This window comes from Floridaenema aerugineum BLCC-F46, from assembly GCF_041929345.1.
GTDB classification, from domain to species: Bacteria; Cyanobacteriota; Cyanobacteriia; order Cyanobacteriales; family Aerosakkonemataceae; genus Floridanema; species Floridanema aerugineum.
In genome coordinates this window covers 1-44,987 of sequence record NZ_JBHFNQ010000041.1, presented here as the reverse complement: position 1 = coordinate 44,987, position 44,987 = coordinate 1, and the positions used below count along the sequence as shown (strand labels likewise).

Annotated in this window: 43 protein-coding genes and 3 pseudogenes; 32 read left to right on the top strand and 14 right to left on the bottom strand. The window is 41.3% G+C overall.

All coding sequences use genetic code 11. The annotated features are described in order from the left end of the window. Window positions 1-347 (top strand): annotated as a pseudogene (locus ACE1CC_RS04825) (glutathione S-transferase); the annotation flags it as partial. A 16-nt stretch (window positions 348-363) separates the two neighbouring features. On the opposite strand, the gene ACE1CC_RS04820 reads toward ACE1CC_RS04825, so the two are convergent. Both ACE1CC_RS04820 and ACE1CC_RS04815 read right to left on the bottom strand, forming a co-directional pair. Continuing rightward, on the bottom strand, window positions 364-924 hold the full coding sequence (locus ACE1CC_RS04820; protein ID WP_413269335.1) for a hypothetical protein: 561 nt from the start codon (window positions 922-924) through the stop codon (window positions 364-366). A 245-nt stretch (window positions 925-1,169) separates the two neighbouring features. Continuing rightward, window positions 1,170-2,123 carry a Rieske 2Fe-2S domain-containing protein gene (locus ACE1CC_RS04815; protein ID WP_459563801.1) on the bottom strand — a complete coding sequence of 318 codons (954 nt, stop codon included), beginning with the start codon at window positions 2,121-2,123 and terminating at the stop codon, window positions 1,170-1,172. A 185-nt stretch (window positions 2,124-2,308) separates the two neighbouring features. Between ACE1CC_RS04815 and ACE1CC_RS04810 the strand changes: the two genes are divergently transcribed. The 4 genes from ACE1CC_RS04810 (at window position 2,309) to ACE1CC_RS04795 (ending at window position 6,528) form a co-directional block, all read left to right on the top strand. After that, the gene (locus ACE1CC_RS04810; protein WP_413269333.1) at window positions 2,309-3,091 is read left to right on the top strand and encodes an IS1/IS1595 family N-terminal zinc-binding domain-containing protein; all 783 of its coding nucleotides are present in this window, start codon (window positions 2,309-2,311) and stop codon (window positions 3,089-3,091) included. A 61-nt stretch (window positions 3,092-3,152) separates the two neighbouring features. Further along, window positions 3,153-3,419: a GNAT family N-acetyltransferase gene (locus ACE1CC_RS04805; protein ID WP_413269336.1), complete on the top strand. Its 267-nt coding sequence runs from the start codon at window positions 3,153-3,155 to the stop codon at window positions 3,417-3,419. 38 nt (window positions 3,420-3,457) lie between these two features. Beyond that, the gene (locus ACE1CC_RS04800; protein WP_413269332.1) at window positions 3,458-5,122 is read left to right on the top strand and encodes an FAD-dependent oxidoreductase; all 1,665 of its coding nucleotides are present in this window, start codon (window positions 3,458-3,460) and stop codon (window positions 5,120-5,122) included. Between the two features lie 74 nt (window positions 5,123-5,196). Further along, the gene (locus tag ACE1CC_RS04795) at window positions 5,197-6,528 is read left to right on the top strand and encodes an ATP-binding protein (RefSeq protein ID WP_413269331.1); all 1,332 of its coding nucleotides are present in this window, start codon (window positions 5,197-5,199) and stop codon (window positions 6,526-6,528) included. 63 nt (window positions 6,529-6,591) lie between these two features. Here ACE1CC_RS04795 and ACE1CC_RS04790 read toward each other — a convergent pair whose 3' ends face one another. Further along, on the bottom strand, window positions 6,592-7,425 hold the full coding sequence (locus ACE1CC_RS04790) for a sulfurtransferase (RefSeq protein WP_413269330.1): 834 nt from the start codon (window positions 7,423-7,425) through the stop codon (window positions 6,592-6,594). Window positions 7,426-7,434: 9 nt separating this feature from the next. After that, window positions 7,435-7,902 (bottom strand): DUF6220 domain-containing protein, encoded by a 468-nt coding sequence (locus tag ACE1CC_RS04785; RefSeq protein ID WP_413269329.1) that lies wholly within the window; start codon window positions 7,900-7,902, stop codon window positions 7,435-7,437. A 128-nt stretch (window positions 7,903-8,030) separates the two neighbouring features. Between ACE1CC_RS04785 and ACE1CC_RS04780 the strand changes: the two genes are divergently transcribed. Beyond that, the gene (locus tag ACE1CC_RS04780) at window positions 8,031-8,738 is read left to right on the top strand and encodes a helix-turn-helix transcriptional regulator (RefSeq protein WP_459563800.1); all 708 of its coding nucleotides are present in this window, start codon (window positions 8,031-8,033) and stop codon (window positions 8,736-8,738) included. Between the two features lie 114 nt (window positions 8,739-8,852). Here ACE1CC_RS04780 and ACE1CC_RS04775 read toward each other — a convergent pair whose 3' ends face one another. Both ACE1CC_RS04775 and ACE1CC_RS04770 read right to left on the bottom strand, forming a co-directional pair. After that, the gene (locus tag ACE1CC_RS04775) at window positions 8,853-9,260 is read right to left on the bottom strand and encodes a hypothetical protein (RefSeq protein ID WP_413269327.1); all 408 of its coding nucleotides are present in this window, start codon (window positions 9,258-9,260) and stop codon (window positions 8,853-8,855) included. After that, window positions 9,232-10,146 carry a pirin family protein gene (locus ACE1CC_RS04770; RefSeq protein ID WP_413269326.1) on the bottom strand — a complete coding sequence of 305 codons (915 nt, stop codon included), beginning with the start codon at window positions 10,144-10,146 and terminating at the stop codon, window positions 9,232-9,234. Before ACE1CC_RS04770 ends, ACE1CC_RS04775 begins: the two co-directional genes overlap by 29 nt. A 129-nt stretch (window positions 10,147-10,275) precedes the next feature. Here ACE1CC_RS04770 and ACE1CC_RS04765 point away from each other — a divergent pair, with 129 nt between their 5' ends. Next, the gene (locus tag ACE1CC_RS04765) at window positions 10,276-10,836 is read left to right on the top strand and encodes a PadR family transcriptional regulator (RefSeq protein ID WP_413269325.1); all 561 of its coding nucleotides are present in this window, start codon (window positions 10,276-10,278) and stop codon (window positions 10,834-10,836) included. Between the two features lie 111 nt (window positions 10,837-10,947). On the opposite strand, the gene ACE1CC_RS04760 is transcribed toward ACE1CC_RS04765, so the two are convergent. After that, on the bottom strand, window positions 10,948-11,445 hold the full coding sequence (locus ACE1CC_RS04760) for a DUF192 domain-containing protein (RefSeq protein WP_413269324.1): 498 nt from the start codon (window positions 11,443-11,445) through the stop codon (window positions 10,948-10,950). A gap of 2 nt (window positions 11,446-11,447) precedes the next feature. Next, a complete protein-coding gene (locus ACE1CC_RS04755) occupies window positions 11,448-13,124 on the bottom strand; it encodes an AAA family ATPase (protein ID WP_413269323.1) in 1,677 nt (558 codons plus the stop codon). Between the two features lie 453 nt (window positions 13,125-13,577). On the opposite strand from ACE1CC_RS04755, the gene ACE1CC_RS04750 reads away from it, so the two are divergent. Genes ACE1CC_RS04750 through ACE1CC_RS04730 form a run of 5 tightly spaced genes read left to right on the top strand, consistent with a single transcriptional unit; the run spans window position 13,578 to window position 17,763 of the window. Then, a complete protein-coding gene (locus ACE1CC_RS04750) occupies window positions 13,578-14,207 on the top strand; it encodes a hypothetical protein (protein ID WP_413269322.1) in 630 nt (209 codons plus the stop codon). Window positions 14,208-14,244: 37 nt separating this feature from the next. Continuing rightward, window positions 14,245-14,589: a hypothetical protein gene (locus ACE1CC_RS04745; RefSeq protein ID WP_413269321.1), complete on the top strand. Its 345-nt coding sequence runs from the start codon at window positions 14,245-14,247 to the stop codon at window positions 14,587-14,589. Window positions 14,590-14,611: 22 nt separating this feature from the next. Then, window positions 14,612-16,975, top strand: a complete 2,364-nt coding sequence (locus tag ACE1CC_RS04740; protein WP_459563799.1) for a hypothetical protein — start codon at window positions 14,612-14,614, stop codon at window positions 16,973-16,975. A gap of 8 nt (window positions 16,976-16,983) precedes the next feature. Beyond that, on the top strand, window positions 16,984-17,298 hold the full coding sequence (locus tag ACE1CC_RS04735) for a hypothetical protein (protein ID WP_413269319.1): 315 nt from the start codon (window positions 16,984-16,986) through the stop codon (window positions 17,296-17,298). Window positions 17,299-17,337: 39 nt separating this feature from the next. Continuing rightward, the gene (locus tag ACE1CC_RS04730) at window positions 17,338-17,763 is read left to right on the top strand and encodes a hypothetical protein (protein WP_413269318.1); all 426 of its coding nucleotides are present in this window, start codon (window positions 17,338-17,340) and stop codon (window positions 17,761-17,763) included. A gap of 56 nt (window positions 17,764-17,819) precedes the next feature. Here the strand turns inward: ACE1CC_RS04730 and ACE1CC_RS04725 are convergent, their stop codons facing one another. Next, a complete protein-coding gene (locus ACE1CC_RS04725; RefSeq protein ID WP_413269317.1) occupies window positions 17,820-18,254 on the bottom strand; it encodes a hypothetical protein in 435 nt (144 codons plus the stop codon). Window positions 18,255-18,515: 261 nt separating this feature from the next. Between ACE1CC_RS04725 and ACE1CC_RS04720 the strand changes: the two genes are divergently transcribed. From ACE1CC_RS04720 to ACE1CC_RS04655, 14 genes are all read left to right on the top strand, one after another. Continuing rightward, window positions 18,516-18,971, top strand: a complete 456-nt coding sequence (locus ACE1CC_RS04720; protein WP_413269316.1) for a hypothetical protein — start codon at window positions 18,516-18,518, stop codon at window positions 18,969-18,971. Window positions 18,972-19,079: 108 nt separating this feature from the next. Further along, window positions 19,080-19,763: a DUF6753 family protein gene (locus ACE1CC_RS04715; RefSeq protein WP_413269315.1), complete on the top strand. Its 684-nt coding sequence runs from the start codon at window positions 19,080-19,082 to the stop codon at window positions 19,761-19,763. Between the two features lie 450 nt (window positions 19,764-20,213). After that, the gene (locus tag ACE1CC_RS04710) at window positions 20,214-21,575 is read left to right on the top strand and encodes a PAS domain-containing protein (RefSeq protein ID WP_413269314.1); all 1,362 of its coding nucleotides are present in this window, start codon (window positions 20,214-20,216) and stop codon (window positions 21,573-21,575) included. A gap of 292 nt (window positions 21,576-21,867) precedes the next feature. Continuing rightward, window positions 21,868-22,272, top strand: a complete 405-nt coding sequence (locus ACE1CC_RS04705; RefSeq protein WP_413269313.1) for a type II toxin-antitoxin system RelE/ParE family toxin — start codon at window positions 21,868-21,870, stop codon at window positions 22,270-22,272. Further along, window positions 22,272-23,018, top strand: coding sequence for a helix-turn-helix domain-containing protein (locus ACE1CC_RS04700; RefSeq protein ID WP_413269312.1), 747 nt, complete (start codon window positions 22,272-22,274; stop codon window positions 23,016-23,018). Before ACE1CC_RS04705 ends, ACE1CC_RS04700 begins: the two co-directional genes overlap by 1 nt. A gap of 68 nt (window positions 23,019-23,086) precedes the next feature. Beyond that, a complete protein-coding gene (locus ACE1CC_RS04695; protein ID WP_413269311.1) occupies window positions 23,087-23,470 on the top strand; it encodes a hypothetical protein in 384 nt (127 codons plus the stop codon). Next, complete coding sequence (locus tag ACE1CC_RS04690) at window positions 23,467-24,057, top strand: hypothetical protein (protein ID WP_413269310.1); 591 nt, start codon at window positions 23,467-23,469, stop codon at window positions 24,055-24,057. The genes ACE1CC_RS04695 and ACE1CC_RS04690 overlap by 4 nt, the downstream gene beginning before the upstream one ends. Before the next feature lie 42 nt (window positions 24,058-24,099). Beyond that, window positions 24,100-27,243, top strand: a complete 3,144-nt coding sequence (locus ACE1CC_RS04685; protein ID WP_413269309.1) for a CHAT domain-containing protein — start codon at window positions 24,100-24,102, stop codon at window positions 27,241-27,243. Between the two features lie 173 nt (window positions 27,244-27,416). Continuing rightward, a complete protein-coding gene (locus ACE1CC_RS04680; RefSeq protein ID WP_459563663.1) occupies window positions 27,417-28,172 on the top strand; it encodes a ParA family protein in 756 nt (251 codons plus the stop codon). Beyond that, window positions 28,169-29,074 (top strand): ParB/RepB/Spo0J family partition protein, encoded by a 906-nt coding sequence (locus ACE1CC_RS04675; RefSeq protein ID WP_413269307.1) that lies wholly within the window; start codon window positions 28,169-28,171, stop codon window positions 29,072-29,074. Before ACE1CC_RS04680 ends, ACE1CC_RS04675 begins: the two co-directional genes overlap by 4 nt. 62 nt (window positions 29,075-29,136) lie before the next feature. After that, window positions 29,137-29,676 (top strand): nuclease-related domain-containing protein, encoded by a 540-nt coding sequence (locus ACE1CC_RS04670; RefSeq protein ID WP_413269306.1) that lies wholly within the window; start codon window positions 29,137-29,139, stop codon window positions 29,674-29,676. Window positions 29,677-29,686: 10 nt separating this feature from the next. After that, entirely contained in the window at window positions 29,687-29,869 is a 183-nt protein-coding gene (locus tag ACE1CC_RS04665) for a hypothetical protein (protein WP_413269305.1), read from the top strand. 213 nt (window positions 29,870-30,082) lie between these two features. Continuing rightward, entirely contained in the window at window positions 30,083-30,568 is a 486-nt protein-coding gene (locus ACE1CC_RS04660; RefSeq protein ID WP_413269304.1) for a hypothetical protein, read from the top strand. 63 nt (window positions 30,569-30,631) lie between these two features. After that, on the top strand, window positions 30,632-35,149 hold the full coding sequence (locus ACE1CC_RS04655; protein ID WP_413269303.1) for a HEAT repeat domain-containing protein: 4,518 nt from the start codon (window positions 30,632-30,634) through the stop codon (window positions 35,147-35,149). An 82-nt stretch (window positions 35,150-35,231) separates the two neighbouring features. Here ACE1CC_RS04655 and mobV read toward each other — a convergent pair whose 3' ends face one another. Together mobV and ACE1CC_RS04645 are read right to left on the bottom strand one after the other, a co-directional pair. Further along, window positions 35,232-36,881, bottom strand: a complete 1,650-nt coding sequence (gene mobV / locus ACE1CC_RS04650) for a MobV family relaxase (protein WP_413269302.1) — start codon at window positions 36,879-36,881, stop codon at window positions 35,232-35,234. After that, window positions 36,878-37,381 (bottom strand): MAPEG family protein, encoded by a 504-nt coding sequence (locus ACE1CC_RS04645; RefSeq protein ID WP_413269301.1) that lies wholly within the window; start codon window positions 37,379-37,381, stop codon window positions 36,878-36,880. The genes mobV and ACE1CC_RS04645 overlap by 4 nt, the downstream gene beginning before the upstream one ends. A gap of 119 nt (window positions 37,382-37,500) precedes the next feature. Between ACE1CC_RS04645 and ACE1CC_RS04640 the strand changes: the two genes are divergently transcribed. Then, entirely contained in the window at window positions 37,501-38,718 is a 1,218-nt protein-coding gene (locus ACE1CC_RS04640; protein WP_413269300.1) for a saccharopine dehydrogenase family protein, read from the top strand. Between the two features lie 23 nt (window positions 38,719-38,741). On the opposite strand, the gene ACE1CC_RS04635 is transcribed toward ACE1CC_RS04640, so the two are convergent. Together ACE1CC_RS04635 and ACE1CC_RS04630 are read right to left on the bottom strand one after the other, a co-directional pair. Beyond that, window positions 38,742-39,137: a VOC family protein gene (locus ACE1CC_RS04635; RefSeq protein WP_413269299.1), complete on the bottom strand. Its 396-nt coding sequence runs from the start codon at window positions 39,135-39,137 to the stop codon at window positions 38,742-38,744. 44 nt (window positions 39,138-39,181) lie between these two features. After that, window positions 39,182-39,634 (bottom strand): cupin domain-containing protein, encoded by a 453-nt coding sequence (locus tag ACE1CC_RS04630; protein ID WP_413269298.1) that lies wholly within the window; start codon window positions 39,632-39,634, stop codon window positions 39,182-39,184. Window positions 39,635-39,709: 75 nt separating this feature from the next. Between ACE1CC_RS04630 and ACE1CC_RS04625 the strand changes: the two genes are divergently transcribed. Beyond that, a complete protein-coding gene (locus tag ACE1CC_RS04625) occupies window positions 39,710-40,270 on the top strand; it encodes a helix-turn-helix transcriptional regulator (RefSeq protein ID WP_413269297.1) in 561 nt (186 codons plus the stop codon). A gap of 183 nt (window positions 40,271-40,453) precedes the next feature. On the opposite strand, the pseudogene ACE1CC_RS04620 reads toward ACE1CC_RS04625, so the two are convergent. Continuing rightward, window positions 40,454-41,938 (bottom strand): annotated as a pseudogene (locus tag ACE1CC_RS04620) (IS1380 family transposase). A gap of 143 nt (window positions 41,939-42,081) precedes the next feature. On the opposite strand from ACE1CC_RS04620, the gene ACE1CC_RS04615 reads away from it, so the two are divergent. The 4 genes and pseudogenes from ACE1CC_RS04615 to ACE1CC_RS04600 all read left to right on the top strand — a co-directional run. Further along, complete coding sequence (locus tag ACE1CC_RS04615) at window positions 42,082-43,014, top strand: hypothetical protein (protein ID WP_413269296.1); 933 nt, start codon at window positions 42,082-42,084, stop codon at window positions 43,012-43,014. A gap of 2 nt (window positions 43,015-43,016) precedes the next feature. Next, window positions 43,017-43,727, top strand: a complete 711-nt coding sequence (locus ACE1CC_RS04610; RefSeq protein ID WP_413269295.1) for a hypothetical protein — start codon at window positions 43,017-43,019, stop codon at window positions 43,725-43,727. A gap of 25 nt (window positions 43,728-43,752) precedes the next feature. After that, window positions 43,753-44,298 (top strand): hypothetical protein, encoded by a 546-nt coding sequence (locus ACE1CC_RS04605; protein ID WP_413269294.1) that lies wholly within the window; start codon window positions 43,753-43,755, stop codon window positions 44,296-44,298. Next, window positions 44,295-44,987 (top strand): annotated as a pseudogene (locus tag ACE1CC_RS04600) (hypothetical protein); the annotation flags it as partial. The gene ACE1CC_RS04605 and the pseudogene ACE1CC_RS04600, both read left to right, overlap by 4 nt.

The following is a 44,987-nucleotide window of genomic DNA, read 5'->3' as shown; positions in this document are numbered from 1 at the left end:
CAGAACCGGAAACCTCACGCGCTGAAGCTTTGCAACGGGTACTGAAGCATCGGGCTAATATTATTAAAGTTAATCCAGCTGATGATAAGTTGTTTGAAGAAGCATTGGGTTGTGCGTTAACTTATATGATGACTGGGGAGGTTTGTGTGCCACCACCGGGTTCTGATGTGGCTTTGCGGTATTTGCGCGATCGTATTAGTGTACCTAGAGATATGTCTATCTATGCTGCTAAACGGTTGAGAGAAGCGTTGGAGGCGACTGCGGCTTTGGTAGGCAATGGTCAAGGTACTCCGATTCCAATTAATCATCGGCGGGATCAAGACCCAGCTAATTTTGGCAAGAAATAATGATTAATTTTAGTTTTCAAAGGAAAGTACGATAATAATCACAACCGGAAATATGAGCGCGTAATGCTCGCTCATCGATAATACTATCAAATTTGATTCTTTCTGGTGTTCGCTCATCTTCTCCAATTCGGAAAACACCGTTTCTTTGCGGTACTAAAACTTCTCCATCTCCCCAAACAGGATAGATTATCCACAACTTATACTGACGTAAAATAATCCAAAAATTAGAGTACCAGGGATTATGAGAACGGTAATGTCCTGTATAAGCTAACCATTCGGGGGGATAGTTAAAAGTCTTAGTTTTGGTGTAGCGATCGCTCACATACCACTGCTCTCCATAAAACACTTCTACTACTTGATTATCCGAGCGTTTAAAAGTTAAAAGAAAAAGCGCAAAATCGGGATGATTAACATAAAAACTATCCCCATAACGCCGTTCTAAAATAATTTGTGTATCCTGGTATTCTAAAATTAAATGTTGATTTTGAGCAAAGAAAGTAAGTTGTTTGTTATCTCCTAAGTAAGTACCCGCATAATCAGTTGCTGTTGAAGCTGCTGCTGTTGCTTGAATAGCCACTCTGCCAAAGACAATACAGCCGAAGCCATCTTCTCTATGGCAATGGCTATCTCTACTGGCTGGTTGAAGAGTGTGGTTGTTTCAAGCATGGAAGCCACTATACCCTATTTTCACTCCTTGAGCTCAAACTCTTGCTACGCTTACTTCCTGTTGGAATTTATATAGGCTCAAATACCACCACTTGCAATACCGCAAGGCTGTTGCGGTGAGCAGTTACATAGCTAGAACTGGATATGATGAGACTATTACCATTCTCGATAAAGTTTTTGAGCATGATACATAATTTCTTCGTTGGGTAATCGAATCATGGCTGGCTGACGAGGGTAAGAAGTTTCGATCGCCCTAGTATCCTGCTCAACAACAGTTGTTACTGCACTCAACATCGAGCGTTGCAACAGTGGCTTAAATATGGGATGTTTAAACTTAGCATAAACCAGCACAAACGTTTTGGTTGTTGTCTCGGTTTCTGGGTAAAGAACATGAACTTGCAAAATCTCTCCCAAAGGAAAAGCAGTCTTAAAAGTAGTCAATGCAGGAAAAGCATATTCTAAAACCCCAGTATAAGTTTTCGGTGCAATTAAGATAACTGGATTACGGCGAATGTCATCCAAAGTAACATCTTCACGTTCGAGTTCCTGCGCTACCTTAGCCCAATATCCTTGTTCTTCAAAAACGGGAATTCGATTAGCTTTGATGCCGAACAACTCCCGATGAGTACCACTTTGATGATTGAAATCATAATTGATCAACAGATTATTCAAAAAAGTTCCTTTGATACTCTTTTCTCCAGCTACACCTAAAAAGGTCATCCCATCACTTACCTTTTCAATTAGATCGGGCACCCCAATTTTGGGATTCATACCAGCATAAGTCCAAATGCAATCACCTTTGACAATCAACTCTAAAGGTGTAGTCAGCGGATGTGCGCCAACTTTACCCGATTGATACAATCGCCCTTGAGCATCAAATTCTAAAGCATGAAATGGACAAGTAATAGTGTTTCGTTCTTTGCAGATCCAACCATTAGATAAAGGAGCTTGCAAGTGTGGACAAATGTTATTCAAAGCAAATACCTGTCGAAGCTGATTTTGCCAAAGGACATAATCTTGTCCATTAAGGGAAATTTTCTGCGGTTTGTTGATGCCTAGCATGGAACGGTGAGCAATCAACCAAGGTGCGCCCGGAAGAATGGTTTCCATACTTTCTCCAAAGGATAAGGTTTGTAGGTTAGAACGGTGCGGTGCAGTGCAAAGTTGTTCCCAACAGGAAACTTGCACTTAAGCAGTTACTCAGCTTGGTCAAGCTGTAGCCTAAAATTGTGACATAACTTTCATATTTGACTTATAAAATACGACGGATTATTCATGTTTGTCAAGGTAGATTTATGGAAAAAATAGCAGCGCGATCGATCCCGATGCGAAGACAACCTCAGCAAAAGCGCAGCCAACAAAGGGTAGAAAAGATTTTACGCGCAGCAGCAGAAGTATTTGCAGAAGTGGGATACGAAGCGGCTACCACGCATCTGATTGCAACGCGGGCACAAACTGCGATCGGATCGCTCTATCAGTTCTTTCCCGATAAACTGGCGATTTTTCATGCCTTGGAAGCTCGTCACATGGAACGGGTAAAGGCAATTAATGCTCAACTATTGCAATACGCCCAGCAACAACGACCATTTGCAGAGTTTATTGACCGAATGGTAGACACCTTTGCAGCTTACTTTCAAGATCCGATTGCCCGTGTGGTTTATATCCAGTACTTTTTAGCCCCAGAGCTATTTAAACTATTCGATGAAACTTTCAATGAGGAGTTGATTCAACAATATGCAGGTTTCTTCCGGCAATGCAATCCAAAATTAGAGGTTCAAAAAAGCGAACGCCTCGCAGAAACGGCTCATCAGTGTTACAACGCCCTACTACTAAACGCTTTACGAGGTGAGGAGAGTAAACGTCAATGGCGTTATGAGGAAATTAAAGCCTTGCTGGTAGCTTACTTGCGATCGCATTTACAGCCAGAATCATCACAATTACAAGTAATGAAAGTAATGATATGTCCGCACTGTCATTCCGAGCGCCTGTCAAAAAATGGACATCGTTACGGTAAGCAGCGCTATTTGTGCAAAGACTGTGGTAGACAGTTTCTCGATCGCAATAATTTGCAACCGTAAGCATCGGGTTTTGGGGTAGTGGAAATATGGCGCGGGTGCTGCTTGACAGCAATACAGCAATATTGTAGGATTTGTTGATTTCAAGGTCATACCAGTTCACCAGGGTTCAGAGCAGAAGTTTGCCAGAATATTCGATTTTTTCATTAGACCATCAGTTCACCGATGTGGATACGGGACGCAGCTAGCTCGTAAGGTAATTAGTTCCGCAAAAGAACAGGGAGCAATTAACATTGAGATAAGTGTTTTGCCTGATAACAAGGCAGCTTTGGCTTTTTGGCAAAGTCTGGGTTTCAGCCTTCATCTATATGCTCTTCAAATGACTGTATAGACAGGTAACATATTCAGTTAAACTAAGGCTCGGTAATTATGGCAAAACCTGTAGTTCTAACCGTCGATGACGATCCAGAGGTTCTACAAGCGGTGTCACGGGACTTGCGACATCAATATGGCGATCGCTTCCGCATTGTGCGAGCAGAATCTGGCATTGCTGCACTTGACGTAGTTCAGCAACTCAAATTGCGAAATGAACCCGTTGCTTTATTTTTGGTCGATCAACGAATGCCGCAAATGGGAGGTGTGGAGTTCATTGAACAGGCAAAAGACGTTTTTCCGGTTGCGAAACGAGTTTTACTGACAGCTTATGCAGACACAGATGCTGCTATACAGTCGATTAATAGCGCCCGCCTGGATTACTATTTGCTTAAGCCTTGGGACCCACCCGAAGAGCGGCTTTATCCAATTTTGGATGATTTACTTGATGACTGGAGTGCAGCATTCCGTCCACCTTTTGAAGGTATTCGCGTTGTGGGTAATCGTTGGTCGCCTTTTTCCCATCAGGTGAAAGACTTCTTGGCACGAAACCAAATTCCCTATCAGTGGTTGGATATTGAACTAGAGCCAGAGGCAGCTAAATTGGTAGAATACGCCGAAGCTGAAGGCAGACAACATCTACCTTTGGTATTATTTCCTGATGGTTCTCAATTAATACAACCTTCTAATTTAGCGATCGCAGAGAAGCTCGGACTGAAAACCCAAGCACAACGCCCTTTTTACGATTTAGCGATCGTCGGTGGTGGGCCTGCGGGATTAGCAGCAGCGGTCTATGGCGCATCTGAAGGATTAAGTACCGTTTTGATTGAGCGAGAAGCACCAGGCGGACAGGCAGGCTCCAGTTCTCGGATTGAGAATTATCTGGGATTTCCTGTAGGCTTGAGTGGTAGCGATTTGGCAAGACGAGCCGTTACCCAGGCACGACGATTTGGGGTAGAGATTCTCACGCCTCAAGAAGTTAAAGGCGTGCGACTGCAAGACTCCTACCGGATTTTGCAACTTGCAGACAATAGCGAGATTAGCTGTCATGCTCTCCTGGTGGCAACGGGCGTTTCCTACCGTTGGCTCAATGTGCCTGGAGCCGATAAGTTGACTGGGGCAGGTGTATATTATGGTGCTGCTATGACCGAAGCGATCGCCTGTAGCAATGAAGATGTTTACTTAGTAGGTGGGGCAAACTCAGCCGGACAGGCAGCGATGTATTTCTCTAAATATGCCAGCAAAGTAATTATGCTGGTGCGTGGGGAGTCGCTGGCTACCAGTATGTCTCAGTATTTGATTGACCAGATTGCCGCAACCCAAAACATTCAAGTTTGCACCTGCTGTAGTGTATTAGAAGTAAAGGGAAACGAACATTTAGAAGCAATTGTAATTTCCCATGGCAAAACTGGAGAAGTTGAAACTGTACCTGCACGATCGCTGTTTATCTTCATCGGTGCCAGTCCCAAAACCGATTGGTTGGATGGCGTAATAGAACGCGATACTCAAGGTTTTATTCTCACTGGGCCTGATTTAATATCTAATGGTAAATTGCCACGCGGCTGGAATTTAGACCGTCCTCCATTTTTACTAGAAGCGAGTGTTCCTGGCATCTTTGCAGCGGGAGATGTGCGATATGGGTCAATTAAGCGAGTGGCTTCTGGTGTGGGCGAAGGTGCGATCGCAGTTCAATTTATTCATCGCTATCTTGCGAAGGTTTAGCTCAAGGAGATTCCCATGCTATGTGTTGAAGATTTGGTAAATTTAGACCCGTTTCAACAACTTCCTCAAACCGATTGGAGTGGGTTTGCGATCGCGCTCAAACTGTTGAACTTCGTACTGGGGAACTCCTGGTACAGGAAGGAGATGTTTCCTGTGACTTGTATATTTTGGTTGCGGGTCAAATGAGCATTACCCGCCGAAGTGAAAATATTGATATTCCTGTTGGTCAACATAACGCACCATCATTCTTTGGTGAAATTCCTGTGCTTACCGATGAACCTGTGCTGGTGACAATGCGGGCGGTAACAGATTCTAAACTCTACAAAATTAAAGCAAACGACTTCCTCAAGCTACTACATGAATGCCGCGATTTTGAGCGAACGGTATTTCGTATCATGCAGCGTCGGACTCGTGGTTTAGAGTCTTTCATTCGCGGACGAGAAAAAATGGCTGCGTTGGGGACGCTTGCTGCCGGATTAGCCCATGAACTCAACAATCCAGCCGCAGCGTTGCTTCGTGCTTTGCGACAAATGCCAAGTGCCGTCCTCGAGCTACAGCGCATGAACTTAGTTTACGGACAACGCCAGGTTGAGGCAGAGCATACTCAGCAATGGTTACAGGAACGCGATCGGGGTTATGATGCGATTCTCAACGAGCGCATAGATCCTGTGAGTTTGAGCGATCGGGAAACCATTCTGCTAGATTGGCTGGAAAACTATGGTGTGAAGCAAGCTTGGAATCTGGCAGAACCTTTAGCGGAAGGCGGTGTTGAGATCGAAACCCTGAATCAGCTTATGGAGCGTTGGCGCAACGATTCCACCGAGTTACGGGAAATGGGTTTACATTGGTTAGCGCTATCTTTTGAAGTGATGTCGATGATTAAACATGGTTTGCGCGGAGCAGAACGAATTTCAGAACTGGTGCAAGCCATGAAATCCTACTCTTATTTAGATCGGGGGATTCAGCAAGAGGTAAATCTGCATCAAGGTTTAGAAGATACGTTGCGGTTGTTTGCTTACAAACTCAAATGTGGTATCCAAGTACAACGCCATTACGATCCACAGATTCCGAAAATTATGGCTTATGGTAGCGAATTGAATCAAGTGTGGACGAACTTAATTGATAATGCGATCGATGCTATGGATGGCAAGGGAGTGTTGGAAATTACAACTGGGCAGCGCGATCGCTTTGTCAAAGTTGACATCACCGATTCTGGCAGCGGCATTCCCCCGGAAATTCAATCGCGCATTTTTGAACCCTTCTTCACCACCAAATCAGTCGGACATGGATCGGGACTAGGTTTAGAAACGACTCGACGGATTGTAGAGAATCGCCATCACGGAACAATTTCCTTTGAATCACAACCAGGCAGAACTTGTTTCACAATCTGCTTACCAGCTTACTGAGCAGTGTTAGAATCAACAGTTCAAAGGTTTAGTTGAGTTGTCGTGTCTTCATCATGGGTTAAATTATTTCTCGATGGACACATCTGGCAGACGACTCCACTCATTCCAAGAACCATCATAGTTCCGCACATTTGGGTAGCCCAGTAAATGCTTCAAAACAAACCAAGTGTAAGCCGATCGCCCACCAATAGCACAATAAGGAAACACCTCTTTTTCAGGAGTAATACCTTTGCTAGTGTAAAGTGCCTGTAACTCTTCCAATGACTTGAAAGTTCCATCTTCATTTAGTGTTAAAGTATGTTCTATGTGAACAGCGCCAGGAATATGTCCGGCTTTTTCTGTGCCTAGTGGTGGCTTCATCAGGAAGTGTTCACCTTGGTATTCTGGCAAAGTACGCACATCTAAGAGTACTTGATCGGGGCGATCGATCGCTGCATACACCTCATCAGAGAATACCCGCAAACTAGCATCCAGGGGCTTTGCTCGATAATCGACTGGTGAGAAAGTTGATAACTCTGCGGTTACTGGAAGACCTTGGGCAATCCACTTTTGATGTCCACCATTTAAAACTCGAACATCTGAATGCCCAAATAATTTCAATAACCAGAAAATCCAAGCTCCAGTTCCAGGATAACTGCCATAAGCAACAACAGTTGTTTCGTTGGTAATGCCGGAGTGGGAGAGCAACTTTTCAATGGCAGTTGCATCAAGATTGATTCGTAAGTCTGGCAGAAGTAAGTCGGTGAGGATATTCCAGAAAACTGCACCCGGAATATGAGCATTGTGGTAGCGTTCTGGACTCATCTCAACTTCGACAATTCGCAAGTTAGGATCGTTGAGGCGATCGGCAAGCCATTGAGTATCAACTACAATTTCTGAATTAGCATTATTTATCATAGAATTCCCCTAAATTGTTGTAGATTTGTTCTCGTTTTTCGCAGATGAAAGAATGTTTCCTACCCGATGTACTAGTGTTGAAGACGCAGAAAATAGGGAAAATCCGAGTAAGGGATGGAAAAAAGCTAAGGGAAAAGGCAAAGGAAGTTGTGCATGAATGGTGAAAAATTGCAATGCTAATAAAATGGGTAGGCTCAAGGTGAGCATTCGGACTCGTTTAGGAAATGAAACCAAATAAACCCATACCAGTAGAACTAGGGATAGTCCGCTGTAGCTTCGCACAAGCCAGACGTGAGTATTCCACCAACCAGAATTACCAAAATAAGCCAGTCCCACAGTTAACACTTGGGCAACTAGACAAAGATTGAACAGAACAGCAATAATATAAAAGCCGATGATTGTTGGTGATAAGGAAGATTGGGAGTTTTCTGTAGTGGGATTGACGTGAGCATCAAGCGAGTTGGCAGAAGAATCCATAAATTTGCTCAAGCCTCAAGTTGATTTGCAACACTAAAGTCAGATTAAACTAGCTACCTCTGTCTGAATAGACCTCGATCGAGTACACTTAGCTCTAGAGCCGTTGGTCAGCTTTCATGAAAACCATGATGGAAAGTCCTTTGCAGCCATTATTTACAGCGATCGCTCAAGCACAGGATGAAGACGAGATTAGAGAGTCGATTATGGCAGCACTAGGCGAGTATTTTGAGGCTAACCGCTGGAAATTGAGTTTTCTAGACCAGCTTCCTACTATTAATGAAAATACACCAAGAATGCTGAAACTAGCTTTGTCGCTAGACTACAATCCAGTATTGCGTTACTTAGTGCAGCGCCATGCGGCTGTGCATGAGGGAATTATTTTGCCGAATGGAGTTTGGCAGACAATTTGCCCTCGCGCCGATCATGGGCACGTTATGGTAGGTCCGATCGTCACTCACGGTCAACTGGTGGGTGGGATTGCCTTTACTCGCCATCGAGATGAACCCGCCTTTAATACAGATAATCTAGCGGATTTGAGTGCGCTATGTCTGCACCTTTCGACGCGACTTGCTCAAATACGTTCAAAACCACTAACTTTTGAACACAATGCTGTTAACGTAGACTCTCCTAAAAAGAATCCCCTCACTCCAAGAGAAATAGAAATTACCGAACTAGTTGCACAAGGACTGACGAATGCTCAAATTGGCACTAAATTATGGATTACGGAACATTCGGTTAAGCAAGCATTGAAGCGGATGTTTCGCAAGCTGGGAGTGGTATCCCGTGCCCAATTGGTAGCCAGAATTGCCGAATTAGATATTGCAGTGATGCGTTAGTACATGGCTTACCTTCTAACTTTATTAATATTTTTATCTCCTGTGTAATCAAATTGAACAAACAGTTTGTCTAGATTAAATGTAATCTAGACAAACTGCTTTAATTTATGGGTTCTAGTCTGAAGCTAAAAGCATGACAGCATCAGCATGAGCTAACACCACATCAGGATTGCGTTGCAAAGCTGCGTCATACTTATAAGCAAAATCATTTCCCCATTCGTTTGGTGTAAGCAAAGTCCGAACCTCATCAATAAGAGTAGCGATCGCTTCCTTTGTTACAGGCTCATCAGCATGAAGCAAATCATCAATTTGTACAATCAGTTGGGAAAGTTGATGTAACCAGGCAAATTGTTCATGATTAATCACTAGTTGTAGTAGTTCGCCAGTAGAAACATTTCCCCGCATTTGTTCGTAAGTAATACGTTCTGTGTTTAACAATGACTTGTGCAAGCGCAGCAATTTAATTCGTAAATCGCTTAAAAGTTGATGCTGATTAATCCGATTTTGAAGTGTGTTTTGCATAAATTTGTCCCATCTTTCCATTTTGGTAATCTTCGATCGCCTGCATAATTTGAGCTTTGGTGTTCATTACAAATGGCCCATAGCGCACTACAGGTTCATTCAACGGTACTCCGCCAATTAGCAGGAAATCGAGCGGTTGTTGAGCATTAGCAAGGTTAGCAATGACAACCTCATCCCCATCAGCAGCAAAAATCACCATTTGTCCATCATGACCACGTTCCTGTTCGGTGCCAAACAAACCAGTACCATCGAGCAGATATGCAAAAGCGTTGTATTCTTTCGGTACTCTTTGGACGATCGATGCACCCGGTTGTAACGTGAAGTGTAGGTAAATAATTGGTGTGCGGGTTTCAATGGTTGCCTTTGCACCTAACGCTTCAGAAGCAATGACTCGCACCGTTACAGACCCATCTTCTGTATGAACTACAGGAATTTGAGCCGCCTTAATTTCTTGATAACGAGGCGCAATCATCTTATCCCGTTGCGGCAGGTTAACCCAGAGTTGAATCCCATGTAGCCGTCCACCTGTGCGAGTAAATTCTGCTTGGGGCATTTCCGAATGCACCACCCCTGCACCTGCGGTCATCCACTGCACATCACCCGGATTTAAAACTCCCGTATGTCCAACAGAATCTTTGTGTTCTAACCGTCCATCTAATACATAGCTAACGGTTTCAAATCCCCGATGGGGATGATCTGGTGCGCCTTTTGCCTGACCTGGTTTTAGGTTAACTGGGCCTAATTCATCAAGGAGGAGAAAAGGGTCAAACTCGGAGAAACTGCTTTTAGGAAAGGGACGACGTACCAAAAAACCTGCCCCTTCTAAAGTTTCCACACTATTAATAATTCCGGCAACCGATCGCAGCGTTTGAGTGGTAACGGTCATAGTATCGCCTCCTGGGAATCAGATAATTTATCTCACTTGTCTTATATCTGATTAATCATATATTAGCATAGTAGTATATAAAACTGTTCAGTAGGGCTTGTATCCCTAAATTAGTTCGGTAAACCGTCTATGTCTTTGACTTACGTGATTCTCGGTCTACTCCAGCAACAGGAACGGACTGGCTACGATCTGAAAACACAGTGCTTTGATGATTGCATTGCCCATCTGTGGCAAGCAGATCAGGCACAGATTTATCGCACATTGGATAAGTTAGAAGCACAAGGCTGGATTACCTGTAGGGTGGAAATTCAGCACGATCGTCCGAATCGCAAGGTCTACCAGATTACAGAAACAGGCTCCAAAGCATTAAATCAGTGGTTGAGAACCCATCAGCCTCTACCGATTTTGCGAGAGCCTTTGTTAGTACAACTTTACTTCGCCGCTCAATTACCAAATGAAGCAATTATTAGTTTATTGGAGCAAGAGTTAGAAGCGAGGTACCAGAAACTAGCCGAGTGTGAGGCTCACGATCTTCCTGCTTTGGATAATTTGGAAGCATCTCGCGAACAGAAAATGCAGCGGTTGGTATTAGAGTTAGTCAAGCAGCGGGAACAGACTTATCTTAATTGGCTCCATGAGGCGATCGCAACACTCCAAAACCAATCCGAATCAATTTCTGAATCTGAATAGATGCTCAAACTTGTCGCTCCTAAAAGATTAGAAATCACTCGCCGCAGTTTTAAAACATTGGGGTTACTTTAAGCTTACAGTTTGATATCATGTCCGGTCTTTCCAAAAGAGTTAAGGTGAGAATACGGCAACCTTCAAACCAACGGATAATTTAAATCGATCTGCATTGCCAGCAGGTAGTTCAATTACCAAGTCAACAGGAACGGGCGATTTGTATACAGGGCAACGCTGATTAAGACAAGGGGGAACAGATTGTGCGATCGCAACTACCTTACCTTGACGCACAAACACAATGTCGAGAGGTTCACGGACATTTTTCATCCACAACGACACGACTCTTGGCGGTTGAACGGGGAACAGCATACCCGAACCATTAAGCTGATTTCGATACATTAAACCTCGTGCTTGCTCTTCGGGAGTCCGGGCAATCTCTAGCGGAATCTGACGACGATCCACTACCAAGTAAGCAATTGGCTTTTGAGTTCTATGAGTCGATCGCTTTTGCAGGGTGGTAATAATTTGCACAAGAGAACCCACCAGCAAAAAACAGCCGATAGAAACTCCAACCAAGTCAATAAATTTATTAATCCGATTCTTACTATGCGGCATGGCTAATCAAGATTTTTAGAAATAGAAATTGGCTGACCCCAAAATGTTTGGATAGGAGGAGCATATTTAGAACTATCAGGACTACTCGATGGTTCGCAAAAGTATTTAGATTGATTCTGAATTGCAATAATTCGGTCAGGATCTATTGAATAGAGTGAATGAATTGTCTGAGCAGCTTCTATTAAATCAGAACCACTTATTTCAAGGGTGATAACATTGTCTTCATCAGCGATTCTTGCTAGTTTTTTTTGACGTTTCTCTGCTAAAGCTTTCTGGAAAATTTTGTTGACTGCTCTTTCAACTACTGCTTCTAATTCGCCGCCACTAAAATTTACTGTGGAATTATTTAGCAGTGTTCGCCACTCACTTTCAGTTAATGGCCCATCTTTTTGAGCATAGCGAGAATCATATCTGGAAGCGTGCAACTGGATGATTTCTTTGCGTTCGATAGCTTGAGGTAAACCCACATAAAATTTCCGATCGAACCTCCCTGCACGAGTTAATTCGGGTGGTAGAGATTTGAGGCGGTTGAGCGTAGCAATGACATAAGTTTTGCTTTTTTTCTCTTGCAACCAAGTTAGTAACGTACCGAGAATTTGCCTATTAGCAATGTCTTCTCCAGAATGGTTGGAAGCGGCAAATAATTTGTCAAATTCGTCAAATCCTATGACACAAGGTTCGAGTGCTTCCACTCGGAGCAGCATTTCTTTGAGGAACTTTAAACCACCTGCTACTATGGTTCCCACATCTAGCATGACCAGTGGAAAAGAAAGCAGGACAGCACAAGCTTTAAGTGCCCTACTTTTACCAGTCCCCGGTGGACCTACTAGCAAGCATCCTTTAGGAAAGGGAAGATTACTTGCACGAGCTTCTGGAGAGTACTTGTTTTTAACTTCGATAAATGCTTTTTTGAGCAAATCCAACCCCCCAAAACTGTTGATTTCCGGTTTGGGTATGAACTCTAAATTGAGACTGCGAAGTAGATTGATTTTATATTGCATTAAAAACAAAAGAGCATCTTCATCCTTAGTACTGCAACGCTTCAAACCTAAGCGAAGTCCGGTTTTTATTTCCTCTTCAGTTAATCCAGAAGCAGCCAAAGTTAAGCTGTTTAAGTCTATAGTGTTTTTATCTACATTAAATTCATCTAATACTTCATTAGCTATTAAAAGAATTTGTTTCTGATTTGGGAGTGGCTTCCATACTTCGGGAATGAGGTTGATTAGATGTGAAGGTAAATCCACACCCATTGTCGATAGTAGAATCAGGTATTTCGGTGACTGACTTAAGCGCCAATTATTAAAAATAGTTCTAAGATTATCATTAATTTTCAAAGCATTTTCGCGTGATAAAGAGTCAGCTTGAGGCGAAACATTGATAAAAAACTGTAAATTTTCTATCACAAAAATACCGGGTTCCTGGCAGTGAAGCAGAAAGTTAACAACATCGATTAAGCACTCATTAGCTGGTTTAAACTTATCCCAGATTTTTTGAATTGACCCGGCGCTATAAATTTGAAAGACTTCTTGCCCGTAATTCCAGACATATACTGGTAAGTTCCTGGTGACGGCTAACTTTTCATTAATCCATTTCAAGGTATTTGGCTGTTCTATAGCAGAGCATTGAATAGAAACCACTTTAACAGTTTCTATTAATAAATCTAGGTCTAGCCAATTCATAACGTTTTCCTCAGCAATTTTTCCTTCATAACTATCTATTAGCAAAATTATTCAAAAATTAATACCTATCTTGAGTAAGAACAGTAATTGCTTTATGGCATAAGTATTTATCTAGCTTTATTACTTTATCAAACCAAGGGATTGAAGACTTATTAGATATGCTTTAACTTCGCTCTCTGCCTGTCATTGTTAATTTTGGATATTGCCATAAAAATTAAGCTATTACGCCTAAAGGCAGAGAAGCTATCTAGCCAAAGACATCATCGTTTTATGCCAAAATATGCAAAACATCTATTTCAATTAACACAAAAAAAACTCTAGAATTTTCCTGTCAATAGAAAGATGAGAATAAGTTTAAAAGTGAGATATTAAATAATAAGTAATTCAGCGAAACAGCAGTTTAAATAATTACTGTTTTCCTATTTGGATATGTAAAAGGAAAAACCAAAGTTTATGAATTCTCAATTTGCTCGTTATCGGCTACGTTCATGCCAAGTGGACAAGAAAAGTTTTTTGGCACGGATACCTATTAGCGCACTAATGTCAGTAACAACAGTTTTACTTTTGATTGACATGGTGATGGATGGCAGTGTTACCAGTTTCCTTGCTTTTGCCCTTGGCGTTATCGGAACGGCATCGATAATATGGCCTCGTGAAATCAACAAATTCCTTAAAGAGTTTTGGCATTGGCAGCGTCGCCATAAAATTAACATTTTGCCTTTAGTTTGCACAGTGATAATAACACTGTGGTGGCTAGATATTACCACTGTTCCTGCTCACGCTCAGTTTTTTATTCAAACTGAAAATTGGTTACGTAGTGCTTTTCCAATTAACGGTGGAACTGGGGGTGCTGGAGCAGGTGGAACAGATATTTATAGCATCGTCTTCAACACCTTACGAGCAATTTTTGTTTTGTATTTAGCGGTTGCTTTAGTCAGAGTAATTGCAGCAGCCAGAAATGACGAAGATTGGCAGTCTTTAGCCAGAACTCCCCTAATTATTTTGGTCACAGTAACTTTAGGAGATATCTTAGCTGGACTAATTACTGGTGGTGCAGCTGGTGGTCCTAATGCTGCTCCTTAATCTTCGTTTTAGTTAACTTGAGCTTGGGTAAAAATCGATGCCCGAATTAAATCCCAAAAAATTTCGAGTCGTTAACCCTACTTTGGGAAAGGCTCCCAAAGTAGGGCCATTCCCAGCCGATCAGATATTTCCTTGGGCAGGAATTTGTTTGACAAGTTACTGGGTTTGCAAACTTATTTTAGGTCTCTCTTGGTTGTGGACTGGGGTGATTGCTGGCTGGGGAATCTCTACTTGGTGGGTACTGACAGGGAGTAAAGCTTGGAAATTCTTGTCAAAATTTATTTCCACTCCCTTTTGGGTTAGAGGATTTGGACAGTATCGCAGAATGCTAAAACCTGAGCCAAATCGACAATTCAAAAAAGTTAACAAATATCGACGATAGAAGGTGAAAGATTGTGTTTGAGTTGAAGAAAAAAGTTAGAAAAAAGACACAACAACCCAAGGTAAAAAGCCAGGTAAAAATTGGCAAGCGCTGGATAAATGATGGAGAAGCCAAGGTTAGAGCCACGCCCTTTGAAGATGAATGCCATTTAGCTTCAATGGTGCAAATTGAACTGAGAGGTAGAAAGATAGGTGCTTACCTCCTCAAAAAAGGTGAAAACAGCTTCATGCTTCAGTTCGGCTTTGAATGCCAAGGGATTCATACTACTTTAAGAAGTGAACAAATTGACCCAATTTTTGATGCCATTGAAGCCAGTTTAAAAGACTTACCGGAGAACGAACGGTTGACCATCAACTTAGGTTCTTTTACGTCAGATGCAGCCAGACAAAAAGAATTGAAAAACTTGTGTCAAAATGCGCCGAATACAGAACTGCAATATTTGCTCTTATGTGAACGCAAGCGGGTACAGGAATTAACAGAGATGGGCATTCGCAAGCCAAAGTTCTTACGATTATATGGCACTTATACCGTTGAGCCAGATACAGAGGGAACAACGGATTTGATTGAGAAAGCTTTAGCCAAACTTGAACGATCGTGGAAGCAATTTACAGGTGAATTACAGCAGTTGCAATACATCCGAGTTGAGAAGTTAATTTATTCATCTTTTACGGATGGATTTCAAATCTGGGAACAATTGCTGGCTAACAAAATGGGATTAGATGTTCGCCCATTAACTGCTGTTGAATTATGGACAAATTTGTGGCAGAGGTTTAACAATACACCAACAATTCCCATCCCCCAGTTGTTGGTGCTAGATGAAGATGGCTTGCGAGAAGACGTTTATTCGGAAGTTCACCCAGTCACTTTATTAATGGAATCGCCTTCGAGTATACCTGTTGCAGACCGACGCTGGGTAAACGTTAACAGTAAATATATTGGGGTTCTAACTTTTGTTGATAAGCCAGGAGGTTGGGTCAGCAAAGAACAACAGTTGAGATACTTTTGGGACAACGTGATGCGCCGGGAGGATCTCTACGACAGTGAGATTTTCTGCCAGATGATGCGGGCTAACGACACTTTGGTGAAGACGAATATGCAGCGGATCACCAAGCAATCAACTGTATCGGCACAGTTGGCGAAAGAACAGAACTCGGTTGATGTTGGTTCGTTGCTCAAAGTAGAAGATGCGATCGCAGCCCAAGCCGAATTATATCGAGGTGCTGTCACTATCCACACCGCCGTTGCTTTTCTAGTCTACCGCGATAGTCGCAGCAAGCTGGATGACGACTGCCGCCATATTCAGTCACTATTTTTGCGCCCAGCTTGGGTGCTACGAGAAACCGAATACCCCTGGAAACTATGGCTGCAAACATTACCTATCTGCTGGGACAGGCTACTAACAACTCCTTTTAACCGCCGCCTGCCTTACCTGAGCAGCGAAGCTCCTGGTTTTATGGCTCTAGTTCGCACCCGTTCTGGTGACAATTGTGGCTTTGAGTTGATTGCAGAGGAAGGAGGTACGCCAGTATTCCTCAATTTATTCACGCAACACAAAAATCTGGGGCTATTCGGTACGACTCGCAGCGGTAAGTCTGTCACGGCAGCAGGAATTCTGACCCATGCCCTAAGTCAGGGGATGCCTGTTGTTGCTCTCGATTACCCCAAACCAGATGGAACTAGCACTTTTACCGATTACACCCACTTCCTGGGGCAAGATGGTGCTTATTTCGACATTGGTAAGGAAAGCTCTAATTTATTCGAGTTACCAGATCTGAGTACTCTCGAACCGAAGCTTCAGCAAGAGCGATTTGAAGACTATAAAGAGTTTCTCGCTTCTGCTTTGATGGCAATGGTTGTGGGAACCAAGCGTGGTGAAGGTGCTAGAGAGCAAGCTTTATCTGACACCATTCGCTCAATTTTGGCACTGGCTTTGGAAGAGTTTTTTGGTGATTGGCAAATTCGCGATCGCTATGCCAAAGCATTTATCAACGGCTTTGGTTCTTCCGAATGGCAAGACACGCCAACGTTATCCGACTTCTTAAATTATTGCTCGTCGGAGCGGTTGCAACTAGATGCGATCGCTGGCGACATTCAAACCGCTCTGCCATTAATTAAATTGCGGTTGCGATTTTGGATGTCATCGCGAGTCGGTAAAGCGATTTCTTACCCTTCAACTTTTCGCAGCGATGCCAGATTGTTAGTTTTTGCTCTGCGAAATCTTTCCAACGATGAAGATGCAGCTATCCTTTCCCTATCAGCTTATTCAGCTGCTTTAAGGAGAGCTTTGGGGGCTCCTGCCTCCATATTCTTCATCGATGAAAGCCCAATTTTATTTGAATACGATAGCATCGCCGCTCTGGTAGGAGTGAAAGTTATTCAGATTTAAGCGAAAAAATGGCTCAGGCAATGGATTTAGCAAGACTTGGTTACACTGTAGACACTCTAGAAAATATGCTTGACACAGATGGTGAGTTTAAAGTAAAAGAAGCATTTCAAACTGTTCCCGAATGTAAAAAGCAAGTTGCAAATATTCTGTTTAGAACCAGTTGTTACTGTAAGTATAGTGGTTTAACAACAGATAAATACTGCCTTGTCGGTTCAATGGTACCATCTAAAGCTAACGAAGATACAAAAATGATGATTTATCCCATAAAAAATAAATCTCATATTCCAATGCTGGAGAGAATTTTTGATCCTCAATCTTGCTAACCATTAAGTAGAACAATCAAGTTTAGTGACTAAAAAAATATGTTTCAAGAAAACTCCTCTAACAATCTTAATGTTACGTTAACAGAAGCAGCTAAAAGCGGCTTGGAAGCTCTTGCACAACAATACGGTGAAACTGTCTCTGGCCTAGTTCAAAAAATCGGGCTTGGGGCTATTAATTTTAACAAGCTTGGGGAAATCAGTAATAGGCAACGTCTACTAAAGTTTAATATTTCTCAAACAAACTATAACCCAAAATCTCATTCTTGGACATGGGTGGTTATGGGTAACAAATACGGAGGTAAAGGAACTCTTAGAGACTGCATTGATGAAATTTCTGATTACATAGATGTTGCTCAAGATTTAAGAGAGTTAAATTTTTATTCGATGGAAGATCTTTTTATAGAGTGCGTCAGGAATGGAAAAGCAGAAGGTTATGATTGGAAAATTTACTGCTCAAGCAAATAAAGCAAATAGTTAGAGTAAATATTTACTTATAAAATGGAAGATTATAAGTAAGTATTTCATTTATTACGGCAAAGAGCAGGTTCTATTTGTGTGCGAAGTCCTTCGTTAGATTCCCAAGCCTTCGCTCGTCTTAAAACTAAATTTTGACCATCTGAACCAATCCCTATTGAGTTTAAGCTAGTAGCTAGTAATAATGCACCCGAATTTCTTTCTGTTATAGATAAAAAAGATACTTTGCCCTCTTTTCTTGCTTTTTCTGCTTGATCGATAGTCGCCAATGTATCAAGTAATCCTTTATTGTTAATACGCAGGGGTAATTTTTCACCCTCATAAATTTGTACTCCACATATCTGAACTGATGGTGCTGAACAACCACTAAGTATCATCAAAGTTGTAGTTGTAATTGAAAAAGCAAATCTTTTTTTGTGATTCATATAAATTTTTTGTGAAATTTTACAAAATTTATTAACTATAAAGTAGTATAACGTCATAAATGTATTATGTCAATTAGCTATTTTTAAGGCTATCTAAGCATGGATTTGTTGGTATTTTAGGTGATCAAAATATCGCCCAACTCTGTTGCATGATCCGATGAATTTCGTGTCACAGTTAGGGATTATCTGGAGAAAAACGACCCAGATAATGTTCCCGAAAAAGTAACCGCTCATCGCAGCAAAGCCTCAGCACAGGAAGCACACGAAGCAATTCGATCGACTGACATCGATCGCACTCTTCAACTGGCTTCTGGGGAAATGTCAGAGGAAGAGGCACAAGCCAGTTTGAATTTATTTATCGACAGTTTGAATCACTTTGGTGGATGCGTACAGCACATATTAGTGCGAAACTGGGGGATGACTAACAATTGGAAAATTGTCGATGAAAGTAGTGAATTAGAACCTTTCTGCAAATCCCCCAAGGACAAGATTGAAGAGGAGATTGCCATAGATAAGGGAAAGGGCATTCAGCTGGTAGATAGTCACGGTTTACCAATTAAAAAAGCAATTCAAATTGATTTTCCCGCCCTTTCTTCACAAGAGGGAAAGCGTTTAGCTAGAGAGGAAGTAAAGTTTGCACAAGCGATACTGCGACCTTCACAAGATGGTGTGACAAAGGAAGGAAAAAAAGCTTGGCCGCTCTGGGAGCGACAACGGATAATCAATTTCCTTAAAAAAGCCTCTGCGGTGTTGGATAACACTGGATTGTTTTGAGGCTTTCCTAATAGATAAGGAATTTTCAGAGCCGTTAGCTGGCGCGATGGTTATCGAAAACCAGGAGTAAAAGGCACAGTTTTTCAAAGAGTAATTACCGGAGATTGTATGACTAATACTTCAACAGAATCTACTAATTCACAGCAAATACTATTGGATAGATTGCTCGAAGGTAGAGACTCTAATTTTAAGAGCAAAGTTTTGGATTATATTCAGCTAACTGAGTTAAGCCCGGACGATCCAGCAATTATCATGGCTATTCTGACAGGAAATTTGGCTTTCATGTTAGAAGATGCTCCTGCATCATTCGAGCATCTCTTTAGAGAGTGGTCAGGTGAAATCCAACGGGCTTTGCATTTGGCTGAAAAGCTAGTGGTGGAGCGCCAAAAAGCTGCGATCGCAGATGCTGCGAAGGAATTAGTTCGCTCTACTGAATCCTCTCAAGCGACAAAGTTGTTCTCAGCTATTATCCCAGCTGCTGGTGTGCTGCTTGGTGCAATAGGTCTGGGATTTTTCATGGGGCTGACGGTTCCCCCATTTTTGGGAGGTGGGTTGGCAGGCAAAGTAAACCTAACACAGAAGGAAGCCAACACCCTCCGGTGGGCGCTCTCAGATGAAGGCAAGTTCGCTCGAAACCTCATGGACTGGAATCGAGACTACCTCAAGCAACAAGCTTGCGAATCGGATGCTCAAGCATTGGGTGCCAAACTCAAATTCGGCTCTAGGACTGCCCTAAGTGGTTACTGTTTTTTGTGGATCGAACCACCTGAGAAACGGAAATATAGCCAATAACCACTGATGTGACTTTTCCCAGAAGTTGGACAAGGTAGCCAACTTCTCCATCCAAAATTTGTAGAAGAACAATGACCAAAAGCGATCGCACTTTTTACTTTAACAAGTGGGATAAAGATAATTACTTATAATTACTGAAATTAGTTAAATAATCATTAAAAATTTCTCTAAAGTAATTTTTTTAATTCTGGCAAAATAGATGAAAACACTGATAACTTTAGGGACTTTAATTAAGCTTTAAGTTAACTAATATTTGTTTCAGTAGTCTCCTTGAACTTTTCAAAAAATATCCACTTTTCTATCTTTAGACTGAATGGAATTGCTCATATTTCAGGAAAAAATATGAATTAAAGCACAGGCTGCCAAAAACATTAGACAAAAATGTTGAAATTTTGTTAACGAGGTTTAGCCTGTGTTTGATTCTTATTTTTCCTAAAAAATTGTGAAATTATGCTATCTCAAACAGACAGTTTATTGGCGGAAACTACAACTAATAATCGCGTTCAACTCACAACTTGGAAGTGGAAAGATTTCTCAGCGAATGCTTACCAATTATCAGATGGTTCTTATGTCATGACGTATAGACAAATGGCATTAAAAGTCAACCAGGATAAAAACAGCGCTAAAAATTTTGTTGAAAAAGCTAACTTGCCCAGTATGGAAGTAAAAATAAATAATTTTCTTTGGGCAAATGCTGTCCCTTTGACTACTGTTTTAGCTTACTGGAAATACTTATGTAAATTAGGAGTTGAAAAACAAATGGCTTCTCTTGGTTGTCAGGCTATTGAAGAATTCTTAGCAGAACAAGAACGAAAAGCACTTGACTTGGAATCTTCAAAACCTTCTCAAACGTTAAAGACTGTGTACGAAGTGAGTATTTTGCCAAACAGAGCATCACTGAAAGTTTTACTTCTGAGCGATCGAGAGGGCAAAGATGAATATCGGATTGAGCTAGAGTCGGCTTTAAGATCGATAGGAGTATTTCCTGATTGGCTAGATAAATTAAGGCCAAAAACTCGGATGCAATTGAGCGAAAAAGGTTTTAGTGGTGTACAGCAAACTCATTATATTACCAGGAGTGAAAAAGGGAACCAAATTCATGAAGAAGATTCTGAAATAATAGTACATAGTAAGACAATTGAACTGAGTGACTATTTGGTGATTTGCCAGCATTTCGCCGAACGGAGATCTAGCGTTGCGATCGCTTGTCTGGCAGCACTTGCTAGCGAACCATTGGACAAGCGAATTGCTAAATTGTCACTAAATAACCTCAATCTAGCTGTTGAAGTTTCACAGACAGCTTTACTAATTAACAAAGGAGAAAAAGAACCAGAAGTAATCTATCAATTAAACCAAATTTTACAATTGGTTATTGATAGTATCCCCCAATGTATATTTTGGAAAAACCGCGATTCAGTTTATTTAGGATGCAACCGAAACTTTGCCTTGGTAGCTGGAGTAGAAACTCCAAAAGATATTGTAGGAAAAACCGATTATGACCTACCTTGGAAAAAAGAAGAATCCGATTGGTTCAGAGAATGCGATGCTCGTGTAATGGAAACAAATACTCCAGAATATTATATTATTGAGCCTCAACTGCAAGCAAATGGTAAACAGTCTTGCGTTAGCACAAACAAGATTCCTTTGCACGATTCAAAAGGAAATGTTATTGGTATTCTGGGTATCTACTCTGAAATTACAGGGTACAAGCGGGTAGAAGAGATTTTGCAACAATTACAAGTAGAAGTTAAACAACTTCTCTATAAGGCAGAAGAACAAATTAATCGTGGTTTACCACAATCAGGAGGTTAGATCGTTAGATTAAGTTCATCTTTGAGAGTGCTATTGCTGCCAAATTTTTTTGTGTTCCCTTCTCTGGCAAGGCAGATTCCGCACCCTAAATTGCAAAGGTTTTTCAGCGAAGCTAACTTTTGGATAGCCAGCACTACTTTCCCGCGCTCTGTCTAATTAAGCTGAGTCTAACCGATATATCCCTGGACGGACTTGAGCTAATGAACCCATACATGGCACAGTCTGGCTTTCTTTTGAGAGAATAAGAGCGTTGACATTCCTTACAAGGAATATTATCGTAGAGAGGTAGGACATGGTGTGGACTTGGGAGTTGTATCAGGATGCGAGTGGGGAAGTCCCCAAGGAGCTACTGGCTTTCTTCATCAGAATGATGCCTACTGATGAACTACCAAGCAGTGCGCCGTCGCCTGTGCTGACCCTAGCGGAAACTAAACGGCTCCAAGTCAATCTTGGATACCTGTGTTCTAAGGGTTTAGCGTCCCTAACGAGTGACATCTTCGAGAAGTTGGAGGATGACCTGTACGAGTTCCGCATGACGAAAAGCGAACATAACCCCCGGTTCATCCTGACTCCTGTAACTCCCCAACGATTTGTCGTGCTGCACGCTTTTATGAAGAAATACGATGGTGCAATCAAAGATAAAGACAAAGAACCAGCAAGACAAAGATTACGCGAATTAAAGACGCGAGAAAGCTAATGAAAAAGCAGTACAACTTTCAAAACTGGCTTCAAACCAAGGTAAGTGATGACCCAGAGGTAGTTTTAGCGGGGAAGCTAGAGTATCTGCGGCTTTACCTGACTGATGCGATGCGGGAGTTACGCACCAAAGCCGGACTAACTCAAGCACAGTTAGCAGAAAAGTTGGGAGTGCAACAAGCAGCAGTGTCTAAACTAGAGTCTGCGTTGAAAGATCACGAGTTAGAGTCGGTGCTGAACTATTTACATAAATTGGATGCGGATTTACTGGTGGCTGTCAAGCAGGGAAATGAATTTTATCAAGTCAGCGATAATTCTGGGATACTGTTGGTAGACTTGCCTGTTGAAGTTCAAGAACTAGCAACTTCAAAAGGGATGAGTCTGCGGGAGTATGTTCAGGCAGCGATCGAGCACTTCTCATCCAAGGGTAGAACGGTTAGAGAATCAGTGACAGCTTTTTTGGAAAGTGATGATGTGGTTGCTGTGCAGGTGTTGGAGAGGCTGGCAGCTAAATCGCCTGTGGAAATTGCGATCGAGTTGGAAAAATGCCTTAGTATTTCCGATGAAGAAGAGCGGACTTTTGCTATTAAAAATGCTTTAGCGGGAGGGATTAGAACTGGTGATAATAACCGGGATGCTAGTGATGAAGATGATGAAATTGAATTACTCGATTTAGCTGAAAGCCTACTAGAGAAATTAGCGAAAGTTTTGGAAGATTCTGTTAATAATATTTCCAATAGTGGTTAAGCCTAAGCTAGAAAAAAGAGATAAAAATCAGGTTGATAAATGAGGAGATCGAGAAAGGTGAAGTAAAATTGATTATTGATGAAGGTAAGCGAATAGCTATTTTTCAGGCGATTAAGAGAGTTAGAAAGGAAATCATTTGGAAACCGGGAAAAGCGAATTCTCATTTAGCCAAAAGGATTTGTTTAGGTCATTTGTCAGATGAGGCTACCCTTGAACAATATAATGCGATCGCCACTTCTGTAGTTAGCAGTACTGATGCCAATGTTTATCTTTATGTTTATAGAGAAACGATTTATCCGACACTGATAGCTAATGTAGAGAATAAAATATGGTTAGTGATGATTGGCTTGGATGGAGTTTTAGAAACTGCCTTTCCTCCCAATGACCCCGAAAACTATCTAGCTAATTCAGCGTTTGTCTATTTGGGTTTAGTTAAGGAGTTAGAGATATGAATCCTCTGTTAAAAAACTATTGCGTGAGTGTTGAGTTTCCTGATGTTAGTGGTGCAGAACATTTGGAAATGTTGCAAATTCGCGATCGACTGGCAGAAATTGAATCTCAACTCACTGATGAAGAAAAAACTTTACTGACAAAAGCCGATCGCCAATTAGTTGACAATGCTAACGCTTTTTATCAGGAATTATCGCACTTTGTCAATTTAATAGAGAGACGAAAAGCCGAAATTATTTCTCCTCAACGCTGGTGGTGGTATTTAGATGCGATCCAGTTTGTGAAGGGATTTTTGGCAAGTGATTATCCAGCCGCCGTGTGGGTGCGAGAAAGTCATAGTCCTCTAGCCGTCAGAGTGCAACAGCGACTAGAAACTGAGGGATTGCCTCAGATTGCTGCATATTTAGAACAATGTTTGAGTATCAGCCATGAAAACAGGATCGATGCTGCACAAAATATTTTGGTTGGTAGTCTAGCTGTTGCTGATAATAATCGAGATGTAAGTGACAATAATGACGCGATTGAGTTATTGGATTTAGCTGAAAGCCTTTTAGAAAAATTGGCAGAAATTATCCAAAATCATAGATGAAACAATTTAATTTATATCGGGCTAAGAATTAATATGGGGAAAATGAATAATAAAAAGTACGAAAATGATAAACAGTATCAACAAGAGTGTATCGGGTTTTTACTTAAGGTATTGGAAATAGTCCTAAGTGCGAACCAACAAGTAGTTTACAAACTCTTGTTAACAAACATGGACAAACTGGATAATAACTTTCCACAACTGTTAAGAAACTGGGCAACCACTACTTTATCAACACAAACCTTAGATAAGGCTTTAAGTACTACAGCAGCAATTTCTATTTTTTGTGAAATAATTCAAGGGTTTCCAGGAGGAAGCATTGCCAATAATCAGGAGATTGCAATCGCAGGATGTGAAAGTGTTTTACAATTTTTTAACTCTAAAATAATCCCAGAACAATGGGCAGTACCAATAGCTCAATTCAGAGCAGGAACCCAAGCTATTTTAGCAAATGCTTATCTTAATCGTCGTGAGGGGGAACGAGTAAATAACCTAGAACAAGCAATTGCCTACGGTGAGGATGCTCTTAAAGTTTATAGCCAAGAAACTGTACCCCAACAATGGGCATCAACTTACACAACTTTAGCAATTGCCTACAGTCAGAGCCTTTGGGAAGATCGGACACATTATTTTGAACGAGCAATTATTTGTTGCAAAAAGGCTTTGCAAGTTTACACCCGTGAAGCTTTCCCGAAACTTTGGGCAGAAGCTCAAAATAACCTAGCGCTTGTGTACTATCAGCGTATCTACGGGAATCCATTAGAAAATGTAGAACTAGCAATCACTTGTTGTAAAAATTCTTTACAGGTTCATACCCGCGAAGATTTCCCGAAAGATTGGGCTAAGACTACCATAAATCTAGCAACTGCTTACCGACATCGCCTTGAAGGTAAACGAGTAGATAATCTGCAAGAGGCTATTACACTCTACCAAGAAGTATTAAATTTTATTGATGTCGAAATCTTTCCAGAAGAGTGGACTAAGGCGCAAGTTAACTTAGGTGCAGTTTATCAAGAACAAGCTTATCTCTATCTTGAAAGCGAAGGAAAAGAAAGTTTAAAAGAAGCTATTGAATACTGGATTAAAGCTGTTGAATATTTTAAATTTGAATCTTTTGAAGAAAGTTTGGCAATTCCTTTACCTCTGATTAGAGCAATAGCCTCAGCTATTTTAACAGATGAAGACTGGGACATTTCTCTTAACGATGACCAGCTAGAAAACTTAGATGAAGTAATTAATTGTTGGGAAAAAGCTTTGCAAGTTTCTAAGCATGAATTTTTTCCAGAAGAATGGGCAGCCATTTACATTAACTTGGGAAATGCCTACAAAAAGAGACACCGAATTCCAGAAGCCATAGAATCTTTTCAGTATGTGTTGGATTTTTACACTCCCATAGCTTTTCCTCAAGAATGTCTCAGAATTGGGCGAATATTGGGAAACTTAGCCTTCATTCATGGATTTTTGCTAGAAGCTACTAAAGCTTATGCTGCTGCTATTAATGCTTTGGAACAACTTCGCGCCTCAGTAATTTCAGATTCACATCGCAAAACAATTGTGGCAGTATTTTTAAATCTTTATGAGAATATGGTGCAAGCTTGCATTAATACTGGTCAACTGAATAAAGCGATCGAAACTGTCGAGCGTTCTCGCTCCAAACGCCTCGTAGATTTGATGGCAAGTAATGACCTCTACTCAGGCGGCGAAATCCCTCCCGAAGTGCAAGAATTATTGCGTCAATATGAAGCTTTACAAAAGCAAATTGACTCAGAACGTTTTTGCAATAATTCTGACATTAACCGAGGATTTATGGAAACAAGAAGTAGCGCCCAGGATCGTGCTGCTTTTCAAGCTTACAATGAAGCAATCGACATCCTAGAAAAACAAAAAGATCAAGTCTTTGAACAAATCAGGGGATTAGATCCTGTACTCGCTGGCGAAATTCAAGTTAGTGCCCCTGATTTCGCCCGGATGCAAAAACTGATCGATCGCCCAACCACTGCTATCCTAAGTTTCTACACAACTACGGACAACACTTATATCTTTATCCTGCGACAAAATCAGTCAACTCCCGATCTGCATACCTGTGAGGGACAAGGGATAGAAACATTACAAAATTGGATTTTGCAAAACTGGTTGCAGCCATACTACAACGATAAAGACACTTGGCAATCTCAGCTTGGTGATTTCTTGGCTGAACTAGCTCAACGTCTGCAAATCAATAACCTGATTAGCTGCTATCTCCAAGGCATTGAAGAACTAATTTTGGTACCTCACTTGCTGTTACACCAAATTCCTCTTGCAGCTTTACCGATTGAAGACACTGAACATTCCTATCTGGGTGACAAATTCCTGATTCGTTATGTCCCCAGTTGCCAAGTTTTGGAATTCTGCCAAGAACGGGAAAATAGACATCCAATAGGAGGTTCTCTCAACTATGGTATTGTCGCAGATGCTACAGAGGACTTAGCCTGCGCCAGTTTTGAAGCAGAGCAGATCGCTCATCTGTTTGATATCCCGGAAAGTCAGCATTTGAAAGGTCGCAGTCAAGCCACAAAAAGCAACTATCGTCAGTTAGCTTCCCAAGTTCAGCTACTTCACTCCTGCCACCATGCCGAATCGCGTCTTGATAAACCACTAGAATCAATACTAAAACTGGGAGATGGGACACTAACACTGGGAGAACTGCTTACTCCAGGTTGGCGACTTCCAAACCTCTCGGATGTATTCCTCTCCTGCTGTGAGACAAATTTAGGAGTTCCTGAATCTCTGGCTGATGAAATTCTTACCCTCTCTACGGGCTTTTTGTGCGCTGGGGCAAGAAGCGTTATCAGTACACACTGGTCTGTAGATGACTTGGCTACAGCCCTGTTTTCTATTTTCTATTATCAGCATCGAAAAGAAGGTAAAAGTCGTCCAGAAGCTTTGCAGCAAGCCCAGAAAAAATTGCGATCGCTCACCCAAGAAGATATCAAATCACTCTCCCAAAAGGTACAAACCAAGCGCCAAGAGGCTAGAAAACAGCGCAAGCAACACCCGCCTGGTTCAGCAGATTATTTGAAATGGGATGGTGAATATCGCAAGTACGCTGGAGTAACAGTTAAGATTGATAAAGTCAAAACTTATTCCAACGATGAACCCTACTCACATCCTCGCTACTGGGCAGCGTTCACCTGTTCTGGCTTGCGTTGAACATCAAAAAATCCTTGATTAAACCTCTGTCTAGTAATCCATACCAAAGAATAAAGTTTGAAACTTTGGTAAGATTAGTCGCGCAGTAGTTCTATGCCAGTTACTTCAAAACTTTATTATTCACTTCAGGACTTTATTATTCACTCCAGAACTTTATTATGAGCGTACAAAAGTTGAGCCGAGTCATCGCCCTATTTAATCAGTCCGGGGGTGTTGGGAAGACGAGTTTAGCAATGAACATTGCTTACCATATCCAAGAGCGTAAGCGTCGGGTACTTTTAGTTGATATGGACCCCCAAGGTTCTCTAACTACCTTCATGGGCAAAGACCCAACTGCACTCAAACAAACTGTTTACGAATCGATTTTGCAGAGCAAGCCTTTGCCCATCCATTCTAACATTCACGGTATAGATTTGACACCAGCGAATATCAGCTTGAGTGCAGCTGAACTGGAATTGGTAGTGGCAGATATGCGGGATACTAGGCTCAAAGAAGCTTTGGAACCAGTGCTGGAACAATATGATTTTATTCTGATTGATTGTCCTCCCAGCTTGGGGCTATTAAGTTACATTAGCCTGGTCGCGTCTACCCACGTACTTGTCCCAATTCAAACTCAATATAAAGCGTTTTGTGGAACGGAGTTGTTATTAAGTACAGTGGCGCGGGTCCGATCGCGTCCTAACCGCCAACTACAAATTGCTGGGTTTATCCCCACGATGTACGATGGTCGTAATATTCAAGATGCTCGCACTTTAGAAGCGATCCAAGAACAGTTACAAAAAGTTGGTGTAGTTTACCCAGCCATTCCTCGTTCTACTGCTTTTGCAGATGCCTCCGAAGATCATGTACCATTAGCACTCTATCAGCGCAAAAACCCTGCCGTATCGATTCTGAAAAAGATTGCGACTAGCCTGGAGAAATTAGCATGAGCCGACGCGATCGCCCTTATCAACAAATGAAGTCGTTGGATGTCCTGTTTGGGGATACTCCCACAGTAGCCGAAATGGTTTCTATAGAAACAATCTACCTTCCCCAACAACAGCCAAGGCGCTACTTTGACTCTCAAGCGATGCAGGAGTTGGCGGAATCGGTGCGACAACATGGGATTCTGCAACCGCTTTTGGTACGGAAAGGCAAAGATAACTTGTACGAGTTAGTGGCTGGAGAACGACGATACAGAGCAGCCAAGGAAGTCCAGCTAACTGAAGTACCAGTGGTGATTCGGGAATTGAGCGATGAAGAAGCCATGCAAATTTCCCTGATCGAGAACCTTTGCCGTGAAGATTTGAATCCAGTAGAGGAAACCGAGGGAATTTTGCAACTGTTGGCACTGCGTCTGGAATCATCAGTGGAAGAAATGCCATCGCTGCTTTATCGCATGAATAACGAAACGAATAAAGGAATTAACCATAACGTTATGGTTAAACCAGAATTAGAAGCAGTGCAGGAAGTTTTTCAAAGTTTGGGGCTAATGACTTGGGAATCCTTCGTGAAAAATCGTCTGCCGCTACTGAACTTGCCAGAGGATGTGTTAGGGGCTTTGCGAAGGGGTGAAATTGCATATACAAAGGCAAAAGCGATCGCACGTCTCAAAGATGAAAAGCAAAGAAAAGAACTGCTGGATGCAGCTATAGCCGAAAATCTTTCCCTGAGTCAAATTCAATCCCGACTAAAAGCTTATACTCAGCAGTCAGAACCAACAGAGCGAAAAGAGCGAGTAGAAGCGATCGTGCGCCGAGTTAAGCAAGCAAAGATTTGGGAAGATGCCCAAAAGTGGGAACGATTAGAAGCACTTCTAGCGCAAATGGAAGCATTGATTGGTGAAGAATAGGCTGATGTGGGAATTATAAGAATAAATCTTCGGAAAATTTGCGTTCACCAATCTCTAGCCTTATGAAAATTCGCCATCAATCACCCGCACTCAAAGATAGTTTTCTCGCGCAAGTAAGCCAGAAAAAAGCCGAAAATCGTCAAGCCACCCAAGAAGCATTAGGGGGTGGTTTTTTTGGAGCGATCGGTGGGGCAATGTTTGAGTTTAAGCAAGTCACCAATCAGTTTAAAGGTAGCGTGGGAGAATGGGGAATCTCACTGTTGCTGAAATCTTTGCCAGATAGTCGGGTGATGTTTAACAATGCCGTTATTCCTACCATGCGTTCAGGCAAATTTACGGAAATCGATCATCTGATGATTGGCCCAGGCGGGGTATTTTTAATAGAGGTAAAAACTTGGAAAGGATCGTTTAGCGCCTACAAAGATAATTGGAAGCGACGGGAAGGAAATGATTGGGTAGCTTTATCCAATAGTCCAAGTTCTCAAAGTGCCTATCATGAAAAGATGTTTCAGCAATGGATAAATGCTTTTGTTCCCAACTTGCCTAATAACTGTATCCTAGCAAAGAGTGGTATTTCCGGTAGCGAAATGGTTGGGAACTAATCAATGTTCAGTGCCAGTTTTGCTCCGAGCAAATGCTTTGTTACAGATGATAAATGAATCGCCAAATTGTTTGTCAGATAGTCAAATTTTAGCGATCGCCCAAGCTGTAGAAAATTTAAGTTTGCCCTCACCAAGCGAACCAAAACCAGCACCAATTTTGAAAAAACCTAAACCTTCTAAGCCTCAGAGTTAAATAAGAAAAACAGTTGGTAGTAGGACTATAAATTCCCTAATCTAACTTTGGAGGAAATAGAAGCTATGCTCGACTTAACGGAATTCACCAATACTCACAATGTCACAATGTTAAGTAGTTTCCTTTTCTAGTTTTCTATAAATTCTCACTATCTAGCCATTGATATAGCGACTGAGCTACAACTAGGTAAAATCTCTTTTGACTAAGAAACCAATGGAACCCATAACAGCTGGCGCGATCGCTCTCTTAACTCTGCTGCTTAACAAAACCTTTGAAAAAACAGGCGAAATCATTGTTGCCAAAACATTTGAGCAAGGAAAAAAAGTCCTCGAACGGCTCAAGGGAAAGTCTCCCGATACCGCTAAAGCTCTCAAAGCAGCGGCAGAACATCCAGTCCTACCTGCCGAACAGCCTCTAGATTACGGCGAAGCTGTTTTAGTGGAAAAGATTGAGTCAGCGGCTCAAACCGATCCAGATCTTAAAGCCGCTATAGAAGCTCTCGCCAATGATGTAGCCGCAGCCGCTAAAGCTAGTCCCGAACTGGCAGCAGCTATTCAAGCTCTGACAGAAACGGTACAAGCACAACGGTCAACTCCTCAAAACCCAGCGAAAATTGCTGAAACTATTGGAATTAACACTCAAAATATTCATGGCGGTCAAGTTTACCAGTCCTTTGGTCAAGGTGATATCAATATATGACTGACTTCATCTGAGCCAGAACAGACGAACGTTGATATTAACTGGCACGATATCTGTTATCAAATGCTCGATAAGCAGCGGCGGCTGACTAGCAATTACCTGCTACACCATAACGAAGCCGCCAAATTTGAGCGCGAGCAGATTTATGTTCCCCTAGCTTTAGTAGAACGAACCCAACCAGATAAACGAGAGCGTTCCTATTCCCCAGAAATGGGAAGTAAACTGTACGAACCGCAATATCAGGAAAAACAGCGTTTCGAGCATGAAGCTTTTCTAACTCAAGTTTTGCAGCGAGGGGAAGGTAAAACCAAGGGTAAGCAGATTGCTTTGATTGGAGAACCGGGTGCAGGAAAAACAACTCTACTGCAAGCGATCGCTTTTTGGGTGTTAGAAAATAATTTAGGCTATCCCATCTGGATAACACTGACTGACTGGAAGCAAACTGGCACAGACTTTCAGACTTATTTACGCCAGACTTGGCTCTCTCAAGCGATTCCAGAACCTCAACTAACCCAAGCCGTCCAAAACAACTTTACCCAGCAAATTCAGCAGGGGCGAGTATGGTTGCTGTTGGATGGGGTAGATGAGATTGCGGCATCGGGAGCAGATACACTCCAAACTATTGCTCGCCAACTAACAGGATGGATAACTTCTGCACGAGTCATCCTGACTTGTCGCTTGAACGTTTGGCAAGCTGATTCCAATGCTTTAGAAGCCCTTGAAACATATCGCCTACTAGACTTTGATTATCCTCAACAAGTGCATCAGTTTATCGATAACTGGTTTAACAGTAGGGATGCTGCTAAAGGGGAACGGTTAAAGACAGAATTAGATAGCTCTGATCGGGGACGGTTGCGGGATTTAGTGCAAAATCCCTTGCGGTTAGCACTATTATGCAGCAGTTGGCAAAATGAGGAAGGAAATTTACCTCAAACTAAGGCAGCACTTTACTATCAGTTCGTGCAACAGTTCTATAAATGGAAAGAATGCGCTTTCCCCATCAGTAGAGAAAAACAAAGAGAATTAAACAAAGCTTTGGGAGAGTTAGCACTACGGGATATTGAAGAAAGCAGTTCGCGTTTTCGGTTAAAGGAAAGTTTCATCTGTGAGGAATTGGGAGAACCAGAGGATAAAAATTCTCTGTTTTATAAAGCACTGCAACTTGGTTGGCTGAATCAAGTAGGAATTGCGGCGGAATCTGATATTAAAGAAAAGGTGTATGCCTTCTTTCATCCCACGTTTGAGGAATACTTTGCGGCAACTTCTGTGAAAGATTGGCATTACTTTTTCAACCATGTTCCTGGTAATCCCAGTCTGGGAACATATCGTGTTTTTGATCGCCAGTGGCGCGAAGTGATATTGTTATGGTTAGGTCAACCAGATGAAACAGTTGCCAGTGAACAAAAAAATGGATTAATTGATGCTTTAGTGGACTTTGAAGATGAGTGTGGAAGATATTTTAATAGTCAAGCTTTTCTTCTGGCATCAGAAGGTGTAGCGGAGTTCAGCCAATGCGATCGGGCTGATGAAATTGTGCAATGTGCAGTTGAGTGGTGTGTTGATAATCGTAACCCTTATTGGCAAGATTCAGAAGAATTTCTTTTTGATATCCAAAATGGAGTTCCGTTAATTATATATAAGGCTGAGCGTACTAAGACATTGAATTTTTTAAGAACTCTCCTAAGCCCTGAAGAGCCTGATTGGATTCGTTTATTGGCTGCTTATTGGCTAGCATATTTTGGTACTGAAAAATCAGAAATTATTCCTACTCTCATCAATTTATTACAAACTAACCAAAATTTAAATGTTATTTGGAAAACAGCACAACTCATGGGAATGATAGATTGTAATAATGTAGACGCTGTTAAAATTTTATATAATTTGTCAAATACAAGCGAAGATCCAAAAGTTATTCAACAAGTTGCTCATAGTTTGGGAAAACTTGGTTCTGGCAATGAATGTGCTATCAATGCGTTAATTGAATTAATCAATACTGCCGAAATTCCAATAGTTCGTTGGCAAGCTATTAAAAGCTTAGGAAAGGTAGGCTTTGGTAATTTTAATGCAATTAACACTTTAATTGAGTTATTACGCACAAGCCCAGACCTTTATATTTCTTGGAGAACCTCTCAAAGTTTAATAAATGTAAGTAAAGGGAATTCTTACACTATCAGAGAACTAATTAAGATTTTAATCAAGGCTCAGGATGCTTGGATACACTTGGCTTTTATTGAGAAATTGCTACCCATTAAACATTTAGATAAATTTTATTATAAAAATTTCTTAAGTAAGTTTAAGTTTAATTCATTTTATTATTTATGTACAGAAACTTTGACTTGGGATCTCAATGAAACTTTTGACTTGCATGACTACGACATAGTTAATATTAATTATGATTATAAACCTAGAATAAGCGATATTGCTTCTCCGGAAATTGAGGATTTCAAATATACTCATTACATAGCATACACCTGTTTTTTCACTAGCTTCATCTTACAAACTATTGCAGTTGACAGTGCCGATTTAATTCAATTTTTAGTAAGCCAAATAAAAAATAGTAAAATTCAGTGGTTTCGTTTACTGTCGGCTAGTACCTTGACCGAAGTAATTACCAATCAACCAGACTCAATAGTTTCTATTGTCGAGTTATTACAACAATCTAATTTGGATGAGGAAATCAAATTAGAAATTGCCAAAGGATTAGAAAATATTAGTAAATCTAACTTAGACATTGTGCAAGCTTTACTTAAAGTATTTCAAGCTACTCAAAATATAGAAACTCGTTTAGATATAGCTGATATTATACTCAATGCTGTTCCTAAAGATTCAGAGGTTATTGCCGCGCTGAATGAAATTTTACGTACAAACCAAGATGACGAAATTTGTTTAAGATCTGTAAAAATATTGCTAAATGCCAATCCTGAAAATTCGGATGCAATTGCTTTTGTGATTAAGATGCTACGTAATAGCCAAGATAAAGATATTGTAGAGGAAGCAATTGAATGCTCAGAAAACATTGCTCCAGGTAATTATGAAGCTATTAACGCTCTGATTCAGGTGCTTTCAACCAGTCAGGATGAAGGAACTTGCCAGCAAGCTGTGGAAAGTTTAGGAAAAATTGGTAATAATAGCCTTGAAGCAATTAATGCTTTGTTTCAGGTACTTTGCACTAGCCTGGATGAAGAAATGCTTCAAAAAGCTGTGGAAAGTTTAGAAAAGATTGGTAAAAATAACTTAGCAGCAATTCATGGCATAGTTCAATTACTGCATCGCAATCAGGATGAGGATACGCGCTTACAAGCTGCTGTAAGCTTATGGGAGTTAATTCCTGAAAATCCGGTAACTATTAAAATTATGATTCAACTACTGTGTAACAGCAATAATCAAAAAATCTTTCAGAAAGCTGCTAGCAATCTCAAAAAGATACTACAAAAAAACTATTTTGATTTGACAGTTATAGAATTAAAAGAGCTTTGGCTACACGATGAAACAGAAAATAGCGAACTACGCCGTGAAGCTTTAGAAAAAGTTCTTATACAATGTGCTGAAAATATGTTTTATCCAGACTTTCATAAAGCATGGAATAATCAAGAATATCGAATAGAAGAGACGGCACCGACACCGAAAAAATTGCTTTGGGAAGAAAAATATCAAGAAATTATTAATGAAGTTGTCAAAGATAATAGGGAAGCAAATTACGTACTAGATCTAGCGAAATTTTATGGATTCGATGAAAAAGATAAGCTACCGATGAAATACTATGAACAAGCATTGGACATAGCTAGAGAATTCCGCGATAGACGCTGGGAATGTTATGCTCTCAATCGGTTAGGCAATGTTTATCTTTCGCACAAACAATACGAACGAGCCTTATTTTATTATGAACAGCAGCTGAGCCTAGCTGGAGATGACTATCCCGAATGTAAGGCAAATTCTTTACACAATGAAGCCATTGTTTATGATTCTTTAAAACAGCCTGAAAAAGCCGTTAATTACTATCAGCTAGCAATAGCAATTGCCAGAAATATTCATGCTCAAAAGAGCGAAATTAATTTCTTAAACAATTTGGGTATTAGCTACCATTCTCAAGGTCAACACCAGCAGGCAGTTGAGTGCCATGAAAAAGCACTAGAAATGGCAAGTAAGGTGGGAGAACGCCAACTTGAGACTAGCGCTTTAACAGGATTATGCAATGCTTACTGTTCGCTAAAACAATTCCATCTGGCTATTGAAACCTGTCAAAATGTTTTGGAAATTAAACGAGAAGTCCGCGACCAATCAGGTGAATATACTGTTCTTCAAACTTTAGCAAACCTGTACTTACGGAGTGGTAAATTTCAGGAAGCTAAGACAACTTGGAATCAAATAGGTCAAATTCCTGTGGATGTTTGGTCTGTTCCAGAGTGGTACAAGCGGGTATTAAAATTTTCTCAAAGAGGTAAGTGGCAACTAACTTTATTCTGGTTCTTAGTTTTTGTGCTGCTTCTTTTGGCTCCACCTGTGCTTGTACTGCTAATATTTGGGAGACTTATTTGGCTGCTGGTTACGCGATGTTTAAGTCGCTATATGACGAGAGTTTGAACTGTGCAACTGAAGCATACACTCAATTTAGAGTTTATTTTGATTTGGCGATCGCTATCTGAGTCCACTTCTTATCTGCGTTCTAGTCCAACTCTCGGTTCTCACGTTGCTGCATCGTTCTTGTAGCTTTTGACCTAATGCGAGTAGCCTGTGGTAAAAGTTGCATAATTGCCTGTTGCCATTGCTGATGATCTGGATTGTTGTCATCTGCTACAACCACCTGTGGCACAGTGGAAAGAAAATTGATCGGGAGAGAACGATCGCTATCAACAGCCATATAGATTGTATTAGAGTTAGAGGAATACTCAGAGGCAAGCAGTTCAAGAGTCATCATGGGAGAGGAGGCTAGAGCCACTCTCTGTATCGATGAACTTTCACTGCCATTGAGTCCCACCCAAAACCAACCCGCAGACCGTTTACTTCCAGGGACTAAACATTGACCATCAGTTCCCCAAACAATTGCCCCATTTACTTGTCCCTGAAGCTCACGCATCACGAACACCGCATGACCAGAAACATCAGCGTAGACTAGACCGCTCTGATGCAAAGCATTGACCAAATTCTGAGGCACTTGTCTTTCCCGCGTCAGATAATTCTGCACCGCAGTCCACTGAGTTTCTACTGACTCAGGTAGTACAAAAGAGGGAGTAGGTTCAATTGCTATAATCTGTTGGGCTTGTTCCCTAGCATAATGAGTGATAGCTCGGAGCATTCCTTGGATGCCAAAGCGGTCAGCCAACCAAACTTGCGCCGCCTCCAACCCGCATTGATTAACCTGCATTACCAGGTCGAGCGCATTATTGCCACGCTTACTGCCTGTAAGGTCGGAGAATTGAGACTCGGTAATATTAAATTGGTATCCGTGACCGTGCCAAATGTACTCGCTCCCGGCACAATCAAGCCCCAACTCGTAAGCTACATCTAAAAGGGATAAGTCGCGCAATTGGTCAGTTTGTGCTTGTAAAAGTTTATTTTGGGCAACTAATTCCTTGAGACGTTGTTCTAGCTTCTGCCTTTCTCGTTCAGAAGCTTTTGCTTTTTGCTCGGCATCGCGCTTTTGCTTTTTGGCGAGAGTGCGATCGCTCAGTTGGCTATCGATGACATCTACACTAGGTTGCAATAATTGTTCGACCCGCTGCTTGTATCCAATGGTAGATTCAGTTGGAAGTGGTGAGGGAAGAGAGCGGAAACAGTGAAGCTCTGGCGATTCTTGGTTGACGTACCAATAATACTCCTTGATTTTCGTATAAGTAGCGTGACTCCCCTTAATCCCTCGTTCTATCCCTAGAGGTGAAAGCGCAGCGGCATAACTATCTTGCAGAGACGATAGTTGATACCTGCTACCAAATAGCGCCCGACAATTAAGTTTACCTTGCTCATCTAAAGGAACCAAATAAGCGTGGATGTGCGGTGTGATTTCATCTAAGTGCAATTCGGCTCTGACAATTCGATCGCCATATTCTGAAGATAACCAGTTGACTGAGGCAAGCTTCCACCTTTCTAAGCGTTCTTTGTCGTAGCTACCAGGAGCGGCGGAACAATCGGGACGGAAGTAATCAGGAGAAGCTCCAAGCAGTATCTCAACCGCTAAGACAGCATTAGAGCGAATAGTTTGATTACCGATTTTGGCTCTAACTAAAGTATCCAAGGGAGGGTCATCGCTATTTCCAATCAGCCTGATATTTTTAACATCAGGGTTAGCATTAGGAGTTCTTCCTGACTCAGGAATCAAAATTGCTGCACGCTATAGTAGAGACAAGCCACGCTACCGATAATATAAACCAACCAAGTGCCAAAAAAGCCGATCGCTCGTCCCGGTGAAGGGCCATAAGTTTGAATCAGTCCCCAAGCATGAGCAATCCGTGCCACAATTAGCATTGCACCAAGCATCCAAATCAAACCAGTTGCAGCTTGCATTAATTCCAGAGCCACCAGAAATAATAAAGCGATCGGAACATACTCAGTAAAATTGCCGTAAGCCCTAATCTTTCGCTGCAACACTCCATCATCTGCTTGTTTTGTCACAACAGTTTGTTGCGTCAGTTTCTCCACAAAAGCAGCCCAGGCATTAGGATTTTTGAGATAATCAGGTTGTGAAGCAACTTCAGTAGTTGTAGCTCCATGCCAAATGCGAGTTCGGGTGCGTTCCATGACTACCTGATAAGATAAACCTAACGCCAGTAACCCGTGACAGCCAATAAAAAAAGTAGAAATCGGAATCAGTGCAGACATTAACTTGGTAAAAGATTCAACTTTCTGTTTTGAGATTAATCCATTAAGCCGATCGCAGACAATAGCCACACAAGTTAAAGTGACCAGTATAGGTGTAGTTGCTCAGGAGTATACCTCCCATGTCCGATCGTCCCTATCATGTCGTCCTCTATGGTGCAAGTGGTTTCGTGGGTAAGCAAACCGTGCAATACTTCGCCGATCATACCTCGAAGCAAACCCGTTGGGCGATCGCCGGACGCAACCGCCCAAAATTGGAAGCAGTTCGCTCTCAAGTCGGTGTCGCAGTAGATGTCTTGGTTGCTGACAGCCAGGATCAAGAAGCAGTAGATAAAATAGTCTCTCAAACAAAGGTAATTCTGACTACAGCCGGACCCTTTGCTCTTTACGGCAACTCCCTTGTCGATGCCTGCGTGCGCTACAAAACCCACTATGTAGATATTACCGGGGAAACTCCTTGGGTGAAAACATTGATCGATCGCTATCATACCCAAGCAGCCCTCGATGGCACTCGAATCATTCCCTGTTGTGGCTTTGATTCTATCCCCTCAGATCTCGGCACCTATCTAGTTGTGCGTCACCTGCAACAAGAATTAGGAATACCCTGCAAATCTGTCAATGCCTATTTTCAAGCTTATGGTGGCTTTAATGGAGGTACACTGGCATCCGCCTTTAACTTGTATGATTCCAATCAAACAGAACAGTTAAAAGATCCCTTTTTGCTCAACCCACCAGGGAATCATAGTCAAACTGAGATTGAGCAAAATCGTGACCCAGAAACCCCCACTTTTGACTCGGATCTCAATACCTGGGTTGCTCCCTTCTTCATGGGAATCGTCAACACCCGCATTGTGCGCCGCAGTAGTGCTTTATACGAGCAATGGCAGGAGCCATACAGTTCAGATTTTACATATCAAGAGTATCTCAAATTCGATGAACCTCTGGCTAGGTTAAAAGCAACGAGTGTTAACGCTGGACTGGCATTGTTTACGAGTGCGTTGCAGCAACCAGTTGTGCGATCGCTCCTTCAACCCCTACTACCCCAACCTGGTAGTGGCCCAAATGAACTTTCAATGAATGAAGGTTGGTTTTCTTGCGAACTGATAGGTACTGGTGTTGACGGACGCAAAGTGCGCGGATTGATTCGAGATCAAGGAGATCCAGGCAACCGGGCTACCGTCAAATTCTTGTGTGAATCTGCCTTGAGTTTGGCAGAGCAAACCAACGAACTACCAGGAGGTGAGAAGCGGGGAGGTATTCTGACTCCAGCAACCGGGTTAGGTGATGTTTTGGCTCAAAGGTTACGTCAAGCTGGAATGACCATTGAAGTTGGGAAATAAATCCAAAAAGTGAGTAGCCTCGACTACAAACTCCAATCAGCATTCTGTAAAACTACTCGGTAGCCATCTGGGTCTTCAAAAGTGACTCCATTGTTGTCCCAATAAGGATTGTAAGATATGACAGGTTCATAACCCGTTTTTTTCATTCGCTCAACTGCCTGTTGCCATTCGAGTTGGTTCGGAAGGTAAAAGACGATTAAATTATCTTGAGTAGGAGCCTCACCTACAGTGTGTCCGCGATGGTGCGTGAATTCAAAATGGTAGGCTTCTCCAGGTATGCCAACCATTACCCCATCAAAACCTTCATGGTTGTCAAACCGATCGAGGATCTGTAGCCCTAAACCTTCAGTATAAAAGTGAACTACTTCAGTTAAGCGATCGGTTGGGCGAGCAACCCGCAAAATTTTTCCTGACAACATTTCTGGCTATCTCCATATTTTCTTGAAAGCTGAATATCTTCAGATTAAAGAACCGGATATTGGTCAAACCGCTGCATCAAATCAAGTAGTTCCTCTTGAGAAGGTTGTCGCCCATCTTTCGTCAACTGTGCCAACCCCTCAAAATACTGCTCGCGAGAATCCGCCGGACAAAACATAATCAGAAGGGTAGCCTGAGTTTGTCCAACATTAGAAAACCCATGAGGTGTATTCTCTGGTACCAACATAAAAGCTTTGGGTTGAGCAACGACTCGACGTTCGCCCAAAACCAGTTCAATTTCGCCTTCGACAACATAAAACATTTCCGTAAGTTCTTTGTGAATGTGCGGACTGGCTCCTAATGCTCCTGGTTCCATGACAAATTCAAACAATCCAAAATGTTCATGAGTATCTTTGCCTGTGGCTTTAAACGTACAGGTACTAGTGCGAATTTGCACCGAACGCCCTTCTCCAGGTTGCAAGATCAAAGGTAGTGACATGGAAATCTCCTGATAATTTAAAGGTTTGGCAAGTATGACATTGACTTTATAAAGAGAGTTCTTTAGTTTGTAAGTATGACAAAAAAAACACTTCCTCTCTTAACCGCTACTCGGACAAGGCGGACGATCGTACAGTTATTAAAGCAAGAGGGTAGCCTAGATGCCGAAACCCTCGCCTCCCGCTTAGGGATTACAGCAATGGCAGTGCGGCAGCATCTTTATGCCTTGCAAGAAGAACAGTTAGTCACCTATCAGGAACAACCCCGCCCAATGGGGCGACCTGCAAAGTTATGGCAGTTAACCACATCAGCTTCACGCTTTTTCCCAGAAGGATACGCAGAACTTACCTTAAGTCTACTCAAATCAGTAAAAGAAGCCTTTGGGGAAGCAGGGTTAGAGCAGTTGCTCTCCATTCGGACTCGACAACAGATTGAAGGTTACTCCAAGCAAATGAAAGGGAAACGAAACCTATTGCAACGCTTGAATAAGTTAGCCCAGATTCGGACTAATGAAGGCTACATGGCTCAAATACAAAGTAATCCAGATGGATCGTTTCTACTAATAGAAAACCACTGTCCCATCTCCCGCATTTCTCACAAACTGATTCAAGAAGCTGATTTGGGGATAAAAAGTTGAACTTTTTGAAAAACCAGGGATTTGGGAACAGTCGAAAGAGAAAATTTTAATTTAAATTCAGCAAACCGTTACTAAATTGTCGGAAAAATCAACTAAATTCAAATTAGTTCTCATAAGAAAATTGACCGCATATATTGTCAGTCATTAAAGAACTATGAAATTGAGCAAGTTCCCTTAAAAAAATCAACCAGTATCGGGAATTGCTTGAATTCTAGAATAAGCAATGGACAAAATATCTTGAAAAGGACAAGCGCTGGTAATAGCAATTAGAATTCGTCTGACACTCACAGTAATTCTCGCTCCCAACTTCAGAAAATTCAAACGAATTGTGCCAACTGTGGCTTGAGAAAAAGAAGTTCTAGATAAACAATGATGCCGAAAAGCTTGCATTAAAATGTATGCTATTGATGAGAACCAAAGTCTTAATTGATTACTGTGAAATGTTTGGGTTGAAGTGCGGTCAGCAAATAAATCTAATTGTTGTTCTTTCAGGCGATTTTCCATCTCCCCTCTCGGACAATATTTATCGGTATAAAGTTTTGATGGGGGGATTTTTGCAGCGGGTAAAGAGGTCACAACATGACGAATTTTTAAGCCTTCACTCCCATAACAAACTTTAGTAACAACCCTTCTAGGACGACTCCATGATTTTTCGGTTTGGTAGGTTAAAGAACGATACCAAGTTGAACTAGGAACTAACGTTCTGACTACTTCTAAATCTTCATTTTTCTCAAACAAACTTTCCATTAATTCAACAATCGGTTCAAGCTTTTTTAAGTATTCATTTTTAGCTTTCGCAATTGTCTGATTAGCTCTGAACTTTAATTGGCTATTAGTTGCCATAGCTATCGCATATTCAACGCCTTCTTGTTCTTCACAGAATTTAAATATTTCTTCCCGAGCATAAGCACTATCCCCGCGTACTAAAATCCGCGTATTGGGCCATTCTTTTCTAATTAATCCAATCACTCTTTGTAGTTCTTCTAATGCTCCGTCTGCTGGATCTACATTAGAGGGACGCAGCTTGGCTACTAATAAATGATGCCCAGAAAAAATATATAAAGGAGCATAACAAACTCCTTGATAATAAGTATTGAAAAAAGCTCCCTCTTGATTGCCATGTACTTGATCGTCTGTGACATCCATATCCAAAATAATTTGCTCAGGAGGCTTTTTATAAGACTGTAAAAAGATATCAATAAAAAGTTTTTCTATTTTTTTCGGGTCATGTTCAATCCGATGGTAACGACTATTTTATTGATTGAGAATAGTTTCGGGACAATATTCTAGTCGATTTATTGTACTTTTTCCGGCTAAACTGACTTGATTTAATTCTAATTTATCAATTTTTTCTAAGCCTATAGCTAAAGCTGCATCATCACGTAATTTGTCGTGGTCATTGACATCTTCATAACCTAAGACGAGTGCATAAATTCTTTGGGTGACTAATTGCTCAACTGAGTAATCTATATAAGAGGAATTTCTATAATCTTGAAAACCATCAGCGAATTGCTTGCTAATTTTCAGCTTTTTATCTAACTCTGCTATTAAGATAATTCCGGCATCTGAGGTGATTCTCCCTCCCGAAAAATCAGCGATTATTTCTTGGCTTTTATGTTTTCCTAAATGGAGTTGATTACTGACTTTTGTTCGAGAATTAGGAGTCATAAATGGAGTAAAACTATATCTTTTACTCCTTAATTATAGCAGGTTTTATTTATCTTATAAGTGATCTTCCAATAATTAACTATTCGGAAAAATTGCAGTTAAATTTTTGATTTTTTCCCTGTCTAATCCCTAATAATTTTGCGTTGATACCAATTCACACACTGTTAGATCTCTTAACTGGGCGTTCGCACGATTCAAATCCTTATCCTGTAAGGCTTCTGCTGTTAGCGATCGCACATTTTGTGAGAAATGCGGGACTAGCACCTAGTTTCGTTCTGGAAGTTTTTGCTGCTTTTCCTCAAACAACATTGGCTCAAGAACGGCAACAATTTACAGCTTTGCGTCGCATCGATCGACAAGAAGCAATGGGAGCCAAAGCCAAACCTCCAACCCTTGCTTTAGTACCAGGTTATGGACTCAATATTAGTTTTATTCCCACCGGGGAAACTATCGAAAAAATTTGGTTGGATAACCCACAATATGCAACTTTAGATGTAGATGGTTGTTTAGAAGATCTTCCTCGCAGTCGTCAGTGCGATCGTCCTGGCGCACAAATCGTACATTTGCGCCGCATTCGCGATCTCAGATTCCCTGGACTTTACCCAACAACAAGTACTTTACTAACTGTTGTTACTAACTCTGGTCAACAGCGAAATGTTTATACCTTTCGATTAATAAAAGGACAAGGAAATCCAAATTACAATACAGTTGAAGTTGTGCCAACTTCCAGCTATTCCAATAACATTACGCTATCCAATAACATCAGCCAAAATAATTCTTCGATAGGATACGATACGATCGCAACAGGCGTACAAGTTGCATTGGCGCAAGGAATTTTACAACCCCGTTCCCGACTTTGGTATCGCATTGATAGTTTTTTACTCCGGCTGAAAGCAGGTACACCTTTGCAGACAGCCGCAACACTTTCTGGATTATCTGACAAAGTAGTGTTGCGCTTACACAATTTAGGCATTAGTAATGGCGTTAATAGTAGATTACAAATAGCACCAACATCAGTACCTAACTATCAAAATTCTAGGTATCCAACACCAGGAATTTCCAGAGGAGTCGATTGAATATGTTAGTAACTTTTTTACTAAAGGTGTTCCATAGTAAGGAATTTAAACGGTTTGGTCAAGGATGCTTGGGATTTATTTTCGCTTTCGTATTAAGCGGACTTTTCTTAACTTCTACGCAGGCTCAACTTCCAATTAATAACCAACCAGTAGCAGCAATTCCAACCACAACCTTTAAAAATGCAGCGATTCCCGATTGGAGCCAAATTAATTTTAGTTCCTTACCTGGAGCTTTATCTAATGGAGGTTTTACTGTACCCTCAGATATCGTTTCTCAATTAGGATTCGACCCATCACGTAGTTGGATAACAGGTCAAAAGCCAGAAACTTTTTTAACACTGGGCGATTTTGAATCAGCTTTTTATCTTCAGAAATTCAATTTAGCGGCGATCGCTCAACTGGTTGGTTTAGATTTATCCCATTTGAAATTAGCTGATTTGGGAACGATGAAATTCCAAACTATTACTAGTTTGGTCAAAGCTATCCCAACTTTGAAAGATGCAAAAATTGCGAAAGTATTACCAATTAATGACCTATTAGCTGCTTCTCTTCCGCAAGGATTCAATTCAAATCAAACCATCGGTCAACTTTTGCAACAATCCCCCATTTTAGGCGAACTTTCTCTTGAGGATATTCCGCTAACTGTTAAATCTTACGGTCAGAAAACAAGAGCTAATTACGAACAAGCTTTGCGCTCAATGGGTTGTCAGTAATTTTTTCAATTTACATGAGAATGTGATGATGAAAATCAAAATTTTGGCTAAATATCGCTTTGGTTTGGCAATTCTAGTCAGCTTGATAGTAATTATTGCTTTTGGTTGGGGTTTCCTGACTAAAACGCAAGTCACAAAAGCCACATTATTGACCTGGCAACCTGCAAGACAAGTTGTTGAATCTGCTTTATTACAAAAAGTTTTAACAGAGAACTTTCAACTCGTCAATAGTGAGAATTTCCCGGATGTAAATCAAGTTAAAGTAGTTACTTTAGCAGCGGAAAATAAATATTTCGTATTTGATTTCCATACTCTCAAGGTATGCGGTACTGCTGGCTGTTTATATAGTGCTTACACAACCGATGGTCAAAACATTTTAAGCTTAATGCTTAATCCCCAATTACCTAAAGGATTTAGTTTGTTAGTTCAAAGTGCCGAAAAAAGAAACGGTTATCCCTGTTTAGATGTATTTCAACAAAATTATAACGAGTTAGTTAGTAGCAGTCATTTTTGTTTGAATTCAGGACAATTACTGTTATTAAATCAGTCTCTTAAGGAAATTGAATTATGAAGATTAACGCTACAGTTTTAGCTCAATCGAACAATTCTAATCTCTACAAATCAACTACAGCCCAACAATTAATTCACCAACTTCAATCTCCCAGTGGGTTGATGTTATTAGGATGTCTTGGTTTTGCGATCGCCTTACAATTACTCAATGGAGTTGGTAAGAAAGGCAAACTTGCTACTGGCTACTGGGGAAGTGGAAAAGAGAAAATCCGTGCTGCTAAGGTTGCCAAAAAACAGATGCGAACAGTAACGCGCAATAACGTTGCTCTCTATATTGGCACACCAAATCTAATGACAAAAAAGCTGCGTCAAGAATGGGAAACTGCTGGACTAATTAAAAAGTTAAATTGGAAGCAGCGAACAATGCAAACATTCGCCGCGACACCGACTTTATATGTACCAGATGCCCAAAGGGGGATTTGTGCTATAGGTGCAGCGGGTTCGGGAAAAACCTTCAGCGTGATTGACCCTTTGATTCGTTCGGCACTCGATCAAGGTTTCCCCGTCTGCCTCTACGATTTTAAATATCCGGCGCAAACTAAACGGGCTGATGGTAAGAACTACACTCTTAGCGATCGAGATGGGCAAACAGTTCTCAAATTTAGTGCTAACGGTTTGGGAGTGCGCGTTGATTCTAATGTTCGACTTCAGCCTGAACAAGAACGAGATTTGATTGACTTGGTAATGGCA

Bases quoted from the DNA above. Each gene is read 5' to 3' on its own strand.
- ACE1CC_RS04815 (WP_459563801.1), bottom strand. From the start codon at position 2,123: ATGGAAACCATTCTTCCGGGCGCACCTTGGTTGATTGCTCACCGTTCC.
- ACE1CC_RS04810 (WP_413269333.1), top strand. From the start codon at position 2,309: ATGGAAAAAATAGCAGCGCGATCGATCCCGATGCGAAGACAACCTCAG.
- ACE1CC_RS04800 (WP_413269332.1), top strand. From the start codon at position 3,458: ATGGCAAAACCTGTAGTTCTAACCGTCGATGACGATCCAGAGGTTCTA.
- ACE1CC_RS04790 (WP_413269330.1), bottom strand. From the start codon at position 7,425: ATGATAAATAATGCTAATTCAGAAATTGTAGTTGATACTCAATGGCTT.
- ACE1CC_RS04785 (WP_413269329.1), bottom strand. From the start codon at position 7,902: ATGGATTCTTCTGCCAACTCGCTTGATGCTCACGTCAATCCCACTACA.
- ACE1CC_RS04780 (WP_459563800.1), top strand. From the start codon at position 8,031: ATGGAAAGTCCTTTGCAGCCATTATTTACAGCGATCGCTCAAGCACAG.
- ACE1CC_RS04775 (WP_413269327.1), bottom strand. From the start codon at position 9,260: ATGCAAAACACACTTCAAAATCGGATTAATCAGCATCAACTTTTAAGC.
- ACE1CC_RS04770 (WP_413269326.1), bottom strand. From the start codon at position 10,146: ATGACCGTTACCACTCAAACGCTGCGATCGGTTGCCGGAATTATTAAT.
- ACE1CC_RS04765 (WP_413269325.1), top strand. From the start codon at position 10,276: ATGTCTTTGACTTACGTGATTCTCGGTCTACTCCAGCAACAGGAACGG.
- ACE1CC_RS04760 (WP_413269324.1), bottom strand. From the start codon at position 11,445: ATGCCGCATAGTAAGAATCGGATTAATAAATTTATTGACTTGGTTGGA.
- ACE1CC_RS04755 (WP_413269323.1), bottom strand. From the start codon at position 13,124: ATGAATTGGCTAGACCTAGATTTATTAATAGAAACTGTTAAAGTGGTT.
- ACE1CC_RS04750 (WP_413269322.1), top strand. From the start codon at position 13,578: ATGAATTCTCAATTTGCTCGTTATCGGCTACGTTCATGCCAAGTGGAC.
- ACE1CC_RS04745 (WP_413269321.1), top strand. From the start codon at position 14,245: ATGCCCGAATTAAATCCCAAAAAATTTCGAGTCGTTAACCCTACTTTG.
- ACE1CC_RS04735 (WP_413269319.1), top strand. From the start codon at position 16,984: ATGGCTCAGGCAATGGATTTAGCAAGACTTGGTTACACTGTAGACACT.
- ACE1CC_RS04730 (WP_413269318.1), top strand. From the start codon at position 17,338: ATGTTTCAAGAAAACTCCTCTAACAATCTTAATGTTACGTTAACAGAA.
- ACE1CC_RS04725 (WP_413269317.1), bottom strand. From the start codon at position 18,254: ATGACGTTATACTACTTTATAGTTAATAAATTTTGTAAAATTTCACAA.
- ACE1CC_RS04720 (WP_413269316.1), top strand. From the start codon at position 18,516: ATGTCAGAGGAAGAGGCACAAGCCAGTTTGAATTTATTTATCGACAGT.
- ACE1CC_RS04715 (WP_413269315.1), top strand. From the start codon at position 19,080: ATGACTAATACTTCAACAGAATCTACTAATTCACAGCAAATACTATTG.
- ACE1CC_RS04710 (WP_413269314.1), top strand. From the start codon at position 20,214: ATGCTATCTCAAACAGACAGTTTATTGGCGGAAACTACAACTAATAAT.
- ACE1CC_RS04705 (WP_413269313.1), top strand. From the start codon at position 21,868: ATGGTGTGGACTTGGGAGTTGTATCAGGATGCGAGTGGGGAAGTCCCC.
- ACE1CC_RS04700 (WP_413269312.1), top strand. From the start codon at position 22,272: ATGAAAAAGCAGTACAACTTTCAAAACTGGCTTCAAACCAAGGTAAGT.
- ACE1CC_RS04690 (WP_413269310.1), top strand. From the start codon at position 23,467: ATGAATCCTCTGTTAAAAAACTATTGCGTGAGTGTTGAGTTTCCTGAT.
- ACE1CC_RS04685 (WP_413269309.1), top strand. From the start codon at position 24,100: ATGAATAATAAAAAGTACGAAAATGATAAACAGTATCAACAAGAGTGT.
- ACE1CC_RS04675 (WP_413269307.1), top strand. From the start codon at position 28,169: ATGAGCCGACGCGATCGCCCTTATCAACAAATGAAGTCGTTGGATGTC.
- ACE1CC_RS04670 (WP_413269306.1), top strand. From the start codon at position 29,137: ATGAAAATTCGCCATCAATCACCCGCACTCAAAGATAGTTTTCTCGCG.
- ACE1CC_RS04660 (WP_413269304.1), top strand. From the start codon at position 30,083: ATGGAACCCATAACAGCTGGCGCGATCGCTCTCTTAACTCTGCTGCTT.
- ACE1CC_RS04655 (WP_413269303.1), top strand. From the start codon at position 30,632: ATGCTCGATAAGCAGCGGCGGCTGACTAGCAATTACCTGCTACACCAT.
- ACE1CC_RS04645 (WP_413269301.1), bottom strand. From the start codon at position 37,381: ATGTCTGCACTGATTCCGATTTCTACTTTTTTTATTGGCTGTCACGGG.
- ACE1CC_RS04640 (WP_413269300.1), top strand. From the start codon at position 37,501: ATGTCCGATCGTCCCTATCATGTCGTCCTCTATGGTGCAAGTGGTTTC.
- ACE1CC_RS04635 (WP_413269299.1), bottom strand. From the start codon at position 39,137: ATGTTGTCAGGAAAAATTTTGCGGGTTGCTCGCCCAACCGATCGCTTA.
- ACE1CC_RS04630 (WP_413269298.1), bottom strand. From the start codon at position 39,634: ATGTCACTACCTTTGATCTTGCAACCTGGAGAAGGGCGTTCGGTGCAA.
- ACE1CC_RS04625 (WP_413269297.1), top strand. From the start codon at position 39,710: ATGACAAAAAAAACACTTCCTCTCTTAACCGCTACTCGGACAAGGCGG.
- ACE1CC_RS04610 (WP_413269295.1), top strand. From the start codon at position 43,017: ATGTTAGTAACTTTTTTACTAAAGGTGTTCCATAGTAAGGAATTTAAA.
- ACE1CC_RS04605 (WP_413269294.1), top strand. From the start codon at position 43,753: ATGATGAAAATCAAAATTTTGGCTAAATATCGCTTTGGTTTGGCAATT.